This window comes from Tropicimonas aquimaris (genome assembly GCF_042676185.1).
GTDB lineage: Bacteria > Pseudomonadota > Alphaproteobacteria > Rhodobacterales > Rhodobacteraceae > Tropicimonas > Tropicimonas aquimaris.
The window spans coordinates 440,595-496,962 of record NZ_JBHTJT010000007.1 but is presented as its reverse complement, the minus strand read 5'-3'; the positions used below and the strand labels follow the sequence as shown (position 1 = coordinate 496,962).

The window sequence follows — 56,368 nt, the reverse complement described above, 5'->3', positions numbered from 1 at the left end:
CCCGGCCGACGTCGTGGCCGCCCACGCTTCGGGTCTGATCACGGCCGTGAAGCTCTACCCCGCCGGGGCGACGACCAACTCCGCCTCCGGCGTGCGCGACATGGACAAGGTCCAGCATGTGTTCGAGGCGATGGCCGAGGACGGCGTGCCGCTCTGCGTGCATGGCGAGGTCACCCGCCCCGAGATCGACATCTTCGACCGCGAGGCCGTGTTCATCGACGAGGTGCTCGACCCGATCCGCCGCCGCACCCCCGGACTGAAAGTGATCATGGAGCACATCACCACCGCCGATGCCTGCGCCTATGTGAAGGCCGGCGACAGCACGCTCGGCGCCACGATCACCACCCACCACCTGATGATCAACCGCAACCACATCCTCGTGGGCGGGGTCAAGCCGCACTATTACTGCCTGCCGGTCGCCAAGCGCGAGAGCCACCGCGAGGCGCTCGTGGAATTGGCCACCTCCGGCTTCGATCGCGTCTTCCTGGGCACCGACTCCGCCCCACACACGCAGGCCAACAAGGAATGCGCCTGCGGCTGCGCCGGCGTCTTCTCCGCTTCGGTGACGATGCCCTGCCTGGCGCAGGTTTTCGAGGATGCGGGCGCGCTCGAGCGGCTCGAAGCCTTCGCATCGCTCAACGGCCCCGCCTTCTATGGCCTGCCTGCCAACGAGGCCCGAATAACGCTGCGCAAGGGGGCGCCGCTCGACATCCCCGCGCCACTGGAAACCGGCGAGGGCCCGGTGATCGTCTTCGATCCCGGCAGGCCCGTGACGTGGCATGTTGGACACGCCTGACGTCAGGTCAATTCCCTAGAGCCTTGATGGACGGCGAATTTCCGCAATTCTGCCGCAAACCCCGCCTATCCGCACACACTCGCTTATTTGGTTCACGATCACCTTCAGACAGACAAGGTAACGCGCAGCATGACAACCTACACGTTCACCGGCTTCTCCGCCACCTACGGCGACGACGGCCCCACCTCCTTCACCCCGAATGTCGAAATTCAGGTCGTCGGACCGGACAATTCCTACATCAGTTACTCGATCAAAGAGACGTCGAAAGACGACCTCCCCAAGGTCTCGATCAGCGACAATCTCTACTCGGTGACCGCGAACGGACAGAGCATCGCCGGTATGGTCGGCGACGACTACATCGGAACGATTACTTGGAACGGCAAGAAGACCACGATCCTGAATATCTCGATCGAGGGCGACAACAACACAAATACCGACTACTTCATCGTGCTCGGCGGCGCCGAGTTGCCTGACTTCTCCAACCTGAGAGAATTCGACGCTTTCGGCAACAGCATCGACGGCTTCGGCACGGCCACCGGCGATTTCGCCCCCAACCAGCGGATCCTCCTCAGCGAGTTCGCCGATGTCGATATCAGCGAAGTTGACGAGCTTTACGGCACAAACCGCAAGGACACGCTCAACGGCGGCGCCGGCGAGGACGAGATCTACAGCTCCAAGGGCAACGACACGCTCAATGGCGGCGCGGATTACGACCAGCTCCACTTCACGTTCGATCCGGCTGCGATCACCGTAAACCTCGCCAAGAAGACCGCGACCGACGGCTGGGGCAACACCGACAAGGTGCTGAACTTCGAAATGGTCCGCGGTTCGATGTTCGACGACACGATGATCGGCGATGGCAATGACAACGCCTTCCGCGGCCTCGAGGGCGACGACCTGATCAAGGGCGGCGGCGGCATGGACGTCACGCGTTACGACAGGGACGCAAACTACGGCGGCACCTCCGGCGTTTCCGTCAACCTCGCCAAGGGCACCGCTACCGATGGCTTCGGCGACACCGACACCCTGGTGAGCATCGAGAACGCCTACGGCAGCGATTCCGGCGACACGCTCATCGGCAGCAACGGTGACAACACCTTCCGTGGCAATGGCGGCAACGACACGGTCCGCGGCGGCGGCGGCAAGGATTACGTCACCGGTGGCGACGGCAAGGACCGGCTCCTTGGCAACGGCGGCAACGACACGCTCGAAGGCGAGAACGGCGCCGACACGATCCTCGGCGCAGCCGGGCGCGACACGATCAACGGCGGCCAGGGCAACGACAAGCTCACCGGCGGCAGCGCCAGCGACAAGTTCGTATTCGCCGACGGCTTCGACAAGGACGTGATCCGCGACTTCGACGCCAACGACGATGGCGAAGTGATCGATCTCTCCGACGTCTCCTCGATCAAGGGCTTCCGCGACCTCAAGCAGATCCACATGTCCCGCGACGGGGGCGACGTGGTGATCGTTGCTGGCAAAGGCGACGTCCTGACCCTGACCGACGTGAAGTTCGCAGACCTCGACGCGGCCGACTTCCTGTTCTGATCGCCCCCTGCCGGGCCTTCGATGGCCCGGCACCCGCGGCCGCGATCAAAAGCTCTAGCCATTTCTTCTTGGCTCAAGTACCCCGCCGGAGGCATGAAATCTCCGGCGGGACATCAGCCTTCGTGCCTCCGGCGGGGATATTTCTCGGACAGAAGAAGAGGACGGCACCGATGATCCCCACCACGCACCCCGACGACGCGACCATGGCCCGCATCTCCGCCGGGATGCTTCTGGAGATCGGGGCGGTGCATTTCAATGCGCGCGAGCCGTTCACCCTCGCCTCCGGCCTGCCCTCGCCCACCTACATCGATTGCCGCAAGCTGATCTCCTACCCGCGCATCCGCTCCACGCTCATGGATTTCCTGACCGCCAAGGTCATGCGCGATGCGGGTTTCGAGGCCTTCACCAACATCGCCGGCGGCGAAACCGCGGGCATACCCTTCGCTGCGCTGGTGGCCGAGCGGATGGGCCTGCCGATGACCTATGTGCGCAAGAAGCCCAAAGGCTACGGCCGCAACGCCCGCATCGAGGGCGTCATGGGCGACACGGACCGCGTGCTGCTGGTGGAAGATCTCACAACCGACGGCGGCTCGAAGCTGAGCTTCGTGGACGCAATCCGGGAAACCGGCGCCGCCTGCGCCCATACCGCGGTGATCTTCTACTACGGCATCTTCCCCGAAACCACGAAGACGCTCGGCGACCACGGCGTTGCGCTGCACCACCTCTGCACCTGGCACGATGTGCTGGCCGAGGCGCGCCGGCGCGAGGCCTTCGACGCCGACACGCTGACCGAGGTCGAGGCTTTTCTCGTTGATCCCCGCGCCTGGCAGGCCGCTCGGCGCTGATACCGGCGATTCGCTCCGAGGCCGGCCGCAGCGGGGCCCTCTCGAGGCAAATCAGAGCACAACGGTATGCCGACGCCGGGCCTCGGTGACGCAGCCCGGCGCAGCCTTGCCGACAACCGCTACATAATCTTGACGGATGAGGCCGACCGAACTCAAGATGCGGTAGGAAACTGTCGCTCACAGGTTCTCCACAGAGATATACATTTTGACCGTGGAGCAAGCCTGTCGGTATGACGACGGACAACAAACAGCGGGCAGAGCAATGAACGAATTGACGGGCGTGAGGGCAGACCCGGCGGAATTGGCAGCACGGGCAGAGACGGGCAGTGCATCGGTGGAAGACACGCTTCCCCACAATATCGAGGCCGAGCAGCAGCTGCTGGGCGCGATCCTGACGAACAACGATATCTACGACAGGGTCGCGTCCGTCATCTCCGAGAAGCATTTCTTCGACCCCGTTCACGCGCGGATCTACGAGGTCGCCAGCGCCCGGATCGCCAAGAACATGCAGGCCACGCCAGTCACGCTGAAAGCGTTTCTCGAGGATCACCCCGGCCTGAAGGAGCTTGGCGGCCCCTCCTATCTCGCCAAGCTCGCCGGCGGTGCGATCTCCAGCTTTGCCGCGCGGGATTACGCGCAGATCATCTATGACCTCGCGATCCGGCGTGAGCTGATTGCCCTCGGCAAGGACATCACGTCCAAGGCGGGCAATGTCGATATCGCCTCCGAACCCAAGGAGCAGATCGTCGAGGCCGAACAGGCGCTCTACAAGCTGGGCGAGCAGGGCAAGTCGGAGACCGGATTCCAGAGCTTCCTGCGAGCGATCACCGATGCGATCGAGGTTGCCCACGCCGCCTATCAGCGCGAGGGCGGGCTGGCCGGTATCTCGACCGGGCTGCGCGACCTCGACAAGAAGCTCGGCGGCCTGCACCCCTCGGACCTGCTGATCCTCGCCGGCCGCCCCTCGATGGGCAAGACCTCGCTGGCCTGTAACATCGCTTTCAACATCGCCAAGGCCTATCGCCGCGGCGCGCGGCCGGATGGCTCGGAAGGCACGGTAAACGGTGGCGTCGTAGGCTTCTATTCGCTGGAGATGTCCGCCGAACAACTGGCCTCGCGGATCCTGTCCGAAGCCTCGCGCATTCCCAGCCACAAGATCCGGCGCGGCGACATGACCGAAGAGGAATTCCGCCGCTTCGTAGATGCTGCCAAGGAGCTGGAGGCCTGCCCGCTCTTCATCGACGACACCCCGGCCCTGCCGATCAGCCAGCTCGCCGCCCGCGCCCGGCGGCTCAAGCGGACCCACGGGCTCGACGCGCTCTTCGTCGACTACCTGCAGCTTGTGCGCCCGGCCACGGCCAAGGACAGCCGGGTGAACGAGGTCTCGGAGATCACCCAGGGCCTCAAGGCGATCGCCAAGGAACTGGAGGTGCCGGTGGTGGCGCTCTCCCAGCTCTCTCGCCAGGTGGAAAGCCGGGACGACAAGCGGCCCCAGCTGAGCGACCTCCGGGAATCCGGCTCGATCGAGCAGGACGCAGACGTCGTGATGTTCGTCTACCGCGGCGAGTATTACAAGGAACGTGAGAAGCCCGCCGACAGCAACCTCGAGGCCATGGCGGCCTGGCAGGAGGAAATGGCCTCGCTGCACGGCAAGGCCGAGGTGATCATCGGCAAACAGCGCCACGGTCCGATTGGCGACGTGCCGCTCGCCTTCGAGGGCGAATTCACCCGCTTCAGCGACCTCGCACAGCCGTGGCAAGAGGGCGAGTCGGGCTATTGAGCCCGGACGGCCCTCACCGGCTGGCTGTGAAAGCGGCCAGGAGTTCCGCGAAATCTGCTTCCGGCGGAAACCCCTCGTAGCTGTGCCGTGCCGGCGTCGTGGCCCAAGGCAACTTCTCGGACGTCATGGTCTCGATGAATGGCTCGGCCCAGCTCGCATCGTCGAACATCGTCGGGCGGACATTGACGAAGGCGTCCACCCCGGTGATACGGGTGAAGACCCAGCTCATGCACTCTGGGCAACAGTAATGGTCCAATTGCGGCCCACGGATACCGCCCTTCACCGGCTCGCCCTCCAGGACGCGAACCCCCTGCGCCGGGATCATCGCGGTCAGCGAATAGGCGCTGGCGCTCATCCTCTGGCACCCCTTGCAATGGCACGCTGCGGTCATCAGCGGCGGTGCCGTGATCTCGATTTTCAGGTGACCGCACCGGCAGCGGCCCTGCATCGGCAATGTCATTTCGGGCATCGTGACCTCCCTGGGCGAGATTTGGCAAAGACTTGATCGGCACTTACCGGTGCCGCCCCCCGAAGTCCCGCCATTTCCGCAAGCTCCCCGCAGGATCCTCACTGCACAGTCCCACGCGCGCCAAGAGCCGGGCACGACGGCGGCAGCGCCGCCCGAGGGCGCGGCTTCCCCGCCGGACTCTTGGCCTCGAGCGACGGTAGCGGGATCGTGCTGGCATCCCTGGCGAACCTGAACCCTGCCCCGATCTTTGCGGCGTCGGAGCCGGACTGCGCGATGGCCCCGCCGGAGATATACGAAACGCTCTCGGACAGCGTCTTCCAGGTCGTAAGTTTTCGCGTCGATCCGCACCGCGTCGCATCACGCGTCCGCCGCCGGGACTGGCTCCGTCGTGCTGCTAGGTGAGGCGTACGTGATCACGAACTACCACGTCGTCCATGGCAGCGAGATAATCCTGGTGAACGTCGGTCCCGGCGTCCTGTCGGCCGAGGTGTTCGCTATGGATCCCGCACTCGACGTGGCAATCCTCGAACTCGAGGACTTCGTGCAATACGAGTACCAGTTCGACCTCGCCTCCTACCCGGACCTGAAGTTCGGCCTGACGGTGCACGCCATCGCGTTCCCGCTCGGCCTCAGGCAGTCGATGTCCACCGGCATCATCTCGGCGCTGGACATAAAGATCCCGCTGAACACGATTTCCTGGACAACCCAGTACATCCAGACCGACGCCGCAATCGGCCCCGGTTCCTCGGGCGGCGGGCTGTTCGACAGCTGCGGCCGCCTCGTCAGCCTCATCACGTTGAGGAGCAACCATCCGCAGGCCGAGAACATCGGCTACGCCCTGCCGGTGAACACGGTGAAGGACCTGGTTGTGGAACTGATGGACACGGGCAAGGTCACGCGCGCCTGGCACGGGCTCTACGGGCAGATGATGTCTCCGCTGCTTGCCCGCATGATGCCGCGGACCCCGCCGCCTCCGGAAACCGGGTTCCTCGTGGAAACCGTCGAGCCCGGCTCGGCGGCCGATGTTGCCGGCCTCAGGGGCGGCTACTTTCCGGTCCTGTGGGGGAATGCCGAGATGGTGCTGGGCGGCGACATCATCCTCGAGGTGGACGGCGAGGCCGTGACGTCTCTCGACCTCGCGCTGGACATCGTCCGCTCGCTCGAGGTCGGCGACAGCGTGAGCGTCACCTACTGGCGTGACGGCGAGATCCACGAGACCGTGGCCACACTGCCCGAGCGCCCCGCCCACCCGGCCGACCTCTGGCCCGGCCCCCGCTGACCGCTTGCGACAGGGCTCGTTCGGGATACCCTCTCCTTTCCGCTTGACCTCGCAAGCCGGAATGTCAGAACCGGTGCCATGGCGACTGGAACACTCTCGATCGATCTCGACGCGCTCGTCTCCAACTGGCGGGCCCTGAACGAAATGTCGGCTCCCGGCACTGAAACGGGTGCCGTGATCAAGGCCGACGGCTACGGGCTCGGCGTCGCGCGGGTCGCGATGGCGCTTGCGCGCGTCGGCGTGCGGCGATTCTTCGTGGCCACCGCCGAAGAGGGCGCGGCGGTCCGCGAGGTGCTCGGCCGCGAGCCCCGCATTCACGTCTTTTCCGGCCACATGGCCGGGGACACGGACATGATCGGCGATCTGGACCTGATCCCGATGCTGAATTCCATCGAACAGCTGACCCGCCATTTCGAGGCGCTTCCCGGCGCGGCCTTCGGCATCCAGCTCGACACCGGCATGAATCGCCTCGGTCTCGAGCCCGCCGAATGGGCGGCGGTGGCGCCTCTGGCGCTCGGCCAGGGGCCGGCGCTGATCATGAGCCACCTGGCCAGCGCCGACGAGCCCGAGAGCCCGCAGAACGCGGACCAACTCCGCGTCTTCCGCGAGATGACAGACGAGGCCGGCGTGCCGCGCTCACTCTCGGCCACCGGCGGCATCCTGCTCGGCGCCGACTACCATTTCGACGTGACCCGTCCCGGCATCGGCCTCTACGGCGGCCGCCCTTTTGCCGACGCGCGCCCGGTCGCCCGCCTCGCGCTGCCCGTGGTCCAGGCCCGCACGGTCACGCCCGGCGAGGCCGTGGGCTACAACGCCACCTGGATGGCGCCCGAAGAGCGCCTGATCGCCACCGTGTCCGGCGGCTATGCCGACGGCTTGCTGCGCAGCCTCTCCAACGCCGGCGCTCTCTATGCCGATGGCGTGGCCTGCCCGCTGGTCGGCCGGGTCTCCATGGACCTGATCACCGTCGACATCACGGCCCTCGGCTATGTGCCGGGGAGCCTCGACATCCTTTGCCCGGAACAGACCGTCGACGATCTCGCCGACGCCGCCGGCACCATCGGCTACGAGGTCCTGACCTCTCTGGGAGCCCGCTACAGACGCAGCAGCATCGGGGGCAGCCTGTCGTGAGCGCCGCCCTGCTCCGGCGTCCCCTTGCCGCGATCGGCCGGCCGGTTCTGGCCGGTCTCGCGAGCGTCGGACGCATGGCGATCTTTGCCCTTCAGGTGCTCGGCCACCTCGTGCGCCCGCCCTTTTACCTTCGCGAGTTCGGCCACGCGATCATGACCATCGGGTGGTATTCCCTGCCCGTGGTCGGGCTGACCGCGCTCTTCACCGGCGGCGCGCTGGCGCTGCAGATCTACGACGGTTCCTCCCGTTTCTCCGCCGAGGCCGCCGTGCCTTCAATCGTCGCCATCGGCATGGTGCGCGAGCTGGGTCCGGTGCTGGGCGGGCTGATGGTCGCGGCGCGCGTGGCCTCCTCCATCGCCGCCGAGATCGGAACGATGAAGGTCACCGAGCAGATCGACGCGCTGGTCACCCTTTCCACCAACCCGATCAAGTACCTCGCCGTGCCGCGGGTGCTGGCCGCCACGCTGACCGTGCCGGTGCTGGTCGCGGTGGGTGATTCCATCGGCATCATGGGAGGCTGGCTGGTGGGCGTGAACCGGCTCGACTTCAACTCCGCCGCCTATCTCAGGAATACGATAGACTTTCTCGAGGTTGCCGACGTGGCCTCCGGCATCGCCAAGGGGGCCGTGTTCGGCTTCATCGTCGCGTTGATGGGCTGCTTCTACGGGATGAACTCCGGGCGCGGCGCGCAGGGCGTGGGCAAGGCCACGAAACTCGCCGTGGTGGCCAGTTCCGTGCTGATCCTCGGCTCGAACTACCTGCTGACCGAGGTGTTCTTTTCGGGATGATCGAGCTTCAGGACGTTCACAAGGCCTTTGGCGAGAAGAAGGTGCTGCGCGGAGTGACGCTGACCGTGCCCAAGGGCGAGTCCATGGTCATCATCGGCGGCTCTGGCACCGGCAAGTCGGTGACGATCAAGTGCATCCTTGGCCTCGTCAAACCCGACGCCGGGCGCATCCTGATCGACGGCCAGTCCGTCGACCGAGGCGATCGTGACGCCTTTCTCGCGCGTTTCGGCATGCTCTTCCAGGGCGCGGCGCTGTTCGACAGCCTCACGGTCTGGCAGAACGTCGCCTTCCGCCTCCTGCGCGGCGAGCAAAAGCGCCCCAAGGCAGAGGCCCGCGAGATCGCCATCGAGAAGCTGCGCCGCGTCGGCCTCAAGGCGGAGACCGCGGATCTCTACCCCGCCGAACTCTCGGGCGGGATGCAGAAGCGCGTGGGCCTTGCCCGGGCCATCGCCGCGGAGCCCGAGATCATCTTCTTCGACGAGCCCACCACGGGCCTCGATCCGATCATGGCCGGGGTGATCAACGACCTGATCCGGGAGATCGTCGTCGAGATGGGGGCAACCGCGATCACCATCACCCACGACATGAGCAGCGTCCGCGCCATCGCCGACGATGTGGCGATGCTCCACGATGGCGTCATCCAGTGGGTTGGCCCGGTGGCCGAGATGGACGGCTGTGACGATCCCTATGTCCAGCAGTTCATCAACGGCCGGGCCGAGGGCCCCATCGAAGCGGTCCGCTGAACACGGCATGCCTTCTGATATGGCGACAGTTTCGCCGCACTCCTGGAATTTTGCACGAACTTCGCGGACCAAACCCCGAATATCGCCCGAAATTCCGCGAATCATTCGCTTTATGTGCTACGCTGAGAACAGATCCCATCGGGCCGGGCAATGCTGGTTCCGTCGCCGGGTCCGATTGAGACAAAACTAATAGTCGTAGCCGAAAGGGTTGCACCGTGACGAATTCCGATTCCACCGCCCTTGGGCGCATGGCTTCTCTTTGCCGGACGCTCTCGCTCTCTCTCATCGTGCTCCTCGCAGCCGGGTTGACCCTGCTCACTGTCCTTTCGGCCGCGGGGCTGCTTCCCTGGCTGCAACTCGACGCTGCCTTCGGCGACACACCCCTGCCCCAGGCTGGAATGGGCTTGCAGATCGGCCTGACCGCGCTCGCGCTCGGCCTCTGTTTCTTCCTTCCGTCGAACGTTCGGATGCAGCGGCTGGAGACGAGCCACCGCGACTTCCGCATCCGCATGGAGGATGTCGCCCGCGCCTATCATGCGGTTCACGCCCAGGATCGCGAGGGCGCGTTTACCCTGTCGTCGCAGTTCGACAGCGTGCGGGAGCGGCTGGCCTTCCTGCGCAACCATCCCGACCTGCGCAAGCTGGAACCGGAGGTGCTCGAGGTCGCCGCTCAGATGAGCGAGACCTCCCGGGAACTGGCCGAGATCTACTCCAGCGAACGGATCGAACGGGCCCGCACTTTCCTGCGCCAGCGCCAGGAGGAGGCCGAGACCTTCGAGGAGCAGCTCAGCCTTGCCCGCACCACGCTGGACGAGATCAAGCGCTGGACCCAGAGGCTCAACGTCGACGAGGCCGTGCGCCAGACGCAACTGGCGCAGCTCGAACGGGATCTGGAAGAGCTTCTGCCCGCGCTCGGGCTCCGCAAGCCGGTCGAACGGATCGATCGCATGGCGTTGGAGGAAAGCATCGTCTCCGACAAGCCCAATGTCGTGCAACTGGATCACGCCAGCGCACCCAAGTCCGGCGGCAAGCTCACGCCCTGAGCGCTATTCCGAGGCGGCCTCGGCCGGCGCGTCTTCCATGTCGGGAAGTTCGAAGATCTGCCCGGGATAGATCAGGTCCGGATCGCGGATCTGGCTCTTGTTGGCGTCGAAGATCTGCACGTAATCCAGCCCGTTGCCATACCGGTCGTTCGCGATGCCCCAGAGCGTATAGCCAGGCTGCACCGTGATGACCGACGCGCCCACGGCCCCGGTCGCGCCAAGCTGCGGCACGAGGCGGGCGAGTTCCGCCGGATCTTCCCGTTTGAACGGTGTCTCGAACCGCGCCACGACCTTGCCGCCGGGAGCGACCTGATCGATCCGCAGGGTGTAGACGCCGGGCGTGACCTGCGCGAGCCCCATGTGCCAGCGGCCGTCGGGCTTCACTTCGGCCGATTGCACGGGCCGGTTGTTCAGGTACGCCTGCACGCCGTCCTGGCGGTCGCCACTGGCAGCGGCCCGGCCTTCGAGCGAGACACTGCCGTCGTCGGAATAGCTGATGACGTCGATCACGACCCGGTCGCGCAAACGCTCCGGAATATCGTTGGCCGGCTGCAAAAGCTCCACGCCGGTGCGGCTGGCCAGCAGCACGGTGGGCGCCATGGCCTCGCCATAGGGAGTGTCCTGAGCGGTCTCGTCGACGCCCGCCACCGCGGGGCTTGCCGCCACCTCTCCGTCACCGCTCGCAGGCGCGCCGGAGAGATCGAGGGCGGCAAGTCCGGTCTCACCCGTCATGCTGCCCCTCTGGGAAAGCGTGGCCTCGTTCGTCATGGCCGTCCCGGTCCCCAGCGCGGCGACGATCTCGGGCCCGGTCTCCATGCGCGGGGCCAGGATCACGCTGTCCTCGGAACGCAGCTCCACACCCTCGGCATTGCGGGCCACGAGGTTCACGACCTGCGCCGCATCGCTGATCGGCAGGCTCAGAAGCGCCGCGAACTGCCCGAAACGGTCCGTCTTCAGGGTCTGGACGTTCGCGCCATCGACCTCGACCGAGACCTCGAAGCCGCCAGGAGCCGTGCCGGAGATCACCGCGCGGCCGTCCTTGTCGACCCGGACGTGGTCGAAGCGCGGTCCGGGCACGCCGGCGCCAGTGGCATCACCAGACGGTGTGTCCACAGCCGCCGTCTCGGCGCCCTGCCCGGCATCCGCGGCCGCATCGGGCTCCGATGCGGCGGCTTGGGTGTTGTTCTGGGTGGTGTCGCCGTCCGAGGGAACCGCCGGTTGGGACATCGTGGCGGTCGAGGTGTCATTGCCCGAGCCGGTCTCAGCGTCCTGTGGTGCTTGCATCATCCACAGCACAACCCCACCGGCCACCGCCGCTGCTGCGACGGCCCCAACGGCAAACTTGCCGTCCGCCTTCTTGGGCGCCCCCTTGTCAACCATCGAACAAAATCCCGAAATACTGTACCACACCCGCCTTTGAGCGGGTTGAGAGAGAATAGCAAGACAGCTATCACGGGTCAAAACCATGTAGCCCCAAGGTCTTGCTGCAATGCCACAAACGTTCTCAATCTGCGTCTATTGCGGCTCCAGGGACGGAATTGATCCCGAATTTGCGGCAGTCGCCGAAAGCCTCGGTGCCGAAATCGCGGCCGAAGGCTGGCGGCTCGTCTACGGCGCGGGCGATATCGGCCTGATGGGGCGCGTTGCCCGCAGCGCCCAGGCGGGCGGCGCCGAGACCTTCGGGGTGATCCCGGTCCATCTGTTCGACCGTGAGGTCGGCAAGCGTGACCTGACGACCTTCATCGTCACCGAGACCATGCACGAGCGCAAGAAGGTCATGTTCATGAACGCCGATGCCATCGTCGTTCTGCCCGGCGGCGCCGGCTCGCTGGACGAGTTCTTCGAGACGCTGACCTGGGCCCAGCTCGGGCTTCATGCCAAACCGCTGATCCTGCTGGACACCAATGGCTACTGGGCTCCGCTCAACGCGCTGATGCAGCATGTCGTCGATCAGGGCTTTGCCGAACGGACGCTGCTGGATTTCGTTCAGACGGTTCCGGACGTGCCGACGCTCATGGCGCGCCTGCGCGACGCCCGCTCCTCCATCACCGCCTGACCGGAATAGAGCGCCAGCGCGATCCAGATCAGACCGAACGCCGCCGCGTGCCAGCCCGTGAAGGGCTCGGCGAGGACCAGCGTGGCGCAGAGGAACTGCAGCGTCGGGTTGAGGTACTGCACCAGCCCGACCGTGACGAGGCGGACCCGCCGCGTGGCGTAGGAGAACAGCATCAGCGGAATCGCTGTGAAGAGAGAGCCGGACAGGAAGAGAAGCCCCGCCGTGCCCACAGAGTGCGGAAAGCCCCCGACGTCGCGGTAAAGCCACGCCAGCCAGCCCAGAGCGAGCGGCAGCAGCATCGCCACCTCGGCGGTGACCGATACGACGGGACCGGCATCGAGCCCCTTTTTCAGCGTTCCGTAGAGCCCGAAAGTGACGGCCAGCACCAGCGACACAATCGGCACCACCCCAAGGCCGAAACTCAGCAGCCCGACCGCGCAGGCGGCCAGCCCGACAGATATCCACTGCACGCGACCCAGGCGCTCGCGGAACACGATCGCGCCGAGCAGAACCGTCACAAGGGGAAAGATGTAATAGCCCAGGCTCGCCTGCATTGTCCGGCCGATCTGCACCGCCCAGATATAGACCAGCCAATTGGTCGAGATCATCAGTGCCGCAAACAGTACCCTGCCGGGCGCGCTCCCGATCAGCTGCGGCATGAGCCTCAACCTGCCCTGCACCGCGAGGATGGCGCAGAAGAACACGAAGGCCCAGATCGTCCGGTGTGCAAGGATCTCCGACGGCGCCACTTGCCCGAGCGCCTTGAACAGCAGTGGCGACAGGCCCCAGATCACGCAGGCGCCGATCATCGCCAGAATTCCCTTGTGCGCGTCCGTCATGCGTCAGGCCCTCGGTTGAGACTCCGGGACCTGACGCCGCCGCGCCGGCAAGGTCAAGCGCCAAACGCCGGAATTACGCCTCTTCCAGCTCCGCCTTCACGAGGCTCTCGATGCGGTCGATCGGGTGGTTGGTCAGGGTCTTCGGAATCTCCGCGACCACCGCCTTTGCCACCTCCGAATGCATCTTCTGCCGCATCTCGCCGAGCACCTTGGGCGGCGCGACGATCACGACACGCTCGATCTCCCCGGCATGGACGCGCTTGTAGAGCATCTCGGCCAGTTCATCGGCAAAGCGCTCCTTGGCCAGCTCGTGCCAGTCGGTGTCGTCCATCGCGGAACGCTGTCCCGGGCCGGTGTCCGCCTTGCGCCCCGGCCGATTGGCCGATTGCTCACGGTCCGGGGGATTCTCCTGCTTGCGCTCCTGGTGGACATTCAGATCGGGATTGATCGCATCAAGGTCGTTGCGCAGAAACAGCGCCTTTTCGCCATCGGCCACCAGCACCCAGGTCCCTGCTGTCAAACGTTTCATCAGCTTTCCTCCTCGTCTGCCTTGGTGACGCGGGTCGCGCCGCCGGGGCGCTCCTCGCTGCGTTTCAGCTCGTCACGGGTGCCGATCTTGCGCTGCAGGTTGCCACCGGCGCGCCCCTGCTGGGCGACCCGGCTCTTGTCGCCAAGGACCTGTTCGGTTTCCCGGGTTCCGTCGCTGGATCTGACGCGTTCAGGCATGTTGGTCTCCTTCTTCTCCTTGAAGAAAGAACGCACAGCGCCTTGCAAGGTTCCCCTCTTCGAAGGCACCCGCAGATTAATTATATCACCCTTGGGAGCCGTGCGGCAGTGCTTTCGGGAGGGTCTTCGCCACGCCGATCACCCCAAGCGCCTTCGCTCCGAAGCGTCGCGCGGGCGCGACCGGAACGGCGCGACGCCAAATGAAAAGCCCCGCCGGGATCTCTCCCGGCAGGCCCTGCGGAAATCCGCGTCGCGTCGACCGATTACATACGGCTGGCGACGTTCTCCCAGTTGACCAGGTTGTCGAGGAAGTTGGTCAGGTAGGCCGGGCGCTTGTTGCGGAAGTCGATGTAGTAGGAATGCTCCCACACGTCGCAGCCCAGCAGAGCGGTCTGGCCGAAGCAGAGCGGGTTCACGCCGTTCTCGGTCTTGGTGACCTTCAGCGAGCCGTCGGTGTCCTTGACCAGCCAGGCCCAGCCCGAGCCGAACTGGCCGGCGCCGGCGGCGGAGAACTGGGACTTGAACTCGTCGACCGAGCCGAAGCTCTCGACGAGGGCCTTTTCCAGCTCACCGGGCATGCCGGCATCGCCGGGGCCCATCATTTCCCAGAACTGGTTGTGGTTCCAGAGCTGCGAGATGTTGTTGAAGATGCCGTTCTGGGCGACGGCGCCTTTGTCGTAGGTGCCGACGATGATCTCTTCGAGGGTCTTGCCCTCCCACTCGGTGCCCGCGATCAGCTTGTTGCCGTTGTCGACATAGGCCTTGTGGTGCAGGTCGTGGTGATACTCGAGGGTCTCCTGGCTCATGCCCTTCGCGGCGAGTGCATCGTGGGCGTAGGGAAGATCGGGGAGTTCGAAAGCCATGGAATTATCCTTCGCTAGCAGCGTTTCCTATGCGGTGTATGTGACCAGCCTCCGGCGTCGCGTCAAGGCGTCTGCCGGGAAATGGGGCAACGGATCGAGCTTCGGCCAGTGCGACGGACACGGCCGGGGCCGGTGCGGCGCGTCCTGCGGGTGTCAGGCCTCTTCGCCGCCCGCCTCGCCCGCAGATGCCTCCTCTGCGGCACGCGCCTTGGCCTCGGCCACCCGCGCGCGGCGCGCATCGATCTCGGCCAGCAGCGCTTGCATGGCATGCACGTGCTGGACGTTCTTCGACAGCACGAACTTGCTGCGCGTGCCCACCAGGATCAGCTCCTTTTCGCGGGCAAATTCCTGCGCGGCCTCGGTCACGCCGTCGATGGTCTCGTAATCGTCGCCGAGCAGGATGCCGTTGTCGTCCAGCAGATCGAAATAGTTCCGCAGGTCCCGCAGGCAGTTGTCGTAATCATGTGCGGCGTCGATATAGATCAGGTCCGGGCGCGCGCGCATGCGTTTCAGAACCTGCGCGCCCATGTCCGAGGGCAAGGGCAGCGGCGTGATCACGTCCTGATGGCCGGCCTCGACCACGTTCTTCATGAAGGTGAAATAGAGCATCGGCCAGCCGTTCTTCAGCTTGAGCTCCTCCTTCACCTGCCCCTTGCGCGCCCAGATGCCCGAAGTGCCGAGCCAGGTGTCGACACAGCAGATCTCGAGATTCTCGATGCCCGAGGCCTTGCAGAGGTCGGCCATATGCAGCGCCGAGCGCCCCTTCCAGCTGCCGACCTCGACGATCATCGAGGGTTTCAGGTGTTCGATGATGCCGCGAAAGAAGAAATGGGTGGACCCCCACCCCTGCATGTCCACCTCGACATCCGCCAGCGGGGCGTCGAGATAGGGGTCTTCGTCATACAGCCTGTTGAAGATCCTGCGCATCCCGAACGTCCTTTACCATTTGATCCGAACCAGAGAACGCCGCCGCGGTCTCGTTGATGAACTGCGCGAGCTTGAAATAGCCGATCCGCGTGAAATGGTCGGCATCGACCACGTCCTCGGGCGCCATGATCTCCGCCGGGTCGGCGAGCACCGCGCTCTTCCACGACGTCGCCACCTCCCGGCAAAGGGCATTAAACGCCTGCCGGACCGGAAGGGAGCGCTCGGAGCGCTCCCCCGCCTCGCTTGCCGCGATCAGCACGACGGGCGTGCCGGGGCGCACCTGCGACAGCACCCGCTCGCAGGCCTGCCGCACCAGCGCCAGCTTCTCTTCCAGCCCGTAGCGCCGGTAGTAGAAATTCTTGGCGAACCAGGCCGCGTTGGGACCGGCGAGCACCGTGCGCATCGCCTGCGCCGGGACATGCACAAGGTGCCGCCCGCCGAATTCCGTGCCGCCGAAGGTGAAGAAATTCTGCCCCGCCGCCGATTGATAGAGCGAGAGGATCACCACGTCGGCCTCCGCCAGCGCCCCGTCGAAGGCCAGCATCTCGGCGTGGCTCCACATCTCCAGCCGGCTGCGGAAGCGCTCGATCGACGGATCGGAGCGGTCGTTCAGGATGAAGCCCACGTCGTCGTAGCGCACAACCATCCCGTTGCGCACCGTGTTGACGAATTCGTCCCGGTTCGAGCCGCAGTAGAACGACATCTGCAGCAGGTCGCACCCGCCCACCAGGCAAAGCCGCCTGTCCGGCGCCTCCGCTCCCGCCGCGCCGCCGGCATCCTCGCGCACCCAGTCCACGGCCTCGAAACGGTCGAGCCCATTGGCGACGGGCTGGGCGATCGTCAGCGCCGGGCGCTCCAGCCGGTCATAGACATATTGCTCGATCCCCATGTTGAGCGTTCGGCAGGAAAAGGCGAAATGCTCGAGCCGCGCGCCAGAGGAGCGTTTGACCATCAGGTAGAAGCCCACCATGCCGTAATCGCCGAACCGATCCGCGACCTCGATCAGCGCGGCATGGGCGCCGGGCATCCGAAGCATCTCACGCAGTTCGGCCTCCGCTTCCGGCGTCTCGACCCGCTTCTTGGTGAAGTTGAGCTGGTTGGTGCGGTTGATCAGTTCCAGTACCCGCTCCCAATGCGCCTCGATGTCGTAGACATGGCGCAGCCGGATATCGGACTGGCGCAGGAAATCCTCGTTGGACAGCGCGGTCTGCGTGCGTTCGCGATGCTTGGTCTCGGCGACCTTGTATTGCTTCAGACGGCTCAGTTCGCGGTCGTCCTTGCCGGCAAGCTGCGGAAGATCCAGCAGCGGCGCGAGATCGAGCCGGCCGTCGACGCACATGATCCGCTCGTTGAAGAACTTCGCTTCCTCGAGGTTCATGGGATTGTCGTCGAGGAACAGCACGTTCTCGTCGCGCAGGCCCATGTCCGCGATCATCCCCGAGATGGCCTGTCCCTTCGGCGTCCAGTCGATGTGCGGAAAGACGAAATATTCCCAAACGCCAAGGGCTTCGAGCTGTGCCTTCGCCTGCGCGAAATCGTTCTTTGAGCAGATCGAGGAGACGATGCCGCGCTCCGCCAGCTCCCGGACCAGCGCGATGTTTCCGGGCCGCGGCGTGATCCCGCCTTCCGAGAGCGTACCGGACCAGAAGGTCTCGTCGAGATCCCAGACCACCAGCTTGACGGTCTTGCCGATTGTGCTCAGGTCATAGGCGGTCATGGCGTCCATCCTGTCATGTCGCCCCCGCTCAGTCGAGCCAGGTCAGGCCCGCGCGGAAATCGGCCCGGTCCGGGAAGGCCGCGACATGGGTCTTGAGCAACTCGCGCGCGACCTCCTTGCGGTCGAGCTTGCGGCACCAGGCGATCTGGCGCTCGAGCGGCGCGGCATTGCCGGGGGCCAGCGCATGCGAGGCCGCCATGGCGTCGAACGCCTCCTCGAAGCGGTCCAGCGAACTCAGCGCCACGCCCCGCAATTGCTGAAGCACGGCGCTCGATGCCACGATCTCCTCGTTCTGGGCCATCATCGCCAGGGCGCTCTCGTATTCCTTGAGCTTCATGGTCATGCGGACCGAGGCCTCCAGCGCCTCGGCGGTCATCCCACCACCCGCCTCCGGCGCCTCTTCCCCCGAGCCCGGAACGTAGCGGGCAAGGACCGACTGCATGATCCGCGCCACGAGATCGGCGGAGACATGGCGATAGTCCCCGCGCGACCAGGCGACGCGAGGGTCGCTCAGCACCACGAACTCGTAGGACGGGAAGTAGTCCACCCCCTCCGTCTCGGCGATGAACACGTCGATGGCGGCCCGTTGGACGGACTTGGAATAGGTGTTGGCCACCAGCACATCCATGTCGCGGAAGGTTGAGAGCATCGGCACCGGCGAGACCGTCAGCAACATGCGCAGTGGTTTGGTGCGGTAGCGGTTCAGGATCCGGTAGAGCTCCCGCAGCCCCTCCAGCACCTCCTCGTAGCTGAGCACCCGGAACTCGAACCTGTCGGGGTCCCTGCGGGCGAGCTGCGCCGGCGGGGCGACGTTCAGGTAGATGCCGAGCCTGGTGTCGTACCAGACCTCGACATAGCCCAGAGTGACGATCACCACGTCGGCTTCCGCCGCCCGTGCCATAACGTCGAGAAATCGGTGGCGGAATTCCAGGATCTCGTCGACGGGGAATTCCAGCTTGGCGGCACCGAGCTGCAGGTCGCAGAACTTCTCCTCGCCCTTCCCCAACGGATAGAGGATCTCCTCCCCCGGGAAGCTCTTGCGATCCATCGCCCAGCGGAGTTCGTTGATGACCGAGTGGATCGAGTACTTGTTGAAGAAGTTGCCCGCGAAACCGAGGCTCTCGCCAATCGGGCCAAGGTCGAAATCGCGGCTGGTGACGTTGATACCGGCATTGATCAGCGCCGCCTCGACATTGCGTGCGAAACAGGAGCCGATGGTGAAAACGGTGTCCTCGCGGCTCATCGTGAAGGACGGCGTCAGGACCGGCGTCGCGAGCGGATAGAGCCGGTCGCCATCCTTCTCGGGCGAGGGATAGCGGCGCAAGGGGTTCTGCGAAGCCAGCTTGTAGGCGTCCATCGCGGAACGCCGCTCGAGTGACTTGTCCGACATCTCTGTCTGCCTTTCCGCGCGGCGCGTGCCATGCCGCTACTCGTTACCGGGGCCGGTGGTATCTCGTAAGTGGCTCCCTCGCGCCGGCCCCGTTGGCGCCGAGAGCACCCCGCCCGGCACCTGCAGAAGGCCGGGAGAGCCGTGTCAGGCGATGCCCGCCAGCCCCTTGGCAAGACGGTCGATCTGCCCGCCACGGTCAGGCCAGTGCTGACGCGCCATGTCGGCCAGCGCACTGGCCTGAGCGCGGGCCGGACCGTTCATGCCGGAGAGCTTGCGGATCAGCCGCGCGCAGAAGTTGAAATTCTCGGTGTAGGCGAGCGCAAGTTCAAGCAGTTCTGCAACCGCCACGTCCTGGCCCATCGCCTCATAGCGGTCGATCAGAAGGCCCCAGTAGCGCGGACTCCTCGGGGCAGAGACGACCAGCCCCTCGAGGGTCTCGACAGCCTCCAGCGGCCGTCCGAGCCCGGCCTGCGCCTCGGCCCGCGCCATCGCGAGGTCCGGCATGTGCCGGCGGGCGGGGTCGCCCTGTTCCGCGATGTCGGCGGCCCAGCGGTAATGGCCGCGCTCCGAACAGGCCAGCGACAGGCGCGACAGGAACCCGTCGTCATGGGAGCGATTGTGGCGCAGCAGGCGCGCAACCTCGCCGGCATCGCCCCGCAAGGCGGCGGCAAAGACGTCTCGGGCGACATGGTCGCCAATCAGGGTTCGTTCGGTGCGATGGCCCATATGCGGCAGCGGCAGCACATGCACGCCGTCCAGAAGGCGCAGCGCCTCGGACTGCAGCGCGTCCGGCTGGCGCTTGGGATCGAAGGCGACCATCGCCAGCGGTGCGATGTCCCGCTGCTGAATGTCGGTCAAAGTCAGATCGCCGGCCGGCGCGGCGCCCATGGGCGAAAAAGCCAGCGCGATGGCGCAACCCGCCGCCTGCCCGTGCCGCAGGGCTGCCTGACCACCGAGCCCCGCGCCGATGGCGATTGCCGGGCGCGCGTTGGTGCCGGCAAGCACTCCGCAGAGGGCCTGCATCTCGTCAGCCGGGAAAAGCCCTGCCCGCTGCGGCACGACGCGGTAGAGATCCACTGCCTCGCCCCCAGGGCCGGTCAACCAGCCGGGGCGCAGCCGGCCGCCCTCGGGCGCATCCTCAAAGAGTACCAAGGCATGGTCCGACGGCGCGGGCCGGTGCAGAAGCTGCAACCCCGCAGCCTCGAACAGGCACGAGCCCTGCCCCTGTTGCCCTGCCATTTGCTCGTCGTCCGTCATGTCCAACATCCGCGATTCCTCGGTTTGGGGAGGAGTTTCACCCCGAATATGCCCCGAATTGCGTTAATTTAATGGCCAATGCGGGGAGAGAGGACGTATCGTTCCCATACTGACGGGCACCGGCTTGCCGGTCGCCTCACATTTCGCGGAGCCTCGACGCGGTGCGCTCAGCCCGCGGGGAAGAACCCGACAGGCGCACCACTCGCGGCGTTTTCCAAAACGTCCTGAGCGTAGCGCGCGACCGATCGGAAGCAGACCAGCCGGAACGCACCGTCCGCACCGAACCAGAAGGCCGCCGGCACCTGTGCCAGCCGGCTCCGGCGGATTTCTCCGGCGGCGAAGGCCGCGGGAGACAGGTCCACCGGGCAAACCCGGGCCAGCGCCTCGCGCGCGCCTGTTCCAGAGATGCGGAACATCGCCCGAGCGTCCGAGACTTCCACGGCCAGGTGATGGCTACCGGACAGCTCGCGCGCCAGTGTGGCGAGGCATTCCGGCACCTTTTCCTGCGGTATCAGAAGGAGCCATTCGTCCGGCGACATCCACGCCACCGCACATTCCCCTTCGAAAACGATCCCGCGCTGCTCAGGCAGTCCGCAGCCGGTCGCGGCCCGGATGCCCACCTCTACCTCGGCGGGCTGACCGCGCAATGTGATCATCCCTTGCGTCGGCATACGCTCCACCCGTGCTGCGGGCGCGCCAGAGGCCACGGCGGTCACACGTGCTGCGTCAGACATCCTGCTTCTCCCCTTCCGGATCGTAGAAGACCGGGCTCACGATACGGGCCTCGATCGTGCCGCCGTCGGTCTTGCCGAAATTCAACACCTCGCCCATCCGGTTCGGACCGTGTTCGACAAGCCCCATGGCGATGCCGCGCCCGAGCGTCGGCGAATGGTAGGTCGAGGTGACCCGTCCGATGGTGACCCGCTGCCCGTTGGCATTCATGCCCTCGCCCAGTGCGTAGATCCCGTCCGGCAGGACAGACCCGTCGAGCGTTTCCAGCCCCACCAGTTTCCAGCGATCCGGCCGGACCATGTGGGCCCGCTCCTTCGCACGCTTGCCGAGGTAGTCGTCCTTCTTCTTCGAGATCGCCCAGTCGAGACCGAGATCCTGCGGGATCACCGTGCCATCGGTTTCATCGCCGATCATGATGAAGCCTTTCTCGGCTCGCATCACGTGCAGCGCTTCGGTGCCGTAGGGCGTCACGCCGAACTTGCCGCCGGCCGCGAGTATCTTGTCCCAGAGGGCGCGCGCCTGTCCGGCGGGAACCGCGATCTCGTAGCTCAGTTCGCCCGAGAACGAGATCCGGAACACCCGTACCTGGATACCCGCAAGCTCCCCCTCGGACCACGCCATGAACGGCAGCGCCTCCTTCGAGACATCGAGCCCGCCGAGCTTTTCGAGTACCTTGCGCGCATTCGGTCCCGCCACGGCTATCTGCCCGTATTGCTCCGTCAGGTTCGCGGTATAGACCTTCCAGTCCCACCACTCGCACTGCAGCCAGTCCTCCATCCAGCCGTGGATATGGTCGGCACCGCCGGAGGTCGTATGGCAGAGGAAGGTCTCCTCGTCGATCCGCGCCACCACCCCATCGTCCATCAGGAAACCGTTCTCGTTGCACATGAGCCCGTAGCGGCAGCGTCCGGGCTTCAGCGTCGACATCTTGTTGGTGTAGAGCATGTCGAGGAAGCGCCCGGCATCCGGCCCCTTCACGAGGATCTTGCCGAGGGTCGAGGCATCCAGCAGGCCCAGCGAGTAGCGGGTCGCCGTCACCTCGCGCGCGACGGCATCCGCGTGGCTCTCGCCCGCTTTCGGATAGCAGTAGGGCCGCCGCCAATGACCGACCGGCTCCATGTAGGCGCCGTTGGCCTCGTGCCACTCTTGCATCGGCGTGCGGCGCAGCGGTTGGAAGATGTCGCCACGGGCCTCGCCTGCGATCGACCCGAAGGAGATGGGCTGGTAGGGCGGCCGGAACGTGGTGGTCCCGACCTGCGGGATTTCCTCACCCAATGACTGAGCAAGGATCGCAAGCCCATTGATGTTGCTCAGCTTTCCCTGGTCGTTCGCCATGCCGAGCGTGGTGTAGCGCTTGGTCAGTTCCACGCTCTCGTAGCCCTCCTGGGCCGCGAGTTGCACGTCGGAGACCTTCACGTCGTTCTGGAAGTCGAGGAACATCTTGGAGCGCAGTTCCGGCAGCGCCTTGGTCGGCATGACCCAGACCGGCTGCATCGGTACTTCCTCGATGTCGTTGGTTCGCGGCACCTCCCCCGGCTCTGCGCCGAGAGCGGCGGCGCCCTTGCGGGCGGCGTCCCTGAGCACGTCGCCGGCGGCCATGCAGCCCGAGGCCGCGCCAGCGGTCGAGACAAAGGCCGCGCCATCGGAGCCGGTGGGAGCGCGGGCATCGTCGGGATAGAAATGGGCGTGCTCGTCCGACCAGAGCAGCTTGCCGCCGCAATGGGACCAGAGGTGCACCACCGGCGACCAGCCGCCCGACATGGCGACACTGTCGCAGTCGAGCACGGCCCCGGCGCCGCCCGTGCCGTTGGCACGGCACAGCATCACGCCCTCGACGCGCTTGCTGCCCTTGACCTTCATAACCGCCGCGCCGGTCTCGACCTGGACACCGCGGCGCATGCATTCGCGGGCGAGCGGGCCGTCGTTGCGCTCGCGCGGGTCGATGATGACAGGCACCTCGAGCCCGGCATCGATGAGCGCCAACGCGGTGCGATAGGCATCGTCGTTATTGGTCACGACCACGGTGCGGCGGCCCGGCGCGACGCCGTAGTTGACGACGTAATCGCGGACTGCCGAGGCGAGCATGACGCCCGGCACATCGTTGCCGGCAAAGCTCAGCGGCCGTTCGATCGCCCCCGTTGCGGTGACGATGCGCCCGGTCCGGATCTTCCAGAGCCGATGGCGCGGCTGCCCGTCGCCGGGCGTATGATCGGTCAGCCGCTCGTAGCCGAGTGCGAAGCCATGATCGTAAACGCCGACGCCCATGCAACGGTTCCGCAGGGTGACGTTGTCCATTGCCTCCAGCGTTGCGAGGGTCTCGGTAATCCAAGCATCCGCCGGCTTGCCGCCGATTTCCACGCCATCCACCGGCGCCCGCCCACCCCAGTGCGGGGTCTGTTCCAGCAGGAGCACGCGCGCGCCGGATCGGCCCGCTTCGAGCGCCGCCTGCAAGCCGGCGATCCCGCCGCCAACGATCAGCACGTCGACGAATGCGTAGAAATGCTCGTAGCGGTCGGCGTCGGCTTCCTTGGGCGGCAGGCCGGAGGCGGCGGCCTCGCGGATCACCGGCTCGTAGACGTGCTTCCAGAAGCTCTGCGGCCAGGTGAAGGTCTTGTAGTAGAAGCCCGCCGGCATCATGCCACTGAACCAGCCGTTCACCGCCATCATGTCGAAGCCGAGCGAGGGCCAGGCATTCTGGCTCATCGCGGAGAGCCCGTCGAACAACTCGGTCGTCGTGGCGCGCTGGTCGGGTTCGAACCGCGCACCCTGCCCCAACCCGACGAGCGCATTGGGCTCTTCCGGCCCGCTGGCGACGATGCCGCGGGGGCGGTGATACTTGTAGGACCGGTTCACCAGCATCTGGCCGTTCGCGAGCAGCGCCGAGGCCAGCGTGTCGCCCCGGAGACCGCGCATCGGGTTGGTGTCGAAAGTGAAATCGAGGGGCGCGTCCCGGTCGATCAGCCGGCCGCCCTGCTCCAGACGCATGCTCATGCCCGGCCCTCCCATTCGGGCCGTCGCGCCCGGATCGCCGCGACGATCTCCTCGGGCGGCTCGGGCGTCTGTGCCTTGTACGTACCGAAGACCTCGAGCGTGACCGTGTCGCGCGCCGCCAGGAACCACTTGCCGCAGCCATAGGCATGGCGCCAACGCTCGAAATGCACGCCCATCGGGTTTTCGCGCTCGAACAGGTAGGCTTCGAATGCCTCGTCCGTGGAGCCGGGGCCAAAGCGCTTGAGATGCGCCTCGCCGCCCGGAGCAAGCTCGGTTTCATCACAACGGATGCCGCAGTACGGGCAGGTCAGGATCAGCATGTCATCATCCTTTCGGCGGCAGGCTGGCAGCGTTCAACAGCGACATTTCCACGAGGGACCGCCGCAGGCCGTCGTCTTCGAAGGACCCATGGTCGAGCTCGACCATCCCGCCCATCTTGCGCCCGGTGAAGGAGAGCGGCTGCGCGCCCAGTTCAATGGCCTCGGTCTCGCGGTCCTTGCCCACGCGGAACATCCCGCCGTCGCCAATGACGCCGCAGACCATGTTGCCGTACAGCATGAATGCGATCCCGCCGAACATGCGCTTCTCCGAGAGCCCCGGCTGGAAGCCGAGGTCTTCGCGCATCGTTTCGGCATTGAGTTCCGAAAAGGCCATCAGTGCGCGACCCCCGCGGCAACGCTTTCGTCGATGAAGCGGCCTTCGCGGAAGCGGTCGAGGCCGAATTCGGCGGCGAGCGGGCCGGGTTCTCCCTTGGCCACGAGTTCCGCCATCGCCCAGCCGGAACCGGGGATCGCCTTGAACCCGCCAGTCCCCCAGCCGCAGTTGATGAAACAATTGCCGAGCGGGGTCTTGGACAGGATCGGGGAGCGGTCGCCGGTCATGTCGACGATGCCGCCCCAATGCCGCAGCATCTTGAGCCGCGAGATCATCGGAAAGGTCTCGACGAGGGCGCGGACGGTTTCCTCGACATGCAGGAACGAGCCCCGCTGGGTGTAGTTGTTGTGGCCGTCGGCGCCGCCACCAATCACCATCTCTCCCTTGTCGGACTGGCTCATGTAGCCGTGCACCGTGTTGGCCATGACCACGCAATCCATGCAGGGCTTGATCGGCTCGGAGACCAGCGCCTGGAGCGCCACGGATTCGATGGGCAGCCGGAAACCCGCCATATCGGCGAGATGGCCGGAATGGCCGGCGACCACGATAGCGAGCTTCTCGCAGTCGATGTCCCCACGGGTGGTGGTGACGCCCGTGACCTTGCCGCCCTCGGAACGGACACCGGTGACCGCGCATTTCTGGATGATGTCCATGCCCATGCCGGAACAGGCGCGGGCATAGCCCCAGGCGATGGCGTCATGCCGGGCGGTGCCGCCGCGTGGTTGCCAGAGCCCGCCGAGTACGGGATAGCGCGGACCCTCGATGTTGATAATCGGCACGATCTCCTTCACCCGCTCCGGGCCGACGAACTCCGTCTCAACCCCTTGCAGCGCGTTGGCATGTGCCGTGCGCTGGTAGCCGCGCACCTCGTGGTGGGTCTGCGCCAGCATCAGCACCCCGCGCTGGCTGAACATGCCGTTGTAGTTCAGATCGAGGCTGAAGGTTTCGTAGAGGCTGCGGGCCTTTTCGTAGATCGCCGCAGACGGGTCCTGCAGATAGTTGGAGCGAATGATCGTGGTGTTCCGCCCGGTATTCCCGCCGCCGAGCCAGCCCTTGTCCAGCACCGCGATGTCGCGAATGCCGTGGTTCTTGCCGAGGTAATAGGCGGTGGCCAGCCCGTGGCCGCCGGCGCCGATCACGATCACCTTGTAGCGCTTCTTGGGCTCGGGCGAGCGCCAGGCGCGTTCCCAGCCCTGGTGGTGACGCAGCGCTTCGCGGGCGATGGCAAAGGCGGAATATCGGCGCATGGCGGTCCTCGTCGTTCTGGCCCCGGCCGCTCGCGGGCCGTCGGGGCGGACGGCGCGTCGCCGCGGCACGGCGTCGGGTGCGTGCCATCCTTTTCCATGCCGCGGCGGATGTCCATCCGCCAGACTGCGGCATGTTGAGGGTCGGAAACGACCTTGTGATGCGACGCCTGCGCGCTCCCCGCCGCCGAGGGGTTTGCCCTGCCTCTGGTTCCGGGTAGAGGGGAATGCACATGCCATGACCGGCGCCCTGGGAGGACGCATGACATTCTGGATCATCTCCGCACTCGTCGCGCTCGCCGCCGCCCTGCTGATCGGCTGGCCGATGCTGCGCCCGCGCGAGCCCGGCGACGCGGATCCGCAGCACAAGGACATCGGCATATATCGCGACCAGCTGCGCTCGGTGGAGAAGGATCTCGCCCGCGGTGTGGTGACCGAGGAGGAAGCCGAACGCCTGCGCACCGAGATCAAGCGCAGGATCCTCGACGCCGACCGTGCGGGCTCGGAGCAGGCGACGCTTGCGCCGCGCGGGGCGAGCTATGCAACCGCGGCGGTGGCCGGTCTCGTCGTCATTGGCGGCACATTCTATCTCTACGACCGCATCGGCGCGCCGGGCTACGAGGACCTGCCGCTCAGCAAGCGGCTGTCGATGGCCGAGGAGCAGCGCAAGAACCGGCCGAGCCAGGCCGAGTTCGAGGCCGCGATGCCAGCAACACCCCCCGTCGCGGTGGGCGACGAATATGCCGAGCTGATCCAGAAACTGCGCGATGCCGTCTCCGAGACGCCGGAAGACGTGGAAGGCTGGGCGCTTCTGGCGCGCAGCGAGGCCAATATCGGCAACATCCCCGCCGCCCATGCCGCCCAGCGGAAACTGCTGGACCTGAAGGCCGACATGGCGACCGCACAGGATTACCTCACCTATGCCGGGCTCCTGATCCAGGCCGCCGGCGGCAATGTCTCGGCGGATGCCGACTGGGCCCTTGGCAACGCCCTGCAGCGCGACCCGCATGAGCCGGTCGCGCGCTACTACGTGGGGCTTATGCACCTGCAGACCGGCCGCCCCGACGAGGCCTTCCAGTACTGGGAGCCGCTTCTGAGGCAAAGCCGTCCGAGCGACCCCTGGGTGCCGGTGATCCGGTCCCGGCTGGAGAGCGTGGCGGCGATGGCCGGCATCAAGTACAGCCTGCCCGCTCCGGCCCCGGTGCCGGGCGGAGCAGGCGGTCCCTCTGCCGAGGACATGGCGGCGGCAGCCGAGATGAGCCCGGAGGAGCGTCAGGCGTTCATCCAGAACATGGTGGACCAACTTGGCGCCCGCCTCGCCGAGGAGGGCGGCCCGCCCTCGGACTGGGCGCGGCTGATCCGGGCCCATGGCGTCATGGGCAATGTCGAGCAGGCAACCGCGATCTGGACCGAGGCGCAACAGGCCTTTGCCGACCCGGCCGCGCTGGCGCCGATCCGGCAGGCGGCGCTCGACGCCGGGGTTGAGATCGAGGAGCGGGGCCCGAGCCAGGAAGACATCGACGCGGCGGCGGAGATGGAGCCCGAGGACCGTCAGGCGATGGTTCAGGCCATGGTCGACCAGCTCGGCGAGCGGCTCGCCACCGAGGGCGGACCGGCGTCGGACTGGGCGCAACTCGTGCGGGCGCACGGGGTTCTGGGCAACACCGACCGGGCCGCGGCAATCTGGGGCGAGGCGCAGCAAGTCTTTGCCGAACGCCCCGAGGAACTCGAGCTGATCCGCCAGGCGGCGGTCGACGCTGGCGTGGCGGAGTAACCCGGTTGGTATTCGAAGAGATCACGGAATTCGCCGCGGCCCTGCCCTCCGGCCGGGCGGTGGCGGGGCTCGACCTCGGCACCGCAACGATCGGGGTGGCGATCTCCGACCGGCTGCTTTCCACCGCGACCCCGGCCGAGACGATCCGGCGCAAGAAGTTCGGGATCGACGCTGAGAAGCTGCTCGCCCTGCTGAACGCGCGCGAGGTCGGCGGCATCGTGCTCGGTCTGCCCCGCAACATGGACGGCAGCGAAGGCGCGCGTTGCCAGTCGACACGCGCCTTCGCTCGAAATCTCGAGAAGCTGACACCGCTGCCGATGACCTTCTGGGACGAACGGCTGTCTACGGTGGCCGCGGAACGCGCGCTGCTGGAGGCGGATACGTCCCGAAAACGTCGCGCAGAGGTGATCGACCACGTGGCCGCCGGGTTTATCCTGCAAGGAGCGCTGGACCGGATGAGGAACCTGAGGCTCGAAGGATGAAGGACGACGCCCCCTGGCAGAGGGACGAAATCGAATCGCCCTGCACGAAGGTCTGCGTGATTCATCCGCAGGAGCGGCTCTGCGTCGGCTGCTATCGCAGCATGGACGAGATCGCGGCCTGGTCCCGGATGTCCCCCGAGGCGCGGCGGGGCGTCATGGCAGCGCTCCCCGACCGCGCGCCGCGCCTTGCGCAGCGGCGGGGCGGCCGCGTTGCGCGGATCGCTCGGGAGAGCTGATTCGCCGTTCAGATCGCGGCGTCGGCGGGCGTTCTCACATGATCGAGCGCGGCGTCCAGAACTTCCAGACCGGCGCCGGGCCTGGTGGCGCCCTCGCTCAACACCCGACGCCAGCCGCGCGCCCCCGGGCGCCCCGAGAACAGGCCGAGCATGTGTCGGGTGACGGAATGCAGCCGCCCTCCTTCCGACAGGTGCCGCGCGATATAGGGCCGGAATTGCTCCACTGCCTCCAGCGCGGTGAGCGGTTCCGTATCCTCGCCGAAGATGCGCCGGTCGGCCTCCAGCAGGATCTGCGCCGGCTGGTTATAGGCAGCGCGGCCGATCATCACCCCGTCGGTCCCGGCCGCAAGCTGCTCCTGCGCCGCGTCGAGCGAGGCGATGCCGCCGTTGATCGAGATGTGCATGTCGGGAAAGGCGCGCTTCATCGCATGGACGAGCGGATATTCGAGCGGCGGGATCTCGCGGTTTTCCTTGGGTGACAGCCCCTGCAGCCAGGCCTTTCGGGCATGGATGATCACACGGCGCACGCCAGCCGCGCGGATCGTCTCGAGAAAGGCCGGGAGTACCTCCTCCGGCACCTGGTCGTCGACACCAATGCGGCATTTGACGGTTACCGGCAGCTGGGTCGCATGCCCCATCGCCGCAACGCAGTCTCCCACGAGCGCCGGACGCTCCATGAGCACCGCGCCGAAACAGCCGGACTGCACCCTGTCCGACGGGCAGCCGACGTTGAGGTTGATCTCGTCATAGCCCGCATCGGTTGCCATGACCGTCGCCTCGGCCAGTTCCGCCGGGTCGGAGCCGCCGAGTTGCACGGCGACGGGATGCTCCGTCTCGCCGAAATCCAGCAGGTGCCGCGCCTGCCCGCGCACCAGCGCGGGGGCGGTGATCATCTCGGTGTAGAGCAGCGTGCGACGCGACAGAACCCGGTGGAACGCCCGGCAGTGGCGGTCCGTCCAGTCGATCATCGGGGCGACCGACAGCCGGGCGCTCTCGGCCACGGCCTGCCCGGGCGCTGCCCTCAGCCCTGTTCGCTTTTCGATGCCGTCCATCTGCCTCACGCCAAGCCGCACCTTCGGAAACGCATCGGTTACCCCCGAATGCGCCTCGGGTCCAGCCTCCGTCCGGCAAGGGCCGGAGGACGCGGGAAACCGCCGGCGCTCAGGCCGCGCCGACGATGGCGATGCCGGAACTCGCGCCGATCCGGGTGGCGCCGGCGGCGATCATGCGCCGGGCGTCCTCGGTGGTGCGCACCCCTCCCGAGGCCTTCACGCCCATCTCCGGCCCGACCACGCGGCGCATCAGCGCCACGTCCTCGACCGTCGCCCCGCCGCCGGCAAAGCCGGTGGAGGTCTTTACGAAATCGGCGCCCGCTTCCTTCGACAGGCGGCAGGCCGTTTCCTTCTGGGCATCGGTCAGAAGCGCGGTTTCGATGATGACCTTGAGCAGGGCGTCGCCGCAGGCTTCCTTGACGGCGGCGATGTCGTCGCGCACCGCGGAGTGCTCGCCGGATCTCAGCAGGCCGATCGGGATCACCATGTCGACCTCGCGCGCGCCGTGTTCCACCACCCAGGCGGCCTCCGCCACCTTGATCGGCGTGGGATCGGCGCCGAAGGGGAAGCAGATGACGGCGCAGGGATCCACCGCGCTCCCCTTGAGGCAGGCGGTGACCAGCGGCACGAAGATCGGGTTCACGCACACCGCCTTGAAGCCGAATTCCACGGCCTCGGAGCAGAGCGTCTCCACCTCCTCCGGCCGCGCATCGGGCTTGAGCAGCGTGTGATCGATATAGGACGCGAGATCGGCGTGGGCGGGCCGGGTTCCGGGCGTGGTCATGTCTTGCCTCCCTGCAGGGCGTGGCTGCGCGTGATCGGTTCGCCCGACTGTCTACCATCCAGGCGGCTCCCGGCAATGCCTTCCGGCGCGCCACCCGCGCCGGAATCGATTGAACGCGCGGGGCGCCTGCCTATATCCCTGAGGTCGTCTTCCCGCATCCGGATCGCAGGAGTGCCGCCGATGGGATATGTCCGAACAGCGCTGCTGATGGCTGCCATGACCGCTCTTTTCATGGGCGTCGGCTACCTGTTGGCCGGAACCGGGGGCATGGTCTTTGCCCTGCTCGCCGCCGCGGCGATGAATGCCTTCACCTGGTGGAACTCGGACAAGATGGTCCTGCGGATGCACAATGCGCAGGAGTTGAGCCCGATCGACCGATCCGGCCTTGCGGTGATGGTGGGTGAGCTTGCGCGGAACGCCAACCTGCCGGTGCCCGCGATCTATCTGATCGATACGCCGCAGCCCAACGCCTTCGCCACCGGCCGAAACCCGGAGAACGCCGCCGTGGCGGTGACAACCGGGCTCATGCGCAGCCTGTCGCGCGAGGAACTGGCCGGGGTCATCGCCCATGAACTGGCCCATATCCGCAACCACGACACAGCGATCATGACGGTGACGGCGACCTTCGCCGGCGCCATCACCATGCTCGCCAATTTCGCGATGTTCTTCGGCGGGCGCCGCGACGAGGGACCGGGAATTGTCGGCACGTTGGCGATGATGTTCCTGGCGCCAATGGCGGCCGGCCTGGTGCAGATGGCGATCTCCCGGACGCGGGAATATGCCGCCGACCGAGCGGGGGCCGAAATCTGCGGCAATCCGCTGTGGCTGGCCTCGGCGCTGGAACGGATTCAGGCAGGCGCTTCGCGAATCGACTACGCCTCGGCGGAACGCAATCCGGGCACAGCGCACATGTTCATAATCAACCCGCTGCACGCCTACCGGCGTGATAACCTGTTTGCCACTCACCCTGCCACGGAAAACCGGGTCGCTGCGCTGCACGAGATGGCGCGCCAGGGCCACGGCGCATCCCGCGCGCCCAGTCGGGCGCGCCGGCCCGCCTCCGGCAGCAACGACGCAGGTCCTTGGGGCTGATCGGCCGTCAGGCCGCCCTGCGTTCGGCGACTGCCGCGCGGATTTCCTGAACCGAAGCCGCGCCGAACTGGACCATGTTGGTCTCGAGATCCGCCTTCAGGATTTCGTAAACGTGGTCGCCCCCGCGCGCCCCGAGCGCGGCAGTTCCGTACAGGAAGGCCCGGCCCAGCAGGCAGAAATCCGCCCCGAGCCAGAGCGCCCGGAGGATATCAAGCCCGCTCTCGATGCCGCTGTCGAAGATCACCTTGATGCGTCCGCCCACGGCCTCGACGATGCCCGGCAACGCCGTAATCGCGGCCGGGGCGGCGTCGAACTGCCGCCCGCCGTGGTTCGACACCACGATCCCGTCGGCCCCGACCTCGACAGCCATCCGCGCATCCTCTTCCGACAGGATGCCCTTGATGACCAGTGGGCCGTCCCAGGCCTCCCGCATCTGGCGGATCATTTCCCAGTCCGGCCGCCCGTCAACGACCTGCCCCACCAGCCGCGCAGCCCCGGCGAAGGACTTGGTGGTAAAGTATTTCTCCAGCGTCCGGAACTTCGGCATGCCGTGGCACAGGGTGGCGATTGACCATGCCGGGCACATGGCCGCGCGAAAGATGCTTTGCGGCGTGAACTTGGGCGGCACCGACACGCCGGCCACGAGTTGGCGCTCCCGCCGGCTGCCCACCGGCACGTCGACCGTGATGACCAGCACCGAGAAGCCGCTGTCGGCGGCGCGTTTCAGCATGTCGGCGCGGATCTCGGGATCGACCGGGGTGTAGAGCTGGAACCAGCCGTTGCCGTCGGCCAGCGGACCGATGACCTCGGGCGCCTCGTTGGCGGTGGTGCTGAGCCCGTAAGGCATCCCCTTCCGCGCCGCCGTCTCCGCCAGGTAGATCTCCGTCTTGGGCCACATCAGCCCCGACAACCCGACCGGACCGGCGCCGAACGGCACGGTATAGCGGCGACCGAATATCTCGGTCGAGAGATCCGGCATGAACCGACCCTTCAGCACCCGCGGCACAATCTCGACGGCGTTCATCGCCGCGCGGTTCTTGTCCACCAGCACCTCGTGGCCGGTGCCGCTGGCGAGGTATTCCCAGGCAAAAAACGGCGCGCGCCGCCGGGCCCTGGCCGCGAGATAGGGGATGGAGGGGTAGCGGGTTTCGATCGACATGGGACCTCCTCAAAAGAATTTCGCGCCGGACGAGGCCGGCGCGAAGTCAGAACGCGTTACTCCGCCGCGTGAGACACTGCAGCGGCGATTCCTCTCAGCTCGGCCAGGCCTTTGAGGCGGCCAATCGCCGGATAGCCCGGCTGAGCCTTCCGCTTCTGGTCGTCGAGAATGTCCTGTCCATGGTCGGGCCGGAACGGGATCGAGCAATCGGCGCGGCCCGCGGCCTTGCGCTTTGCTTCCTCTGCCAGCGCGGCCTTGATGAGCGCGACCATATCGGTGCCGCCGCCAAGGTGCTCGGCCTCGTGGAAGGAGCATGGCGTGCCCTCGCTCTCGCGCCGAACGTTGCGCAGGTGCAGGAAATGCACGCGGTCGCCGAGGCGCTCCATCATGCCGGGCAGGTCGTTGTCGGCGCGCGCGCCGAGCGAACCGGAGCAGAGCGTGATGCCGTTCGCGGGCAGGTCCACCGCGTTCACCAGCCAGCGGTAGTCCGCCTCGGTCGACATGATCCGCGGCAGGCCGAGCAGCGGGAACGGCGGGTCGTCGGGGTGGCAGCAGAGCCGCAGTCCGAGTTCCTGTGCCAGCGGCGCAACCTCCTCGAGGAACGCCGAGAGGTGGGAACGGAGGCGGTCCTCGCTGATCCCCCTGTATTCGTCGAGGTGCCGGCGCACGTCGTCGAGGGTGAACGATTCCGCCGAGCCCGGCAGCCCGAAGACGACATTGCGGGCCAGGGCCTCCTTCTGTGCTTCGTCCATCTTCCCATAACGCTCCGCCGCTTCGGCCCGCACGTCATCGGGGAAGTCCGCCTCGGCGCCCTTCCGCTTCAGGATGTGCAGATCGAACGCCGCGAAATCGGCAAGGTCGAAGCGCATGCAGGTCGCGCCGGTCGGCAGGCGGTAGGCGAGGTCCGTGCGGGTCCAGTCCAGCACCGGCATGAAATTGTAGCAGATCACCTCGATTCCGGCCGCCGCGAGGTTGCGCATGCTGGTGCGGTAATTCTCGATGTGCGCGCGCCAGTCACCCGTCTGCTTCTTGATGTCCTCCGAAACCGGCAGGCTTTCGACCACGTCCCAGGTCAGCGTCGAGGGCGATCCGTCGGCCATGGTGGCGATCACCGTCTTGCGGGCCTCGATCTCGTCCGGTGTCCAGACCGAGCCTGTGGGCAGGTGATGCAGCGCCGAGACGATCCCCTCTGCGCCGGCCTGCCGCACGTCGTCGATCGACACAAGATCCTTCGGCCCGAACCACCGCCATGTCTGTCTCATATCTTCCGACCCCTCTTCGGTTTCCCGGCAGCGACTCTGCCCGACGACCTGATACCACCCATCGGAATCATTGACTAGTATGGAAGTATGGAGGATACACGGCTCGACCGGAGCGACTCCGAGGGACGCCACGACATGCAACTGGACATGACCGCACCGATCGGCCCGCAGCTGCACGCGCTTCTCAGGGAGCGTGTGGTGCGCAACGATCTGAAGCCCGGCGCCCGGATCTCGGAGGCCGAGATCGCGCGTGAATACGAGATCAGCCGCCAACCGGTGCGCGAGGCCTTCATCAAGCTTGCCGAGGAAGGGCTGATCGAAATCCGCCCGCAACGCGGGACCGTCGTGCGCAAGATCGACTGCGACGCGGTGCTGGACATCCGCTTTGTCCGCGAAGCCATCGAGGCCGACATCGTCCGGCTTCTGGCCCAGTCACGCGACCGCGAACTGGTGCTCCGCCTGCGTCACCAGATCGAGGAGCAGAAGGCGATCGCGGCCAACGCCCCCTCGGACTTCATCACCGCCGACGAGACATTTCACGAGACACTGGCCGCCGGGGCAGGAAAGGCCTCGATCTGGAAGCTGGTCAGCGGACTGAAATCCCAGATGGACCGGGTCCGCTACCTCAGCTTCGACCTGTTCCCGGTCGAACGCCTGATCGAGCAGCACGTCGAGATCGTCGATGCCATCGAGGCCGGCGACGTCGCCGCCGCGGGGGAGGCGATCCGGCTCCATTTGCGGGCGGTCCTGAGCGACCTGCCCGACATCATTCGCGCGCACCCCGATGCCTTCAGGGCGCCGCCACCGGAGTGAACACCCAAATCACGAGTCATCAACGAGGAGGAACCCCATGACTCTCAAGACCACCATCGGAAGCCTGCTGGTCGCCGGCCTTGCGTCGACCGTTCTGTCGAGCGCGGCCTTCGCCGCCGACATGACGCTCAAGCTCGGCCACCTGGCCAACGAGGAAAACCCCTGGCACCTGGCCTCCGTCAAGTTCGGCGAAGAACTTGCCCGCCTCACCGAAGGCCGCATCGAGGTCGAGGTCTATCCCAACGAGTCGCTCGGCAAGGAAATCGACCTGATCAACGGCATGCAGCTTGGCACCGTCGACATGACGATCACCGGCGAATCCCTGCAGAACTGGGCGCCGATGGCTGCGCTTCTGGCCGTCCCCTACGCCTACAAGTCGCTGGAGCACATGGACGCCACGGCCGGCGGCGAAGTCGGTGACGCAATCGAGGCCCAGATCATCGAGAAGGCCCAGATCCGCCCGATCGCCTTCTTCGCCCGCGGCCCGCGCGATCTGACGTCGAACCGTCCGATCACCACGCCCGATGATCTGCAAGGCCTGAAGATGCGCGTGCCGAACGTGCCGCTCTTTGTCGACGTCTGGAAGGCGCTCGGCGCCCAGCCCACGCCGATGGCCTTCTCCGAGGTCTTCACCTCACTGCAGAACGGCACCATCGACGCACAGGAGAACCCGCTGGCGCTGATCCGTTCGGCCAACTTCAACGAGGTGCAGAGCCACGTGAACGAGACCGAGCACGTCCGCTCCTGGATCTACCTGACCATCGCCGAACAGACATGGGGCAAGCTCTCGGACGACGACAAGGCCGCCGTCATGGAAGCTGCAGCAATCGCGCAGGAATACGAGCGCGGGCTGTTCCTCGAAAGCCTCGCCGCAGACAAGGCCTGGCTTGAGGAGAAGGGCGTGACCTTCGTCGAGGTCGACGGCGCCGCCTTTGCCGCCAAGGCCAAGGACGCCGTGCTTGCCAACGTCAGCGACGAGGTGAAGCCCTACGTTGAAGCGCTGTTCAACGAATAAGCTCCACTCACGCACCGGGCCGGGGCGCTTGCTGGCGCCCCGGCCCCTCCCCACTGCCCCACAGGAATATTCGATGAACGCGCTGGAACGGTTGACCAACCTCGTCTCCGCGTTGTGCAAGGTCGGTGTCGGCCTTTCCTTCGCCCTTCTCATTGTCGTCGTCCTGGTCCAGGTGATCGGCCGCACGACCGGCGCCTCGCCAGTCTGGACGGAAGAGATGACCCGCTTCGCCCTGCTTTATCTTGCGGCCTTCGGTGTCGGCCTCTCGTTCCGCAGCGGCGACCTCGTCAACGTGGACGTGATCTGCGAGAACCTGCCCGAACCGCTGCCATGGGTGCTGCGCCTGGTCTCCGCGTTCCTCACCGGCGCCGTCGCGCTCATTCTCATCCCCCATGCGTGGAAGTTCACCTCCATCGGCAAGATGCAGACGTCGCCGGCCATGGGCATCCGCATGGACCTGATCCATATTACAGTCACCCTTCTGCTGGCATTGCTCTTCCTCTTTGCCGCGCTGCGCGTGATCAACATGCTCGCCGGACGCAGCAACGGGCTGCCACTCAAGGCCCGCGAGGAGGACTGAACCCATGGAAGTCTATGTTCTCTTTGCCGTCTTCGTGACCGGCCTGATCATTGGCGTGCCGGTCGCGGTGACGCTGGCGCTGTCCTCGCTGATCTATCTCGTGCTCGCCGGTATCCCGCTCGTGGTGATGCCGCAGAAGATCTATGCCGGCATGGACGTTTTCGTGCTGCTGTCGATCCCGGGCTTCATCCTCGCCGGCAACCTGATGAACCGCGGCGGCATCACCAACCGCATCATCCGTTTCGCCAACGCGCTGGTCGGCTGGATCCGTGGCGGGCTTGGCCTCACCAACATCGCCGCCTCCATGCTCTTCGGCGGCATTACCGGCACCGCGGTGGCCGATGCCGCCTCCATCGGGGGCGTGATGATCCCCGGCATGAAGAAGGCCGGCTACCCGGCTGACTTCTCCGCCGCCGTCACCGCCGCCTCCTCCACCGTCGGCCCGATCATTCCGCCCTCGGTGCCGATGATCATCGTTGGCGCGCTCTCCGGAATCTCGGTCGGCAAGATGTTCATGGCCGGCGCCATTCCCGGCATCCTGATGGGGCTGGCGATGATGGTGACCTGCTACATCATCTCGGTGCGCAAGAACTACCCGCGCCAGAAGTGGGAAGGCTTCGGCGAGGTCGGACGCTCCTTCGCCTCGGCGTTCTGGGCGCTCGCCATGACCGGGCTCATCATCTACGGGCTGCTGAGCGGCCTCGCCACCCCGACAGAAACCGCCATCGTCGCCTCGGCCTATGCCTTCGTCGTCGGCGCCTTCGTCTACCGCGAACTGCCGATCCGCGAGGTTCCCAAGGTCGTCGTGGACAGCGCGATCTCCTCGGCCGCGATCCTGTCGCTCGTGGGGTTTGCTAACGTCTTCGGCTGGATCCTCGTCTCCGAACGGATCCCGCAAGCGATCGCCGACGGGGTGCTCTCTTTGACCGACAACCGGATCCTGGTGATCCTGATCATCAACATCCTGCTGCTCTTCGTGGGCATGTTCATGGAAACGATCGCGGCCCTGATCATCCTTTTCGTGCCGCTGCTGTCGCTGGCTCAGGCCGTTGGCATCGAGCCCCTGCACTTCGCCACCTTCGCAGTGCTGAACCTGATGATCGGCCTGACGACGCCACCGGTGGGTGTGTGCCTCTTCGTCTGTGCCGGCATCGCCAACCTGCAGCTTACCCCGGTGGTGCGCGCCATCTTCCCCTTCCTGCTGACGAACATCCTCGTGCTGCTGGCGGTGTCCTACTGGTCGCCGCTCGCCACCTGGCTGCCGTCCATCCTGATGCCCTAGGAGTCCGCAATGGAAACCCGTGTCTGCCGTCTTCACGGCCAGAAGGACCTTCACGTCGAAACCCTGCCCCTCGCCGCGCCCGAGGCCGGATACGTCCTCGTCGCCATCGGCGCCGGTGGCATCTGCGGCTCCGACCTGCACTATTACCAGGACGGCGGCTTTGGCCCGATCCGGGTGCGCGAGCCGATCATCCTCGGCCACGAGGCCGCAGGAACGGTCGTTGAGCTCGGCCCCGATGTGACCGGCCTTGCGGTGGGCGACCGCGTCGCGATCAGCCCCAGCCACCCCTGCGGCTACTGCAAGTACTGCGATCAGGGCCTGCCCAACCACTGCCTGAACATGCGCTTCCTCGGCTCCGCAATGCGGATGCCGCATGAGAACGGCCTGTTCCGGGACCGCGTGGCGGTCAAGGCCGGGCAGTGCTTCAAGGTGGCCGAGGGCGTCTCCATCGGCGAGGCCGCCTGTTCCGAGCCGCTGTCGGTCTGCCTGCACGCCCGCTCGCTCGCGGGCGATCTGGCCGGGCGCAAGGTGCTGGTGACTGGCTCAGGCCCGATCGGCGCGCTCTGCACCGCGCTCGCCGCCGAGGCCGGTGCGGCCGAGATCGTGGTGACCGACCTGCAGGACGTGCCGCTGGCGGTTGCCGGGAAGATGGGCGCGAACCGCACGATCAATGTCGCACGCGATCCCGACGCGCTCGCAGGCTACGCGGCGGACAAAGGGCATTTCGACGTCTGCTTCGAATGCACCGCCGTCGCGCCTGCGATCCGTTCTGCCATCGAGACGTTGCATCCGCTGGGAACGCTGGTGCAAGTGGGCGTGGCCGGCGACGTGACGGTGCCACTCAACCTCATCGTCGCCAAGGAGATCGTGGTGAAGGGCACCCATCGATTCCATCCGGAGTTCGCGGTTGCGGTCGACATGATCAACCGCCGCGCCGTGGACGTGCGCCCGATCATCACCCAGACCTACCCCCTCGAAGAGGCGCTGGCGGCCTTCGAGATCGCCGGCGACAGGAGTGCCTCGGTCAAGGTGCAGCTCTCCTTCGCCTGACGGTTCCCGCACCCCGGTCAGGATTTCCTGTTGCCGCGAGCCGAAGTTCGGCCGGATCGTTGACGTGAATCATGGCGGAATGCCGCGCCCGGTGGGACAATCCTCACCGGGAGGAATCCACCATGTTTGGGGCAATCCGGAAGGAGTCCGGAGGGACTCGGGGTGCGTCTCTGCCCAACCCGGACGAGGCGCGCAAAACGTTTACATGGGAAGTGGCCGAGCAGATGCTCGACGGGCTTCCCGGAGGCTATCTCAACATCGCCCATGAAGCCGTGGACCGGCATGTGGCACAGGGCCATGGCGGCCAGGTCGCGATCCGCTGGCTCGGCAAGGACAACGAACACCGCGACCTCACCTATGCCGACCTGGCCGAAGGCACGGCGCGGTTTGCCAATGTTCTCGAGGTGCAGGGTCTGGCCCGCGGTGACAGCGTCTTTGCCCTGATGGGGCGCGTGCCCGAGCTCTACCTGGCTGCGCTCGGCACGCTGAAGGCCGGGATGGTCTTCACGCCGCTCTTCTCGGCCTTCGGGCCGGAGCCGATCCGCACCCGGATGGAGATCGGCACCGCCAAGGCGCTGGTGACGACCGAAACCCTGTATCGTCGCAAGATCGCCCAATGGCGGGACGAGATCCCGTCCCTGAAACTCGTGCTGATCGTGGGCGAGGAAGCCCCTGAAGGCTGCGTGGCACTCGGTCCCGCGATGGAGGACGCGTCGCCGGACTTCGAAGCGGCGCGCACCCTGCCCGAGGACCCGGCGCTCATTCACTTCACCTCCGGCACCACCGGTCGACCCAAGGGTGCCGTGCATGTCCACAAGGCGGTGCTCTATCACGCCATTTCAGGATGTTACGCGCTGGAGCTGACACCGGGCACGATCTACTGGTGCACCGCCGATCCAGGATGGGTCACCGGCACCTCCTATGGCATCATCTCGCCGCTGGTAAACCGGGTGACGATGATCGTGGACGAGGCGGAGTTCGACCTCGACCGCTGGTATTCGACCATCCAGAGGGAGAAGGTCGAGGTCTGGTATTCCGCGCCCACTGCGATCCGCATGATGATGCGCGCGGGCGACGCGGCCGCCAAACCCTACGACTTTTCCAGCCTGAGGTTCCTCGCGTCTGTCGGCGAGCCGCTGAACCCCGAGGCCGTCGTCTGGTCCAACCGGGTGTTCGGCAAGCCGTTCCACGATAACTGGTGGCAGACCGAGACCGGCGGCATCATGATCGCCAACCTCGCTGCGCAGGAGGTGCGGCCCGGCTCGATGGGCAAGCCGATGCCCGGTATCGAGGCCGGCATCGTCGAGCGCACGCAGACCGGCCTGAAGGAGCTGGGCGACGGCGAGATCGGCGAGCTGGCGCTCAGGCCCGGCTGGCCGTCGATGATGCGCACCTACCTGCACGAGCAGGCTCGCTACGACAAATGCTTCGTCGATGGCTGGTATCTCTCGGGCGACCTCGCGATGCGGGACAAGGACGGATACTACTGGTTCGTCGGCCGCGCCGACGACCTCATCAAGTCCTCCGGCCACCTGGTCGGCCCGTTCGAGGTGGAGAGCGCGCTGATCGAGCACGAGGCGGTGGCCGAGGCCGGCGTCATCGGCGTACCCGACGAAACCGCGGGCGAGGTCATCAAGGCCTACGTCACGCTCAACCCAGGATTCACGCCGGGCGAGGAACTGGAGCGGGAGATCCGCGGCCATGCCCGCAAGAAACTCGGGCCCGCCGTCGCCCCGCGCGAGATCGTCTTCCGCAACACCCTGCCCAAGACCCGTTCGGGCAAGATCATGCGCCGCCTGCTCAAGGCGCGCGAACTGGGCCTGCCCGAGGGGGATATCTCAACCCTGGAGACTGACGAGACATGACCGTGATCGACAAACCGCATCTTACGCGCGAGCACGTCCTGTCGCTGCTGACAGGAATGATCCGCATCCGGAAGTTCGAGGACAAATGCGCCGAGCTCTACAGCCAGGAAAAGATCCGCGGCTTCCTCCATCTCTATGACGGCGAGGAGGCGATTGCCGCCGGTGTGATTCCGGTGCTGGGCAAGGACGACAAGATCGTCGCCACTTACCGCGAGCACGGGCAGGCGCTGGCGCGCGGGGTGCCGATGACCGAAGTCATGGCCGAGATGTACGGCAAGGCCGAGGGCTCCTCGGGCGGGCGCGGCGGCTCCATGCACATCTTCGACGCCGCCACGAACTTCTACGGCGGCAACGCCATCGTCGGCGGCGGTCTGCCGTTGGCGGTCGGGATCGCGCTGGCCGATCACATGCGAGGCCAGACCCACGTGACCGCCTGCTTCTTCGGCGACGGCGCGACAGCGGAAGGCGAGTTCCACGAGTCGATGAACCTCGCCGCGCTCTGGGGGCTGCCGGTGCTCTTCGTCTGCGAGAACAACGGCTATGCCATGGGCACCGCGATCGGACGCTACGATTCCGACACGGACATCCACGAAAAGGCTGCCGCCTACGGCATGGAGAGCCGGGTGGTGGACGGGATGGACGTGGTGGCCGTCGAGGCCGCGGCGCGGACCGCGATCCGGCACATCCGGGAAACCGGCAAGCCGGTGTTCCTCGAGTGCAAGACCTATCGTTTCCGCCCGCATTCGATGTTCGACGCCCAGCTCTACCGCACCAAGGAGGAAGTCGAGACCTGGCGCAAACGCGGACCAATCGTCCAGTTCCAGACCTGGCTGCTTAAGAACGGGCTGCTGCACCAGGAGGATGTCGACCGCGTCGAACGCGAGATCGATGACGAGATAGCCCAGGCCGTGGCCTTTGCCGAGGCCGGGACCTGGGAGCCGAAAGCGGACCTGATGAAGCACACGATGGCCGAACCGTTGCCGGACCCGGAGCCCACACCACCCTCCGGAGAGACTGTCGAGACGACCTATCGCGAGGCTGTCAAGCAGGGTATCCGCGACGCGCTTCTCCGCGACGAGCGGGTGTTCCTGATGGGCGAGGACGTTGGCGCCTATGGCGGCTGCTACGCGGTCTCCAAGGGGCTGATGGCCGAGTTCGGCGAGGATCGCATCCGCGACACGCCGCTCAGCGAGTCCGGCTTTACCGGCGCGGGCATCGGGGCGGCCGCCGCCGGAATGCGCCCCATCGTCGAGGTGATGACGGTCAACTTCTCGCTCCTGGCGCTCGACCAGATCCTCAACACCGCCGCCACCGTCCGCCACATGTCGGGCGGCCAGTTCGGCGTGCCGGTGGTGATCCGCATGGCGACCGGCGCGGGCAAGCAACTCGCCGCCCAGCACTCGCACAGCCTCGAAGGCTGGTTCTCCCATATCCCGGGGCTCAAGGTGCTTGCGCCGGCGACGCTGGAGGACGCCCGCGGCATGCTCTGGACGGCACTGGAAGACCCGGACCCGGTGCTGATCTTCGAGAACGTCATGCTCTACAACCGGACCGGGCTGCTCGACACGGGCGCCGGACCGGTGGACATCTCGAAAGCCGCCGTACGGCGACAGGGCGATGACGTGACGCTGATCACCTATGGCGGCTCGCTCTACAAGACTCTCGAGGCGGCCGAGGAACTGGCGAAGGAGGGCATCGGCGCCGAGGTGATCGACTTGCGCGTTCTGCGTCCGCTGGACGATACCACGATCATGGGATCGGTCGGCCGCACCCGCCGGGCGGTGATCGTCGACGAAGGCTGGAAGAGCGGTTCGCTCTCGGCCGAGATCGCCGCTCGCATCCACGAGCAGGTGTTCTGGCAGATGGACGCCCCGGTCGGGCGGGTCTGCTCGGCCGAAGTGCCGATCCCCTACCCTGCCCATCTCGAACAGGCGGCGATCCCGCAGGTGCCGCAGATCGTTGCGGCGGCGAAAGCCACGCTGGGACGGAGTTGAGCCATGGGTGTTTTCCAGATGCCCTCGCTGGGCGCGGACATGGAAGCCGGCAAGCTGGTCGAATGGCTGGTGAAGCCGGGAGATGCGGTGCATCGCGGCGACATCGTCGCGGTGGTCGAAACCCAGAAGGGCGCCATCGAGGTCGAGATCTTCGAGGAGGGCGTCGTCGGCTCGCTTGAGGCCGAACTCGGCAGCACGCTGCCGGTCGGCGCACCGATGGCGACGATCCTGGCCGAAGGCGAAGCACCGCCTGCCGAACCGGCCGACATGGCGACCGAGGTCGCGCGCCCCACACCCGTCTCTGCACCGCCAGTCGCCGCAAAGGTTCCCGAACCGGTCAATGCGCCACAGCCGGCGGTCATCGGCCTCCCGGCCTCGCCTGCGGCGCGCAGGCTTGCGGCAGACCGTGGGATAGACCTCTCCGGCATTTCGGGGAGCGGACCAGGCGGCGCGATCACCTTCCGTGACGTCGAAGGCGCGCCCTCGGAGGTGGCGGCCCCTGCCCGCGCAGCTCCGGCCGATGCCATGGCCGAGATGCGCAAGGCCATTGCCGCGGCGATGCAACGCTCCAAGCGCGAGATCCCGCATTTCCAGCTGAGCCAGACGGTGGACGTGCAGAAGACGACGGACTGGCTCTCCGCCCGCAATGCCACCGCCGCGCCAGCCGAGCGGATCCTGCTCGGCGCGCTCTTCATGAAGGCCGCCGCGCTGGCCGCCAGCAAGGTCAGCGAGATGAACGGGCATTACGGCGCGGACGGGTTCGCTCCCGCCCCGCAGGTCAACCTCGGGGTGGCCGTCGCGCTGCGCGGCGGCGGGCTGATCGCGCCGGCGATCCCGGACGCCGACACGTTGCCGCTGCCCGATCTGATGGCCGCGATGAAGGACCTTGTAGCCCGGGCCCGGGCGATGCGCCTGCGTTCCTCGGAACTAACCAACGGCACGATCACGGTCTCGAGTCTGGGCGAGAAGGGCGCCGAGACGATGACCGGCATCATCTTCCCGCCGCAGGTCGCCCTGCTCGCCATCGGAGCGCCCCGGCTGCGTCCCTGGATCGTGACCGACGGCGACGGCGCGCCTGCACAAATCGAACCTCGGCAGGTGGTGACCTTCACGCTCTCGGCAGATCACCGCGTCAGCGATGGACGGCAGGCCAACAGGTTCCTCGCCGAGGTTGATGCATTGCTACAAGCACCGGAGACCCTATGACCCAGGAACAGATGAAAGCCGCCTTCCTCGAGGAGCTCACCAAGGTCGCCCCCGACCTGGAGATCGACGCAATCGGTGATGACGATCACATCCAGGACGACCTGGAGCTCGACTCCATGGACGTGCTGAACCTCGTCGCCGCGCTCCACGCCCGTCTGTGCATCGATATCCCGGAGGCCGACTACGTCCGGATCGCCACCCCGGCGCTCGCAGCCGACTACCTGGCGGGCAAGCTGGCCGCATAGGCCACGATCCGCGCCAAAATGAAAAGGGGCACCGCTGGCGCCCCTCTCCCACTCGATTTCAAACCTGCGTCAGGCTGCCCGGCGGCGGCGCGGACGGCGGCGTTTGGCGGCGGCGGGTTTCTGGCTGTTGGCAGGCTTGCCCTGACCACGACCGCGGCCGCGCGGCGCGCCGGAGCGGCGTCCACCGCCCTCCGCGCCGTCGTTCAGCGGGCTGGAGCCGCTGGCGACCGGTACCTCGATCTTCATCAGCTTCTGAATCTGGCGCAGCAGATCGGCTTCGTCCGGCGAGCAGAAGGCGATCGCCTCGCCCTCGCGACCGGCACGGGCAGTCCGGCCGATCCGGTGGACGTAGTTGTCCGGTACTTCGGGCAGGTCGTAGTTGATCACGTAGGCCACGCCGGGAATGTCGATGCCGCGCGCCGCGACATCGGTGGCGACGAGCACCTTGATCTCACCGGCGCGGAACGCCTTAATCGCGCGGTCGCGCTGGCCCTGGCTCTTGTTGCCGTGGATCGAGGCGGCATTAAAGCCGTCGGCCACGAGCCCCTTCATCAGCTTCTCGGCGCCATGCTTGGTGCGCCCAAAGACCAGCGTCAGCGCCTCGGGATCACGCGACAGGATCTCCCGCAGCTTGCCGGGCTTGGCACCCTTGTCGAGGAAGTGCACCGACTGGGTGATCTTGTCGACCGGCTTGCCCGGAGGCGACACCTGCACCCGGCGCGGGTCGTTCAGGTAGGCGCGGCTCAGCTCTTCCATCTGGTTCGGCATGGTGGCCGAGAACAGCATGGTCTGGCGCGGCGTGCCGAGGCGCGGCGCGATCTTGCGCAGCGCATGGATGAAACCGAGGTCGAGCATCTGGTCGGCCTCGTCGAGCACCAGGTGGCGGACTGACCCGAGATCGACTGCGCGCCGATCCATCAGGTCCATCAACCGTCCTGGCGTGGCGACAAGGATGTCGGTCCCGCGGGAGAGTTGCGTGATCTGCCGGTTGATCGACTGGCCGCCGACCACGGCGACCACGTGCACCCGGGTGCCGTTGGTCAGCGTCCGCAGGCTTTCGGCGATCTGGTTCACCAGTTCGCGGGTCGGCGCGAGGATCAGGGCCTTGGCGGTCTTGGGATCGGGCTTGCCGGGATTGGCGAGCAGGTAGTCGATCAGCGGCAGGCCGAAGGCCAGGGTCTTGCCGGTGCCGGTCTGAGCGAGTCCGAGAATGTCGTGCCCTTCCATCGCCAGCGGGATGGCCTGGTTCTGGATCGGGGTAGGTTGGGTAAATCCGGTGCGCTTGAGCGCATCGTTCAGTGCCGGCGCGAGACCAAGCATATCGAAATCGAACACGTCGTATCCTTCATTGGCCGCGCGGCGTGCGTGCCGGCGCGGCTGTATTGCATGACCGCACACATGCGGCCCTAGGGTTCGCAAGGACTCGGGACGTACGGGCGATTCCCGCGGCATCCGGCCGTTGCGTCAGGAACCCTGCGTGATGGGGAACTGGATCAAGGTGCGCTGTTGGGCCCTGATTAAGGGCACGGCTTGCTCACGCGGCAGCGCAGCGTCGCGTTCGCTCTGCAGCAAGCGAGGCCTCGTGTCAAGGCGTTCGTCTGCGAGAGGTCCATAATCGTAACTGGCGCAGGTGCCAGAAATGGACCGGGCCGCCACAATCGGACGGCCCGGTCGGGTCTGCTGCCCTGTCCCAAACGATGAAGGGAGTCGCGTATGGGAGTTGCCGGTGCCGGCTTCCTCGCAGCGAGCGGGTTCATCCGGCCGTCGTGTCCGGGGCGCAATGCGCGCCCGGGCCTATTTTACGAAGTCTTCGCGGTGCGGCGTGAAGAAGTCGAGCAGCACGCCCTCTTCGAGGCAAGTCGCGCCATGCACCATGTTGGGCTGCTTGTAGGTGCTGTCGCCGGCACGGACGACCTTCTTCTGGTCTCCGATCTCGAACTCGAACACGCCGGAGAGAACGTAGGAGATCTGCTCGTGCGGGTGGCTGTGCAGTGCGGCCACGGCGCCCTTCTCGAAATGCACTTCGACGACCATTGCGTTGTCGGCGAAAATCGCCATGCGACGCTTGATGCCGCCACCAAGGTCTTCGAGTTCGTGGTCCTTGCCGTAGCAGAAGTTGGTTACGTCCATCGGTGTTCTCCGTGGTCAATTGGGGGAAGGATCTGCCGACGCGCGAGGGCGCCGGCAATCGAAGGTCAGGCTTTCATCAGCTTCTGCACGACGACCTTGAAGCTGCGCTCCTCGGCATCGGTGAAGTAGAGGTCAGCGTCATAGCCCTGGTCGTCGATGAAGTTGAACACCCGGCGCGGCGCGGCCTTTGGATAGGGCACGAGCAGGGTGGCGATCCGGTGCCGCTTGGCCTTGGGGAAGGTCGCGACGATCCGCGAGCCGATCGGCTTGCCCTCGTATTCGGCCGGGTCGACATCATCGTAACCCTCGACCTGCTTGATGCTCGGCATCCCGCCTTCGGAGAAGACGAACTTGCCATAATACCCCGCCTTCTCGCCGGTGTAGCGATAGCTGTCGGAGCCGACATCGAAGGGGCCGTTTGCATGGGCGAGCCAGTCGATGCTGACCGGTTCCTCGGCGTCGATGCTGTCGACGATGACGAAGTAGCTGTCATGCACGAAATAGGCCTCGCGCCGAACCATCGTGACTTCCGGGCTCAGCACCTTGTAGGCCTCGGTCGCATCGCCGCGTATGTAGATGTGGTCTTCGCGCTGCTCGGCCAGTTCGACCTTGCCGGTGGCACGCATCGACAGGATCTTGTCGCGGTCGGCGTACTGGCCCTTGCCGTTGATCAGGATGGCGCATTTCGACTTCGTCTGGCGTCGCCACTGACGGTGCATCGAGGTGTTGAAACCGATGTAGTAGCCCGAGTTGACCATCAGGTCTTCGCCGAAGGCCGACATGCAGAAGGCGTTCTGGTCGCCGTGGCTGTGGCTGATCGAGCCCCAGGGAGAGGACTTGAAGACGAAGCTGATATGCTCGTCGGGGTTGCCCATCCTATGCTGGATCGCGGCCCAGCCGATGCCCTTGAACCAGCGCAGGCGCTGATCGTCCGCCGGCGGCTCGGCCTGTACGATCGGGTAATCGTGACGGTAGCACATCTCGTCGAAGTTCAGGTCCCACCAGCCGTAGTTGTAGAACATGCCCTCGGTGCCCGGGTCGTTCCGCTTCAGCTCGTCGTAGTACCACTGGTAGGCGCCGTTGCCGGTGACGCCCGCGTATTGGCGCAGGTTGTAGCCGACCTTGAGGCAGACCAGATCGCCCATGGTGGAGTCGTCGCCGAAGGTGCCGCGGCGCGTGGTCGGCGGCTTGGTGTAGAGCGGGAAGTCCCCTGTCTTCTGGAAGAACGGTCGCTTGTAGAGATCGATGCCGGTGAAGTTCTTCAGGTAGTTGGCGCCATCCACCAGGTAGGCCATGGCGGTCATCCAGTAATGCGGCCCCTCGGCCCAGCCGCCATCGGTGTCGCCCCAGGGCGAATAGACGGTGAACAGGAACTCGATGCAGTAGTCGAGCCATTCCCGCGCCTCTTCCTCCTCGCCCAGCATGGCGATGCAGCAGGGGATGAGCACCGCGTAGACCGAGCGAACCGCGTGGCTGTCATAGGGGAAAAGGTGGATGTTGGCGTGCTTGATCGCGTGCTCGGCGACGTCGCGGGTGCGCTCCAGCAACGAGGCGCGCACCTTGTCGCGCTCCTCCTGGGTCATCTGGTCATAAAGCCAGTCGTAGCCCCAGGCGAGCGCATCGGCGATGCGATAGGCCCATTCATCTGTGTAGGAGCGCGAGGTGGTGCCCTTCGGATCCCACTCGGCAACGGACAGGAGCCATTCCTTGGCGCGATCCAGCAGAGCCTGATCGTCCAGAACCTTGCCGGCAACGGCGAGATGGCGGATGGCGTACATTACTTCCTGGCAGTCGATATAGCCCTGGCGCCAGACCGGCGGGGTCCGCTGGTTGTTCGGATAGGGCGCGATCTCCTCGGTGATCGGCCGGTTGATCCAGGGAGTGACACTCTTTTCGTAGAAGGTCGACCAGGTGCACTTGTCCGGGTCCTTGGCGACGGCCTTCTTGAATTCTTCAAGTTCCTTAGGACCGAGCCAGAGGCGCGGATGCGCCATGTCGGCCTTGGCGTAGCGGCCGTCACGCTTGACGAGCGGAACCTGCGGCAGGCCCTCGGGGATCACGAAACTGCGGGTGGAACTCCAGACGGTCGACGGAGCCTTGGATTCGGCATCCCACTCGGCATAGCCCCAATGGTAGGCGCCCGGCTCGAACACGACGTCGGGGGTCAGGAAGTTCAGCGGAATATCGGTGAAATACTGCGTGGCCTTCTTCGGGAAAGACGGGTCCTGCGACACGCGCAGGACATAGCGGGCGCCCTCCTCGACCACGGGCAGCCACATGAAGCGCGGCGGGTTCTCGACAACCGCCTGACCTCCGGACGGCGCATACTGGATGTTCAGCCGACCGGCCTTGGGTTCATCAAGATAGGCGGTGGCGTCTTTTGTGGCGGTCGAAGGCATCGACGGGCGTCCTTGAATATCGGGTGTTTCGGATATGTGGCGCCGCCCGGGACACGGAGTATCGGGCGGAGCCGGCCTTGGGGACGCCGCCCGCCCGGGGATCGGACGGACGGCGCCGGGAGGTATCAGGTCAGCCGCCGTACTGACGGTCGTAGGCGGACTGCATGACTTCGAGCACTTCATTCATGCCCATGCGGTCGAGCTGGGACATGTAGGCATCCCACTCTTCTTCCACGTCGGCGGCACCGAGAATCCAGGCCTGCTGCTTCTCGAGCATGTAGGTCCGGGCCTGGCTGAAGTACTTGTCGAAGACCCGCTGCTCGTCGGCGTTCATCGCCACGCCAAGGAAGTCGGGGATCAGGTAGTCGCCCTGTTCATAGAGCTCGATGCCCTCCAGAGCGTACTTGTTCGACCACTGCTTCTCGTACTCGTAGTCCTGGTAGTAGCCGCGAGCCTGAAGCTGCGCGCCGATCTCGTATAGCTGCGAGTTGACGGGACGACCGTTGGTCAGGAATTCCTCCGTGAACTGCGGCTTGCCGTCGACCATGGTGTATTGCTCACCCTCGACACCGAAGTTCACCAGCCGGCGGCCTTCGGGCGAGAAGAAGAAGTCGAAATACTTGATGGTCTCGACCGGGTGCTTGTTGGTGCCACCGATGGCCCAGCCGTCCGGTTTCACGAGAATCCGGCGGTGCTCCTCGATGCGATCGCCGTTGACGTTCTCCGGCGGAATCATCGCCTTGAACTCGAAGCCGGGGATCTTGTCCTGGAGCGAGTCGTTGTAGCCGGCGGTGGAGGCGAACCAGTCGTGCGTCATGCCACCGAGGTTCTCGGACAGCAGGTATTCACGCGCCGAAGAGCCGCGGGTGAAGACTTCGGGGTCGATCAGGCCTTCCTTGTACCACTTGGCGAGGTTCTTGATGCCTTCCTTGTAGCCCTCTCCCATGTAGGGATACTGGATCTTGCCATCCTCGACGTAGAAGTCGTGGTAGGTGTCGGATCCCGACGACCTGCCGCCCCAGAGCGTCACCAGACGGGGCAGTTCTTCCCACTGACGGGCGAAATAGGGGATCTCGTCCTGGATACCGTTGCCGTTCGGGTCCTGGGTCCGGAACGCGGTCAGAACTTCGTAGAGCTCGTCGACGTTGTTCGGCACTTCCAGCCCGAGCGCCTCCAGCCAGTCGTAGCGGATGAAGTATCCACGGCCGTATTTGCCGTCCGGCAGATACGGAATGTAGTAGAGGTTGCCATCCGAGGAGGACGCGGCCTTCAGCAGGTCCGGGTTCTCGTCGAAGAACGCCTTGATGTGTGGCGCATGCTCTTCGATCAGATCGTTGAGCGGCAGGAAGGCGCCCTGCGGACCGTACTGGTCGACAGATTCCTTGATCCGGGCGCTGCCGATGATGTCGGGCAGCTTGCCGGTGGCCAGAAGGAGGTTCATGGCCTCCTCGCTGTTGGTGGTGTTGGACCCGACGGTGGCGTTCTTGAGATAGACGTTGGTAAGCTCCTGGGCCACCTTCTCCACCGGCCAGTTTTCGTCATATGCCGTGGAGCGGACATGGTGGATGTGGACCGTCAGTTCCAGCGGCTCGTCGACGATCTTGAGATCATCGTTGGCGAGAGCCGGGGTGACGCCGGTCATTGCCGTTGTCGCCAGTGCGGCAGCAGTGAGTGTCAGAATTCGCATGGATACCTCCCTGTATGCGATAATTGACGTATTCATTCCTTCACACCTCCGAGCAGAATGCCCTTGTTGAAGTACTTCTGAACCCAGGGGTAGATGAGCAGGACGGGGATGATCGAACAGACGATGATCGCCGCCGTGACCGTCTCCACCGAGTAGGGTGCGGAGAGCAGGGTCGACGAGAATTCCTCGTCGTCGCTGAGTTCCGCGATCGTGTGGCGCAGGTAGACCTGAAGCGGGATCTTGCCCTCGTCGGTCAGCAGCACCATCGCCCAGAAGAAGCCGTTCCAGCGCGCCACGATGCAGAAGAGCGTGATCGTGGCGATGGCCGGCTTCGAGAGCGGAACGAAGACCTTCCAGAGCACCTGCCATTCGTTGGCGCCGTCCATCCGGGCCGCTTCTTCGAAGGAAGCGGGAATGCTCTCGAAGAAGTTCCGGAGCAGGATGATGTTGAAGGCGTTGACCGCGAAACCGATGATGATGCCGAAGTAGCTGTCCAGCAGGCCCAGGTCCCGCATGTTCAGGAAGAACGGGATCATGCCGGCGTGGAACCACATCGTGAACGCCACCAGCAGGTTCCAGAAGCGACGCCCCCAGAGCTGCGGCCGCGACAGGGCATAGGCGCCCGGGATCACGATCAGCAGCGAAGTCAGCGTGCCGCCGAAGGTGTAGATGAAGGTGTTCTTGTAGGAGTTCCAGAACGCGGGCTCCGACATCACCCTCTCGTAGGCGGCCATCGTCAACTCGATCGGCGTGAGCACGACCTTGCCGGCGGCGGCTGCAAATCCCGAGCTGAAGGACAGCGCGGCGATGTAGATGAAGGGGTACAGCGCGGCGATCGTGAACAGCGCGATCAGCACCATGTTGGCGAAGACGAAGATCTTGTCGCCGCGCGAGTAGAGGTTCATGTTTTTCATCGGACTTGCCTCACCACAGCGACGTCTTGGAGACGCGTTTGGAGATCGTGTTCGCGGTCATCACCAGGGTGAAGGCGACCACGGCGTTGAACAGACCGGCCGCTGCGGCGAGGTCGTATTGTCCGCCGATGAGGCCCTGACGGTAGATGAAGGTGTTGATCACGTCCGCCGTCTGGTAGGTGGCCGGCTGGTAGAGAAGGATGATCATCTCGAAGCCAACTTCCAGCAGGTTGCCGATACGGATGATCAGCATGATGATGATCGTCGGCATGATGCAGGGGATGGTGATCTTCCACATCATCTGCCAGCGGTTTGCACCGTCGACCACGGCGGATTCGTAGAGCGAGGGATTCACGCCCGCGATGGCCGCGAGGAAGACGATCGACTGGAAGCCCGCTTCCTGCCAGATGCCCGCACCGATGAAGATCGGCCTGAACCATTCCGGTTTCGTCAGGAAGTAGATCGGTTCCACTCCAAACCATCCGATGACGGTGTTCACGATACCCGCAGAGGGCGAGAACGCCGTGATGATGATACCCGCGATGATCACCGAAGAGATGAAGTGCGGCAGGTAGACGATGGTCTGGGCCGTCCGCTTGAAGGTCTCGTTCAGGATCTCGTTGAACATCAGCGCCAGGATGATCGGCATCGGGAAGCCGAAGACCAGGGTCAAGGACGAGATGATCACCGTGTTCTTCAGGGCGCGCAGGAACTGGTCGCTCTGGAACAGGGTCTGGAAGTGTTCGAACCCGACCCAGGGGCTGCCCTCGAAGCCGAGGAACACGGAGTAGTCCTTGAAGGCGATCTGCAGCCCGTACATCGGGCGATACAGGAACAGCAGGAACCAGATGATCGTCGGGGCGAGCATCAGGTAGACCTGCCACTCCCGCCGAAGGTGCATCTGGATCCGGTCCAGACGTTTGGCGAAGGCACTTTCCTGCCCTCCTGACGGGGTGCGGCCGGCAATGGCGCCGTCGCTCCTGTCAGATGATGAATTGCTGATGTTGGCCATGACTCTCCCCCGCCTCAGGCTGCCCGGCCAATGGCGCGGCCGGTTTCACGGTCGAAGAGCTTGACCCTCTCCGGCTTGACGTGCAGCGCATTGACACCGTGCAGGTGGCCGATTTCACCGTGGGTCTCGACCTTGGCGACGAAGGTCTCGTTGCCGACATGGGTGTGCAGCAGCGCTTCGGAGCCAAGCGTCTCGATCAGGTCCAGCTCGATCGGGATTGCGCTCGTGCCGTCCTCGGCCCCGAGGTGAACGTGCTCGGGGCGGATGCCCACGACAACCTCGCGCCCGGCGGAACCGCTGAATGCTTCAAGCGACTCGAGCGGGATGATCGTACCGTTAGTGGCCCGCACGACCAGCCCCCCACCCTGGGCTTCCTCGATCACGCCGGGGAACTGGTTCATCGGCGGCGAGCCGATGAAGCCGGCAACGAAGGTATTGATCGGGTTGTTGAACAGGTCCATCGGCGTGCCGATCTGCTCGATCCGGCCATCGGCCATCACGACGATCCGGTCGGCGAGCGTCATGGCTTCCACCTGGTCGTGGGTCACGTAGATCGAGGTAACGCCCAGACGCTTGTGCAGGCGCTTGATCTCTGCGCGCATCTGGGTCCGCAGCTTCGCGTCGAGGTTCGAGAGCGGTTCGTCGAACAGGAAAACGTCCGGATGGCGAACGATGGCGCGGCCCATGGCGACACGCTGGCGTTGACCACCGGAGAGGTCGGCCGGACGACGCTCGAGATAATCGGTCAGACCGAGGATCTGGGCGACTTCTTCGATCGACTTGGCGATCTCGTCTTTCGGCGTCTTCCGGATCCGCAGACCGAAGGCCATGTTGTCGGCCACGTTGAGGTGCGGATAGAGCGCGTAGTTCTGGAACACCATCGCCACGTCACGGTCCTTCGGCGCGACCCTGTTCATCACACGGTCGCCGATGCGAAGCGTGCCGTCGGAGATTTCTTCCAGACCCGCGATCATACGCAGCGTCGTGGATTTGCCGCAGCCCGAAGGCCCGACGAGGACAACGAATTCCCGAGGCTTGATCTCGAGATCGATCCCATGAACCACAGAAAGCGATCCGTATCGCTTCACGATCCCTTCAAGAAACACGCCGGACATCATTCCTCCCGATCTGGAGTTCTTTGCTCGCGCTACGCACGAAGCAGGTGAGGCCGCTTCACAGCAGCATTGAGAATTTCGATATGTTCGAGCAGGCCCGGCTGGCGCGAGAGCGTCTCGATCTCGGTGCCGAGTCCGCCGATATGGGCCAGCAGCGCCGTCTCGGCGTCGGCCGGAGACCCGGCTGCGATCGCGTCCCGAATGGCGCGGTGCTGTTCGATGATCTGAGGGCCCTTGCGGATGTTCCGCAGGGTCTTGAGGTGGCGCACCCGGTCGACATCGGCCTGGACGCCCTTGACCGTCCACCACACCCCCGGAACGCCGGCCAGCTGGTAGAGCGCACGATGAAAGGCTTCATCCAGTTCGAAGAAACGGCGGTAATCGTCGCGCGCGATCACCTCTTCCTGTTCCGCGATGCCCTCGTCGAGTTCGCGGCAGAAGTCACCGTCGGAGGTATGGGATTTCCTGGCAGCCCTGCGCACAGCGCCGATCTCCAAATTCACCCGGATGAAGCAGGCCTCGACGTAACGGTCGATTCGGATCGGTGTCACATATGTCCCGCTCTTGGGAACAATTCTAACAAGTCCCGCGTCTTCCAAACGTATCAGCGCCTCGCGCACCGGCGTCTTGCTCGTCTCCAGAGCATCCGCCACCTCGAGCTCGGAAATTTGCTGCCCTGGGAGCAGCTTGATTTCGACGATCAGCGCACGAAGGGCGTCAACAATCTGAGAAACCTTACTTTTTTCGGGAGACAAGCGCATGCCAAGAAGGAGTTCCGAAACCGTCCTCAGCCGATCTACCGCTATTTGCACCATGCTTCCCTCCCAACGTCGCCCCAGTTTCGGTGGCGGCGTTGACGGGATCTAGTATCTCAGACGGGGAGTATGTCCAGACAAATTTTACAAATCTGACATGCTAGATTGTCGCTCCGGTCACATCAGCGGAGGGCAATCGTCACAACCAAAAACAGATTACCGAATGTTTTTCATAATGATAGCCATTACTGCAGGGCTGATCGAAATTTCGGCATCTGGCATTTCTGACACGAAGTGTCGCACCAATTCTAACAATTCAACTTGCATGTCTGACGCCGATTCTGACCCGCGCCTGTCCCAAAGCGCGCGACTCAGCTGCCCTCGAAGACCCGCCGCCTGGCGTTCTCGACATGCGCACGCATGGCCTTGCGCGCGCCCTCGCAATCCTGACGTTCGATGGCGTCGAGGATGGCGTAATGCTCGGCCTGGACGAGGTCGAGCCGCTGGCGCGTCTTGGTGAGGGAGAGATTCCGGGTGAGGTTCATGCCAGCCAGGATGTTTTCCCGCATCGATTGTCGTGCGGCCACAAAGTAGTGGTTGTCCGAGGCCTGGCAGATCGCAGAGTGCAACACCTCGTCGGCGTCCACGCCCAGCTCGTTCTCCCGGATGCACCGGTCGAGCTCGGCCACCGCCGCGCGGATCGCCTCCAGGTCCTTCGCGGTGCGCCGCTCCGCAGCGAGATAGGCGGCCTCGCCCTCGACGGCGGCGCGAAATTCGAACGTCCTCTGGATGTCGGCGATCGACCCGACGGGAGCGAAGCTCAAGATCGCATGGTCAGGGCGCCGCTTGACGTAAGATCCCGAGCCCTGCCGAGAATGGATGACATCGTCCTCCCGCAGCTGCCGAAGCGCCTGACGGAGCACGGGCCGGGAGACACCGAATTGGTCACACATTGCATATTCGGTGGGTAGCTTGCTGCCGAGCGGATAGGTTCCATCGGCGATCGCAGCGACGATATTCTCGTACACGTGATCAGACAAGGTTCCAGTGCGCGCCGGGCGCGGCGTAGCATTTTCAGGCGCTTCGCTCATTGTTCTCCCCCTCAAGACTCGGCCGGCCACCACGATTCCCCTATACGAAAGCAGCACGTCCCGCGAGGCACGCATCCCGTCCGATGCCACCTCTACACCCTTGATGTAGCCATCAAATTCAAATTTGTAAAATGCCACTTCTACGAATTTCCGGTGAAGCTTACCTTCCAGAGACGGATGGCCGGATCGCGTCGCTGGAACGGACGGACCTCCCCTGCAATCGAGAATGCCCTCGGTCAATCCTGGTTTACTTATTGATTTTCAATTGTAATTCAGATTCGGCCATCGGGGCCCGCCTCACTGGACGAAGGTGCATCTACCTGTCTAAACTGGTATATCAATGTGTCGCACCTTTCCGCGTTGTAAAAGTTTGTCATATGCGTAATGTGCCCACCATCAATCCGCTTTACCCAAGGGAGGAACTAATGGGAATCAAAGGTTTTGGGGCCACTGCCCTTGCAAGCGCGCTGGCGTTTGCCGTCGTGATGGCGGCTCCCGCCGCCGAGGCGAAGGACTGGCGCGGCTGGAACATTCACGTCGCCGACTACCCGGTGTCGCACGGCATGGAAGCCTTCATGGCCGAAGTCACCGAGAAGACCAACGGCGAGATCAAGGGCGAGGTGTTCCACCAGGGCGTGCTCGGTTCGCAGCCGGACGCGATCGAGCAGACCCGGCTCGGCATCATCGACTTTGGTGAATTCAGCCTCGGCCCGATGGGTCAGGCCGTTCCCGAGGCGAACGTCGTGTCGCTGCCCTTCATCTTCAAGAGCATCGACCAGATGCACCGCGCCATGGACGGCGCGCCGGGCGAAGCCCTCTCCAAGGGTCTGGAAGCCAAGGGCCTGATCGCACTGGGTTACTATGACGCCGGCGCGCGCTCGTTCTACAACAGCAAGGGCCCGATCAACTCGCCCGAAGACATCAAGGGCATGAAGATCCGCGTGATGAACAACGACCTGTTCGTCGACATGATCGACGCGATGGGTGGCAACGCGACGCCGATGGCTTTCGCCGAAGTCTACCAGTCGATCAAGACGAACGTCGTGGACGGCGCGGAAAACAACCCGCCCTCCTACGAGTCGACGGCTCACCACGAGGTCGCTCCCTACTACTCGTTCTCCGAGCACCTGATCATTCCGGAAGTCCTGGCCATCTCCAAAAAGACCTGGGACACCCTGACCCCGGAACAGCAGGAGATCGTCAAGACCGCGGGCAAGAACTCCACCATGCTGCAGCGCGAGCTGTGGAAAGAGCGTGAAACGCAGTCCCTCGAGATCGTGAAGGCCGCCGGCGTGCAGGTCAACATGATCGAGGACAAGGCACCGTTCCAGGAAGCGATGAAGCCGGTCTACGAGAAATATCTCGCAGCGAACCCGGACATGGCGGAAATCGTCGCGCTCTTCCAGAACTTCGAGTGATACGATCCTGACAACGCGGCGCCCCGGAGGGTCCGGGGCGCCAGCCAACAAAGAAAGCAAGGGGCATGTCAGACAGCCTTTCCTTCGTACACAGAGTGGAGGAGTGGCTCGGCCTCCTCTCCAAACTCTGCCTCATCC

53 protein-coding genes (2 of these 53 only partly in view) are annotated in these 56,368 nt (G+C 65.4%); 25 read left to right on the top strand and 28 right to left on the bottom strand.

Going from position 1 to position 56,368, the window contains the following annotated elements; translation table 11 throughout:
- The 4 genes from pyrC to ACFQ2S_RS06115 form a co-directional block, all read left to right on the top strand.
- Window positions 1–796, top strand: partial view of a dihydroorotase gene (pyrC, locus tag ACFQ2S_RS06130; RefSeq protein WP_386073565.1) — the 3' portion only. Its footprint begins 248 nt before the window's first position; 796 of the gene's 1,044 nt are visible here — the last part of the coding sequence; the start codon falls outside the window, past its left edge; its stop codon occupies window positions 794–796.
- A gap of 129 nt (window positions 797–925) precedes the next feature.
- On the top strand, window positions 926–2,344 hold the full coding sequence (locus tag ACFQ2S_RS06125) for a calcium-binding protein (RefSeq protein WP_386073563.1): 1,419 nt from the start codon (window positions 926–928) through the stop codon (window positions 2,342–2,344).
- Window positions 2,345–2,514: 170 nt separating this feature from the next.
- Complete coding sequence (locus ACFQ2S_RS06120; protein ID WP_386073562.1) at window positions 2,515–3,189, top strand: orotate phosphoribosyltransferase; 675 nt, start codon at window positions 2,515–2,517, stop codon at window positions 3,187–3,189.
- 262 nt (window positions 3,190–3,451) lie between these two features.
- A complete protein-coding gene (locus tag ACFQ2S_RS06115; protein WP_386073560.1) occupies window positions 3,452–4,969 on the top strand; it encodes a replicative DNA helicase in 1,518 nt (505 codons plus the stop codon).
- 13 nt (window positions 4,970–4,982) lie between these two features.
- On the opposite strand, the gene ACFQ2S_RS06110 is transcribed toward ACFQ2S_RS06115, so the two are convergent.
- The gene (locus ACFQ2S_RS06110) at window positions 4,983–5,438 is read right to left on the bottom strand and encodes a GFA family protein (protein ID WP_386073558.1); all 456 of its coding nucleotides are present in this window, start codon (window positions 5,436–5,438) and stop codon (window positions 4,983–4,985) included.
- A 340-nt stretch (window positions 5,439–5,778) separates the two neighbouring features.
- Between ACFQ2S_RS06110 and ACFQ2S_RS06105 the strand changes: the two genes are divergently transcribed.
- The 5 genes from ACFQ2S_RS06105 (at window position 5,779) to ACFQ2S_RS06085 (ending at window position 10,422) form a co-directional block, all read left to right on the top strand.
- A complete protein-coding gene (locus ACFQ2S_RS06105) occupies window positions 5,779–6,717 on the top strand; it encodes a S1C family serine protease (RefSeq protein WP_386073639.1) in 939 nt (312 codons plus the stop codon).
- A 78-nt stretch (window positions 6,718–6,795) separates the two neighbouring features.
- The gene (gene alr, locus ACFQ2S_RS06100; protein WP_386073556.1) at window positions 6,796–7,848 is read left to right on the top strand and encodes an alanine racemase; all 1,053 of its coding nucleotides are present in this window, start codon (window positions 6,796–6,798) and stop codon (window positions 7,846–7,848) included.
- Window positions 7,845–8,636, top strand: a complete 792-nt coding sequence (locus ACFQ2S_RS06095; protein WP_386073554.1) for an MlaE family ABC transporter permease — start codon at window positions 7,845–7,847, stop codon at window positions 8,634–8,636. Before alr ends, ACFQ2S_RS06095 begins: the two co-directional genes overlap by 4 nt.
- Window positions 8,633–9,379, top strand: coding sequence for an ABC transporter ATP-binding protein (locus ACFQ2S_RS06090; protein WP_386073553.1), 747 nt, complete (start codon window positions 8,633–8,635; stop codon window positions 9,377–9,379). The genes ACFQ2S_RS06095 and ACFQ2S_RS06090 overlap by 4 nt, the downstream gene beginning before the upstream one ends.
- A 215-nt stretch (window positions 9,380–9,594) precedes the next feature.
- Window positions 9,595–10,422 (top strand): DNA repair protein, encoded by an 828-nt coding sequence (locus tag ACFQ2S_RS06085; RefSeq protein WP_386073551.1) that lies wholly within the window; start codon window positions 9,595–9,597, stop codon window positions 10,420–10,422.
- Between the two features lie 3 nt (window positions 10,423–10,425).
- Here ACFQ2S_RS06085 and ACFQ2S_RS06080 read toward each other — a convergent pair whose 3' ends face one another.
- Window positions 10,426–11,802 (bottom strand): LysM peptidoglycan-binding domain-containing protein, encoded by a 1,377-nt coding sequence (locus tag ACFQ2S_RS06080; RefSeq protein ID WP_386073549.1) that lies wholly within the window; start codon window positions 11,800–11,802, stop codon window positions 10,426–10,428.
- 109 nt (window positions 11,803–11,911) lie between these two features.
- Between ACFQ2S_RS06080 and ACFQ2S_RS06075 the strand changes: the two genes are divergently transcribed.
- Entirely contained in the window at window positions 11,912–12,478 is a 567-nt protein-coding gene (locus ACFQ2S_RS06075) for an LOG family protein (protein ID WP_386073547.1), read from the top strand.
- Here the strand turns inward: ACFQ2S_RS06075 and rarD are convergent.
- The 13 genes from rarD to ACFQ2S_RS06010 all read right to left on the bottom strand — a co-directional run bounded on the left by rarD (window position 12,409) and on the right by ACFQ2S_RS06010 (window position 25,821).
- Window positions 12,409–13,317 (bottom strand): EamA family transporter RarD, encoded by a 909-nt coding sequence (gene rarD, locus ACFQ2S_RS06070; RefSeq protein ID WP_386073546.1) that lies wholly within the window; start codon window positions 13,315–13,317, stop codon window positions 12,409–12,411. The genes ACFQ2S_RS06075 and rarD overlap by 70 nt on opposite strands.
- A gap of 73 nt (window positions 13,318–13,390) precedes the next feature.
- Entirely contained in the window at window positions 13,391–13,846 is a 456-nt protein-coding gene (locus ACFQ2S_RS06065) for a host attachment family protein (protein WP_386073544.1), read from the bottom strand.
- Complete coding sequence (locus ACFQ2S_RS06060; RefSeq protein ID WP_386073542.1) at window positions 13,846–14,043, bottom strand: hypothetical protein; 198 nt, start codon at window positions 14,041–14,043, stop codon at window positions 13,846–13,848. The genes ACFQ2S_RS06065 and ACFQ2S_RS06060 overlap by 1 nt, the downstream gene beginning before the upstream one ends.
- Window positions 14,044–14,306: 263 nt before the next feature.
- Entirely contained in the window at window positions 14,307–14,906 is a 600-nt protein-coding gene (locus ACFQ2S_RS06055; RefSeq protein WP_386073541.1) for a superoxide dismutase, read from the bottom strand.
- Between the two features lie 153 nt (window positions 14,907–15,059).
- Complete coding sequence (locus tag ACFQ2S_RS06050; RefSeq protein WP_386073539.1) at window positions 15,060–15,833, bottom strand: class I SAM-dependent methyltransferase; 774 nt, start codon at window positions 15,831–15,833, stop codon at window positions 15,060–15,062.
- Complete coding sequence (locus ACFQ2S_RS06045) at window positions 15,805–17,550, bottom strand: hypothetical protein (RefSeq protein ID WP_386073537.1); 1,746 nt, start codon at window positions 17,548–17,550, stop codon at window positions 15,805–15,807. Before ACFQ2S_RS06045 ends, ACFQ2S_RS06050 begins: the two co-directional genes overlap by 29 nt.
- 28 nt (window positions 17,551–17,578) lie before the next feature.
- A complete protein-coding gene (locus ACFQ2S_RS06040) occupies window positions 17,579–18,940 on the bottom strand; it encodes a GSCFA domain-containing protein (RefSeq protein ID WP_386073536.1) in 1,362 nt (453 codons plus the stop codon).
- Window positions 18,941–19,084: 144 nt separating this feature from the next.
- Complete coding sequence (locus tag ACFQ2S_RS06035) at window positions 19,085–20,206, bottom strand: tetratricopeptide repeat protein (protein ID WP_386073534.1); 1,122 nt, start codon at window positions 20,204–20,206, stop codon at window positions 19,085–19,087.
- Window positions 20,207–20,364: 158 nt separating this feature from the next.
- The gene (locus tag ACFQ2S_RS06030; protein ID WP_386073532.1) at window positions 20,365–20,931 is read right to left on the bottom strand and encodes a sarcosine oxidase subunit gamma; all 567 of its coding nucleotides are present in this window, start codon (window positions 20,929–20,931) and stop codon (window positions 20,365–20,367) included.
- Window positions 20,924–23,920 carry a sarcosine oxidase subunit alpha family protein gene (locus ACFQ2S_RS06025; RefSeq protein ID WP_386073530.1) on the bottom strand — a complete coding sequence of 999 codons (2,997 nt, stop codon included), beginning with the start codon at window positions 23,918–23,920 and terminating at the stop codon, window positions 20,924–20,926. The genes ACFQ2S_RS06030 and ACFQ2S_RS06025 overlap by 8 nt, the downstream gene beginning before the upstream one ends.
- Window positions 23,917–24,240 carry a sarcosine oxidase subunit delta gene (locus ACFQ2S_RS06020; protein ID WP_386073529.1) on the bottom strand — a complete coding sequence of 108 codons (324 nt, stop codon included), beginning with the start codon at window positions 24,238–24,240 and terminating at the stop codon, window positions 23,917–23,919. The genes ACFQ2S_RS06025 and ACFQ2S_RS06020 overlap by 4 nt, the downstream gene beginning before the upstream one ends.
- A 4-nt stretch (window positions 24,241–24,244) precedes the next feature.
- Window positions 24,245–24,574 (bottom strand): TfoX/Sxy family protein, encoded by a 330-nt coding sequence (locus ACFQ2S_RS06015; RefSeq protein ID WP_089231278.1) that lies wholly within the window; start codon window positions 24,572–24,574, stop codon window positions 24,245–24,247.
- Entirely contained in the window at window positions 24,574–25,821 is a 1,248-nt protein-coding gene (locus ACFQ2S_RS06010; protein WP_386073526.1) for a sarcosine oxidase subunit beta family protein, read from the bottom strand. Before ACFQ2S_RS06010 ends, ACFQ2S_RS06015 begins: the two co-directional genes overlap by 1 nt.
- Before the next feature lie 259 nt (window positions 25,822–26,080).
- Between ACFQ2S_RS06010 and ccmI the strand changes: the two genes are divergently transcribed.
- From ccmI to ACFQ2S_RS05995, 3 genes are read left to right on the top strand one after another with little or no spacing between them, the layout of a single operon-like run.
- Entirely contained in the window at window positions 26,081–27,592 is a 1,512-nt protein-coding gene (gene ccmI, locus ACFQ2S_RS06005) for a c-type cytochrome biogenesis protein CcmI (protein ID WP_386073525.1), read from the top strand.
- 5 nt (window positions 27,593–27,597) lie between these two features.
- Complete coding sequence (gene ruvX / locus ACFQ2S_RS06000; RefSeq protein ID WP_386073524.1) at window positions 27,598–28,074, top strand: Holliday junction resolvase RuvX; 477 nt, start codon at window positions 27,598–27,600, stop codon at window positions 28,072–28,074.
- Entirely contained in the window at window positions 28,071–28,310 is a 240-nt protein-coding gene (locus ACFQ2S_RS05995) for a DUF1289 domain-containing protein (RefSeq protein WP_386073522.1), read from the top strand. Before ruvX ends, ACFQ2S_RS05995 begins: the two co-directional genes overlap by 4 nt.
- Before the next feature lie 8 nt (window positions 28,311–28,318).
- Here the strand turns inward: ACFQ2S_RS05995 and dusA are convergent, their stop codons facing one another.
- Both dusA and deoC read right to left on the bottom strand, forming a co-directional pair.
- Entirely contained in the window at window positions 28,319–29,362 is a 1,044-nt protein-coding gene (gene dusA / locus ACFQ2S_RS05990) for a tRNA dihydrouridine(20/20a) synthase DusA (RefSeq protein ID WP_386073521.1), read from the bottom strand.
- A 109-nt stretch (window positions 29,363–29,471) separates the two neighbouring features.
- Window positions 29,472–30,146, bottom strand: coding sequence for a deoxyribose-phosphate aldolase (gene deoC, locus ACFQ2S_RS05985; RefSeq protein WP_386073519.1), 675 nt, complete (start codon window positions 30,144–30,146; stop codon window positions 29,472–29,474).
- A 180-nt stretch (window positions 30,147–30,326) separates the two neighbouring features.
- On the opposite strand from deoC, the gene htpX reads away from it, so the two are divergent.
- Window positions 30,327–31,238: a zinc metalloprotease HtpX gene (gene htpX / locus ACFQ2S_RS05980; RefSeq protein WP_089231269.1), complete on the top strand. Its 912-nt coding sequence runs from the start codon at window positions 30,327–30,329 to the stop codon at window positions 31,236–31,238.
- 7 nt (window positions 31,239–31,245) lie between these two features.
- On the opposite strand, the gene ACFQ2S_RS05975 is transcribed toward htpX, so the two are convergent.
- Window positions 31,246–32,397 carry an alpha-hydroxy acid oxidase gene (locus ACFQ2S_RS05975; RefSeq protein WP_386073518.1) on the bottom strand — a complete coding sequence of 384 codons (1,152 nt, stop codon included), beginning with the start codon at window positions 32,395–32,397 and terminating at the stop codon, window positions 31,246–31,248.
- 56 nt (window positions 32,398–32,453) lie between these two features.
- Complete coding sequence (gene uxuA, locus ACFQ2S_RS05970) at window positions 32,454–33,659, bottom strand: mannonate dehydratase (protein ID WP_386073516.1); 1,206 nt, start codon at window positions 33,657–33,659, stop codon at window positions 32,454–32,456.
- A gap of 87 nt (window positions 33,660–33,746) precedes the next feature.
- Here uxuA and ACFQ2S_RS05965 point away from each other — a divergent pair, with 87 nt between their 5' ends.
- The 9 genes from ACFQ2S_RS05965 to ACFQ2S_RS05925 all read left to right on the top strand — a co-directional run bounded on the left by ACFQ2S_RS05965 (window position 33,747) and on the right by ACFQ2S_RS05925 (window position 43,709).
- Window positions 33,747–34,472 (top strand): GntR family transcriptional regulator, encoded by a 726-nt coding sequence (locus ACFQ2S_RS05965; RefSeq protein WP_386073514.1) that lies wholly within the window; start codon window positions 33,747–33,749, stop codon window positions 34,470–34,472.
- 37 nt (window positions 34,473–34,509) lie between these two features.
- Complete coding sequence (locus ACFQ2S_RS05960; protein WP_386073513.1) at window positions 34,510–35,487, top strand: TRAP transporter substrate-binding protein; 978 nt, start codon at window positions 34,510–34,512, stop codon at window positions 35,485–35,487.
- A gap of 73 nt (window positions 35,488–35,560) precedes the next feature.
- Complete coding sequence (locus ACFQ2S_RS05955; protein ID WP_386073511.1) at window positions 35,561–36,067, top strand: TRAP transporter small permease; 507 nt, start codon at window positions 35,561–35,563, stop codon at window positions 36,065–36,067.
- A 4-nt stretch (window positions 36,068–36,071) separates the two neighbouring features.
- Entirely contained in the window at window positions 36,072–37,349 is a 1,278-nt protein-coding gene (locus ACFQ2S_RS05950) for a TRAP transporter large permease (RefSeq protein WP_386073509.1), read from the top strand.
- A gap of 9 nt (window positions 37,350–37,358) precedes the next feature.
- Complete coding sequence (locus ACFQ2S_RS05945; protein ID WP_386073507.1) at window positions 37,359–38,399, top strand: L-idonate 5-dehydrogenase; 1,041 nt, start codon at window positions 37,359–37,361, stop codon at window positions 38,397–38,399.
- A gap of 122 nt (window positions 38,400–38,521) precedes the next feature.
- Window positions 38,522–40,264 (top strand): acetate--CoA ligase, encoded by a 1,743-nt coding sequence (gene acsA / locus ACFQ2S_RS05940; protein ID WP_386073505.1) that lies wholly within the window; start codon window positions 38,522–38,524, stop codon window positions 40,262–40,264.
- A complete protein-coding gene (gene pdhA, locus ACFQ2S_RS05935; protein ID WP_386073503.1) occupies window positions 40,261–42,258 on the top strand; it encodes a pyruvate dehydrogenase (acetyl-transferring) E1 component subunit alpha in 1,998 nt (665 codons plus the stop codon). The genes acsA and pdhA overlap by 4 nt, the downstream gene beginning before the upstream one ends.
- Before the next feature lie 3 nt (window positions 42,259–42,261).
- Window positions 42,262–43,464, top strand: a complete 1,203-nt coding sequence (locus tag ACFQ2S_RS05930; protein WP_386073502.1) for a dihydrolipoamide acetyltransferase family protein — start codon at window positions 42,262–42,264, stop codon at window positions 43,462–43,464.
- Window positions 43,461–43,709, top strand: coding sequence for an acyl carrier protein (locus ACFQ2S_RS05925; RefSeq protein WP_386073500.1), 249 nt, complete (start codon window positions 43,461–43,463; stop codon window positions 43,707–43,709). The genes ACFQ2S_RS05930 and ACFQ2S_RS05925 overlap by 4 nt, the downstream gene beginning before the upstream one ends.
- A gap of 69 nt (window positions 43,710–43,778) precedes the next feature.
- On the opposite strand, the gene ACFQ2S_RS05920 is transcribed toward ACFQ2S_RS05925, so the two are convergent.
- The 9 genes from ACFQ2S_RS05920 to ACFQ2S_RS05880 all read right to left on the bottom strand — a co-directional run bounded on the left by ACFQ2S_RS05920 (window position 43,779) and on the right by ACFQ2S_RS05880 (window position 54,812).
- The gene (locus tag ACFQ2S_RS05920) at window positions 43,779–45,044 is read right to left on the bottom strand and encodes a DEAD/DEAH box helicase (RefSeq protein ID WP_386073499.1); all 1,266 of its coding nucleotides are present in this window, start codon (window positions 45,042–45,044) and stop codon (window positions 43,779–43,781) included.
- 459 nt (window positions 45,045–45,503) lie between these two features.
- Window positions 45,504–45,839: a cupin domain-containing protein gene (locus tag ACFQ2S_RS05915; RefSeq protein ID WP_089231221.1), complete on the bottom strand. Its 336-nt coding sequence runs from the start codon at window positions 45,837–45,839 to the stop codon at window positions 45,504–45,506.
- Between the two features lie 65 nt (window positions 45,840–45,904).
- A complete protein-coding gene (locus ACFQ2S_RS05910; RefSeq protein ID WP_386073497.1) occupies window positions 45,905–48,238 on the bottom strand; it encodes a DUF4962 domain-containing protein in 2,334 nt (777 codons plus the stop codon).
- Between the two features lie 130 nt (window positions 48,239–48,368).
- Complete coding sequence (locus ACFQ2S_RS05905; protein WP_386073495.1) at window positions 48,369–49,925, bottom strand: extracellular solute-binding protein; 1,557 nt, start codon at window positions 49,923–49,925, stop codon at window positions 48,369–48,371.
- A gap of 32 nt (window positions 49,926–49,957) precedes the next feature.
- Complete coding sequence (locus ACFQ2S_RS05900) at window positions 49,958–50,839, bottom strand: carbohydrate ABC transporter permease (protein WP_386073493.1); 882 nt, start codon at window positions 50,837–50,839, stop codon at window positions 49,958–49,960.
- A 10-nt stretch (window positions 50,840–50,849) separates the two neighbouring features.
- Entirely contained in the window at window positions 50,850–51,851 is a 1,002-nt protein-coding gene (locus ACFQ2S_RS05895; RefSeq protein ID WP_386073491.1) for an ABC transporter permease, read from the bottom strand.
- A 14-nt stretch (window positions 51,852–51,865) separates the two neighbouring features.
- A complete protein-coding gene (locus tag ACFQ2S_RS05890; protein ID WP_386073489.1) occupies window positions 51,866–52,966 on the bottom strand; it encodes an ABC transporter ATP-binding protein in 1,101 nt (366 codons plus the stop codon).
- Between the two features lie 32 nt (window positions 52,967–52,998).
- Entirely contained in the window at window positions 52,999–53,781 is a 783-nt protein-coding gene (locus ACFQ2S_RS05885; RefSeq protein ID WP_386073487.1) for a GntR family transcriptional regulator, read from the bottom strand.
- 311 nt (window positions 53,782–54,092) lie between these two features.
- The gene (locus tag ACFQ2S_RS05880; protein ID WP_386073485.1) at window positions 54,093–54,812 is read right to left on the bottom strand and encodes a FadR/GntR family transcriptional regulator; all 720 of its coding nucleotides are present in this window, start codon (window positions 54,810–54,812) and stop codon (window positions 54,093–54,095) included.
- 425 nt (window positions 54,813–55,237) lie between these two features.
- Between ACFQ2S_RS05880 and ACFQ2S_RS05875 the strand changes: the two genes are divergently transcribed.
- Window positions 55,238–56,230, top strand: coding sequence for a TRAP transporter substrate-binding protein (locus tag ACFQ2S_RS05875; protein WP_386073483.1), 993 nt, complete (start codon window positions 55,238–55,240; stop codon window positions 56,228–56,230).
- Window positions 56,231–56,295: 65 nt separating this feature from the next.
- On the top strand, window positions 56,296–56,368 hold the 5' end (the start) of the coding sequence (locus ACFQ2S_RS05870; protein WP_386073481.1) for a TRAP transporter small permease. Its footprint extends 467 nt past the window's final position; the window shows 73 of its 540 coding nt (coding positions 1–73); the start codon lies at window positions 56,296–56,298; its stop codon lies off the right edge, out of view.

Excerpts from the sequence above, each read along its gene's own strand:
- ACFQ2S_RS06055 (WP_386073541.1), bottom strand. The coding sequence starts at position 14,906 with ATGGCTTTCGAACTCCCCGATCTTCCCTACGCCCACGATGCACTCGCC.
- ccmI (WP_386073525.1), top strand. The coding sequence starts at position 26,081 with ATGACATTCTGGATCATCTCCGCACTCGTCGCGCTCGCCGCCGCCCTG.
- ACFQ2S_RS06110 (WP_386073558.1), bottom strand. The coding sequence starts at position 5,438 with ATGCCCGAAATGACATTGCCGATGCAGGGCCGCTGCCGGTGCGGTCAC.
- ACFQ2S_RS06065 (WP_386073544.1), bottom strand. The coding sequence starts at position 13,846 with ATGAAACGTTTGACAGCAGGGACCTGGGTGCTGGTGGCCGATGGCGAA.
- ACFQ2S_RS06060 (WP_386073542.1), bottom strand. The coding sequence starts at position 14,043 with ATGCCTGAACGCGTCAGATCCAGCGACGGAACCCGGGAAACCGAACAG.
- ACFQ2S_RS06075 (WP_386073547.1), top strand. The coding sequence starts at position 11,912 with ATGCCACAAACGTTCTCAATCTGCGTCTATTGCGGCTCCAGGGACGGA.
- ACFQ2S_RS05905 (WP_386073495.1), bottom strand. The coding sequence starts at position 49,925 with ATGCGAATTCTGACACTCACTGCTGCCGCACTGGCGACAACGGCAATG.
- uxuA (WP_386073516.1), bottom strand. The coding sequence starts at position 33,659 with ATGAGACAGACATGGCGGTGGTTCGGGCCGAAGGATCTTGTGTCGATC.
- ACFQ2S_RS06035 (WP_386073534.1), bottom strand. The coding sequence starts at position 20,206 with ATGTTGGACATGACGGACGACGAGCAAATGGCAGGGCAACAGGGGCAG.
- ACFQ2S_RS05945 (WP_386073507.1), top strand. The coding sequence starts at position 37,359 with ATGGAAACCCGTGTCTGCCGTCTTCACGGCCAGAAGGACCTTCACGTC.
- ACFQ2S_RS05950 (WP_386073509.1), top strand. The coding sequence starts at position 36,072 with ATGGAAGTCTATGTTCTCTTTGCCGTCTTCGTGACCGGCCTGATCATT.
- ACFQ2S_RS05975 (WP_386073518.1), bottom strand. The coding sequence starts at position 32,397 with ATGTCGATCGAAACCCGCTACCCCTCCATCCCCTATCTCGCGGCCAGG.
- ACFQ2S_RS06030 (WP_386073532.1), bottom strand. The coding sequence starts at position 20,931 with ATGTCTGACGCAGCACGTGTGACCGCCGTGGCCTCTGGCGCGCCCGCA.
- rarD (WP_386073546.1), bottom strand. The coding sequence starts at position 13,317 with ATGACGGACGCGCACAAGGGAATTCTGGCGATGATCGGCGCCTGCGTG.
- ACFQ2S_RS05885 (WP_386073487.1), bottom strand. The coding sequence starts at position 53,781 with ATGGTGCAAATAGCGGTAGATCGGCTGAGGACGGTTTCGGAACTCCTT.
- ACFQ2S_RS06125 (WP_386073563.1), top strand. The coding sequence starts at position 926 with ATGACAACCTACACGTTCACCGGCTTCTCCGCCACCTACGGCGACGAC.
- ACFQ2S_RS06050 (WP_386073539.1), bottom strand. The coding sequence starts at position 15,833 with ATGCGCAGGATCTTCAACAGGCTGTATGACGAAGACCCCTATCTCGAC.
- ACFQ2S_RS05915 (WP_089231221.1), bottom strand. The coding sequence starts at position 45,839 with ATGGACGTAACCAACTTCTGCTACGGCAAGGACCACGAACTCGAAGAC.
- ACFQ2S_RS05930 (WP_386073502.1), top strand. The coding sequence starts at position 42,262 with ATGGGTGTTTTCCAGATGCCCTCGCTGGGCGCGGACATGGAAGCCGGC.
- ACFQ2S_RS05890 (WP_386073489.1), bottom strand. The coding sequence starts at position 52,966 with ATGTCCGGCGTGTTTCTTGAAGGGATCGTGAAGCGATACGGATCGCTT.
- ACFQ2S_RS06120 (WP_386073562.1), top strand. The coding sequence starts at position 2,515 with ATGATCCCCACCACGCACCCCGACGACGCGACCATGGCCCGCATCTCC.
- ACFQ2S_RS05960 (WP_386073513.1), top strand. The coding sequence starts at position 34,510 with ATGACTCTCAAGACCACCATCGGAAGCCTGCTGGTCGCCGGCCTTGCG.
- ACFQ2S_RS06040 (WP_386073536.1), bottom strand. The coding sequence starts at position 18,940 with ATGTCGGACAAGTCACTCGAGCGGCGTTCCGCGATGGACGCCTACAAG.
- acsA (WP_386073505.1), top strand. The coding sequence starts at position 38,522 with ATGTTTGGGGCAATCCGGAAGGAGTCCGGAGGGACTCGGGGTGCGTCT.
- ACFQ2S_RS06010 (WP_386073526.1), bottom strand. The coding sequence starts at position 25,821 with ATGCGCCGATATTCCGCCTTTGCCATCGCCCGCGAAGCGCTGCGTCAC.
- ACFQ2S_RS05995 (WP_386073522.1), top strand. The coding sequence starts at position 28,071 with ATGAAGGACGACGCCCCCTGGCAGAGGGACGAAATCGAATCGCCCTGC.
- deoC (WP_386073519.1), bottom strand. The coding sequence starts at position 30,146 with ATGACCACGCCCGGAACCCGGCCCGCCCACGCCGATCTCGCGTCCTAT.
- dusA (WP_386073521.1), bottom strand. The coding sequence starts at position 29,362 with ATGGACGGCATCGAAAAGCGAACAGGGCTGAGGGCAGCGCCCGGGCAG.
- ACFQ2S_RS05875 (WP_386073483.1), top strand. The coding sequence starts at position 55,238 with ATGGGAATCAAAGGTTTTGGGGCCACTGCCCTTGCAAGCGCGCTGGCG.
- ACFQ2S_RS05895 (WP_386073491.1), bottom strand. The coding sequence starts at position 51,851 with ATGGCCAACATCAGCAATTCATCATCTGACAGGAGCGACGGCGCCATT.
- pdhA (WP_386073503.1), top strand. The coding sequence starts at position 40,261 with ATGACCGTGATCGACAAACCGCATCTTACGCGCGAGCACGTCCTGTCG.
- ACFQ2S_RS06115 (WP_386073560.1), top strand. The coding sequence starts at position 3,452 with ATGAACGAATTGACGGGCGTGAGGGCAGACCCGGCGGAATTGGCAGCA.
- ACFQ2S_RS06025 (WP_386073530.1), bottom strand. The coding sequence starts at position 23,920 with ATGAGCATGCGTCTGGAGCAGGGCGGCCGGCTGATCGACCGGGACGCG.
- ACFQ2S_RS06015 (WP_089231278.1), bottom strand. The coding sequence starts at position 24,574 with ATGGCCTTTTCGGAACTCAATGCCGAAACGATGCGCGAAGACCTCGGC.
- ACFQ2S_RS05925 (WP_386073500.1), top strand. The coding sequence starts at position 43,461 with ATGACCCAGGAACAGATGAAAGCCGCCTTCCTCGAGGAGCTCACCAAG.
- ACFQ2S_RS05955 (WP_386073511.1), top strand. The coding sequence starts at position 35,561 with ATGAACGCGCTGGAACGGTTGACCAACCTCGTCTCCGCGTTGTGCAAG.
- alr (WP_386073556.1), top strand. The coding sequence starts at position 6,796 with ATGGCGACTGGAACACTCTCGATCGATCTCGACGCGCTCGTCTCCAAC.
- ACFQ2S_RS05880 (WP_386073485.1), bottom strand. The coding sequence starts at position 54,812 with ATGAGCGAAGCGCCTGAAAATGCTACGCCGCGCCCGGCGCGCACTGGA.
- htpX (WP_089231269.1), top strand. The coding sequence starts at position 30,327 with ATGGGATATGTCCGAACAGCGCTGCTGATGGCTGCCATGACCGCTCTT.
- ACFQ2S_RS06080 (WP_386073549.1), bottom strand. The coding sequence starts at position 11,802 with ATGGTTGACAAGGGGGCGCCCAAGAAGGCGGACGGCAAGTTTGCCGTT.
- ACFQ2S_RS05910 (WP_386073497.1), bottom strand. The coding sequence starts at position 48,238 with ATGCCTTCGACCGCCACAAAAGACGCCACCGCCTATCTTGATGAACCC.
- ACFQ2S_RS06020 (WP_386073529.1), bottom strand. The coding sequence starts at position 24,240 with ATGCTGATCCTGACCTGCCCGTACTGCGGCATCCGTTGTGATGAAACC.
- ACFQ2S_RS06045 (WP_386073537.1), bottom strand. The coding sequence starts at position 17,550 with ATGACCGCCTATGACCTGAGCACAATCGGCAAGACCGTCAAGCTGGTG.
- ACFQ2S_RS06090 (WP_386073553.1), top strand. The coding sequence starts at position 8,633 with ATGATCGAGCTTCAGGACGTTCACAAGGCCTTTGGCGAGAAGAAGGTG.
- ACFQ2S_RS05900 (WP_386073493.1), bottom strand. The coding sequence starts at position 50,839 with ATGAAAAACATGAACCTCTACTCGCGCGGCGACAAGATCTTCGTCTTC.
- ACFQ2S_RS05965 (WP_386073514.1), top strand. The coding sequence starts at position 33,747 with ATGGAGGATACACGGCTCGACCGGAGCGACTCCGAGGGACGCCACGAC.